The 56,220-nt window shown below is 66.1% G+C and carries 55 protein-coding genes and 2 tRNA genes (1 of these 57 only partly in view); 44 read left to right on the top strand and 13 right to left on the bottom strand.

Features of this window, described 5'->3' with window-relative positions:
- From murC to recN, 10 genes are all read left to right on the top strand, one after another.
- A protein-coding gene (murC, locus tag KBA48_RS13200) for a UDP-N-acetylmuramate--L-alanine ligase (RefSeq protein ID WP_292907024.1) crosses the window boundary here: on the top strand, positions 1-411 show its 3' portion. Its footprint begins 1,014 nt before the window's first position; 411 of the gene's 1,425 nt are visible here — the last part of the coding sequence; its start codon lies off the left edge, out of view; its stop codon occupies positions 409-411.
- Between the two features lie 2 nt (positions 412-413).
- Entirely contained in the window at positions 414-1,361 is a 948-nt protein-coding gene (murB, locus tag KBA48_RS13195) for a UDP-N-acetylmuramate dehydrogenase (protein ID WP_292907022.1), read from the top strand.
- Between the two features lie 239 nt (positions 1,362-1,600).
- Positions 1,601-2,536, top strand: coding sequence for a D-alanine--D-alanine ligase (locus KBA48_RS13190; protein ID WP_292907020.1), 936 nt, complete (start codon positions 1,601-1,603; stop codon positions 2,534-2,536).
- Positions 2,524-3,444, top strand: a complete 921-nt coding sequence (locus KBA48_RS13185) for a cell division protein FtsQ/DivIB (RefSeq protein WP_292907018.1) — start codon at positions 2,524-2,526, stop codon at positions 3,442-3,444. The genes KBA48_RS13190 and KBA48_RS13185 overlap by 13 nt, the downstream gene beginning before the upstream one ends.
- Before the next feature lie 13 nt (positions 3,445-3,457).
- Complete coding sequence (gene ftsA, locus KBA48_RS13180; RefSeq protein WP_292907016.1) at positions 3,458-4,738, top strand: cell division protein FtsA; 1,281 nt, start codon at positions 3,458-3,460, stop codon at positions 4,736-4,738.
- Between the two features lie 127 nt (positions 4,739-4,865).
- Positions 4,866-6,542 carry a cell division protein FtsZ gene (ftsZ, locus tag KBA48_RS13175; protein WP_292907014.1) on the top strand — a complete coding sequence of 559 codons (1,677 nt, stop codon included), beginning with the start codon at positions 4,866-4,868 and terminating at the stop codon, positions 6,540-6,542.
- A gap of 393 nt (positions 6,543-6,935) precedes the next feature.
- Positions 6,936-7,829, top strand: a complete 894-nt coding sequence (lpxC, locus tag KBA48_RS13170; protein ID WP_292907012.1) for a UDP-3-O-acyl-N-acetylglucosamine deacetylase — start codon at positions 6,936-6,938, stop codon at positions 7,827-7,829.
- A 150-nt stretch (positions 7,830-7,979) separates the two neighbouring features.
- Positions 7,980-8,786, top strand: coding sequence for an ABC transporter substrate-binding protein (locus tag KBA48_RS13165; protein WP_292907010.1), 807 nt, complete (start codon positions 7,980-7,982; stop codon positions 8,784-8,786).
- 236 nt (positions 8,787-9,022) lie between these two features.
- Entirely contained in the window at positions 9,023-9,784 is a 762-nt protein-coding gene (locus KBA48_RS13160) for an outer membrane protein assembly factor BamD (protein ID WP_292907028.1), read from the top strand.
- An 88-nt stretch (positions 9,785-9,872) separates the two neighbouring features.
- Entirely contained in the window at positions 9,873-11,549 is a 1,677-nt protein-coding gene (gene recN / locus KBA48_RS13155) for a DNA repair protein RecN (protein WP_292907008.1), read from the top strand.
- A 10-nt stretch (positions 11,550-11,559) separates the two neighbouring features.
- On the opposite strand, the gene KBA48_RS13150 is transcribed toward recN, so the two are convergent.
- Positions 11,560-12,309 (bottom strand): LuxR family transcriptional regulator, encoded by a 750-nt coding sequence (locus KBA48_RS13150; protein ID WP_292907006.1) that lies wholly within the window; start codon positions 12,307-12,309, stop codon positions 11,560-11,562.
- 102 nt (positions 12,310-12,411) lie between these two features.
- Here KBA48_RS13150 and KBA48_RS13145 point away from each other — a divergent pair, with 102 nt between their 5' ends.
- Complete coding sequence (locus KBA48_RS13145; RefSeq protein WP_292907004.1) at positions 12,412-12,717, top strand: ribbon-helix-helix domain-containing protein; 306 nt, start codon at positions 12,412-12,414, stop codon at positions 12,715-12,717.
- A gap of 188 nt (positions 12,718-12,905) precedes the next feature.
- Here KBA48_RS13145 and KBA48_RS13140 read toward each other — a convergent pair whose 3' ends face one another.
- Positions 12,906-13,388 (bottom strand): peroxiredoxin, encoded by a 483-nt coding sequence (locus KBA48_RS13140; RefSeq protein ID WP_292907002.1) that lies wholly within the window; start codon positions 13,386-13,388, stop codon positions 12,906-12,908.
- A gap of 162 nt (positions 13,389-13,550) precedes the next feature.
- Here KBA48_RS13140 and KBA48_RS13135 point away from each other — a divergent pair, with 162 nt between their 5' ends.
- Positions 13,551-14,129: a YqgE/AlgH family protein gene (locus KBA48_RS13135; RefSeq protein WP_292907000.1), complete on the top strand. Its 579-nt coding sequence runs from the start codon at positions 13,551-13,553 to the stop codon at positions 14,127-14,129.
- Positions 14,130-14,285: 156 nt separating this feature from the next.
- Complete coding sequence (gene pal, locus KBA48_RS13130; RefSeq protein ID WP_292906998.1) at positions 14,286-14,813, top strand: peptidoglycan-associated lipoprotein Pal; 528 nt, start codon at positions 14,286-14,288, stop codon at positions 14,811-14,813.
- Between the two features lie 153 nt (positions 14,814-14,966).
- On the opposite strand, the gene KBA48_RS13125 is transcribed toward pal, so the two are convergent.
- Complete coding sequence (locus tag KBA48_RS13125) at positions 14,967-15,494, bottom strand: lysozyme (protein WP_292906996.1); 528 nt, start codon at positions 15,492-15,494, stop codon at positions 14,967-14,969.
- Between the two features lie 197 nt (positions 15,495-15,691).
- Between KBA48_RS13125 and KBA48_RS13120 the strand changes: the two genes are divergently transcribed.
- The 5 genes from KBA48_RS13120 (at position 15,692) to KBA48_RS13100 (ending at position 20,128) form a co-directional block, all read left to right on the top strand.
- Entirely contained in the window at positions 15,692-16,822 is a 1,131-nt protein-coding gene (locus tag KBA48_RS13120; protein WP_292906994.1) for a pentapeptide repeat-containing protein, read from the top strand.
- Positions 16,823-17,171: 349 nt separating this feature from the next.
- A complete protein-coding gene (locus KBA48_RS13115) occupies positions 17,172-18,206 on the top strand; it encodes a pentapeptide repeat-containing protein (protein WP_292907026.1) in 1,035 nt (344 codons plus the stop codon).
- A gap of 62 nt (positions 18,207-18,268) precedes the next feature.
- The gene (locus tag KBA48_RS13110; RefSeq protein ID WP_292906992.1) at positions 18,269-19,006 is read left to right on the top strand and encodes a hypothetical protein; all 738 of its coding nucleotides are present in this window, start codon (positions 18,269-18,271) and stop codon (positions 19,004-19,006) included.
- Positions 19,007-19,080: 74 nt separating this feature from the next.
- Positions 19,081-19,719, top strand: a complete 639-nt coding sequence (locus KBA48_RS13105; RefSeq protein ID WP_292906990.1) for a hypothetical protein — start codon at positions 19,081-19,083, stop codon at positions 19,717-19,719.
- 154 nt (positions 19,720-19,873) lie between these two features.
- Complete coding sequence (locus KBA48_RS13100) at positions 19,874-20,128, top strand: hypothetical protein (protein ID WP_292906988.1); 255 nt, start codon at positions 19,874-19,876, stop codon at positions 20,126-20,128.
- Between the two features lie 40 nt (positions 20,129-20,168).
- On the opposite strand, the gene KBA48_RS13095 is transcribed toward KBA48_RS13100, so the two are convergent.
- On the bottom strand, positions 20,169-21,044 hold the full coding sequence (locus KBA48_RS13095; RefSeq protein WP_292906987.1) for a LysR family transcriptional regulator: 876 nt from the start codon (positions 21,042-21,044) through the stop codon (positions 20,169-20,171).
- A 65-nt stretch (positions 21,045-21,109) separates the two neighbouring features.
- Here KBA48_RS13095 and KBA48_RS13090 point away from each other — a divergent pair, with 65 nt between their 5' ends.
- The 4 genes from KBA48_RS13090 to KBA48_RS13075 all read left to right on the top strand — a co-directional run bounded on the left by KBA48_RS13090 (position 21,110) and on the right by KBA48_RS13075 (position 24,046).
- Positions 21,110-22,306, top strand: a complete 1,197-nt coding sequence (locus tag KBA48_RS13090) for a YbfB/YjiJ family MFS transporter (protein ID WP_292906986.1) — start codon at positions 21,110-21,112, stop codon at positions 22,304-22,306.
- Positions 22,303-22,905 (top strand): glutathione S-transferase N-terminal domain-containing protein, encoded by a 603-nt coding sequence (locus tag KBA48_RS13085; RefSeq protein ID WP_292906985.1) that lies wholly within the window; start codon positions 22,303-22,305, stop codon positions 22,903-22,905. The genes KBA48_RS13090 and KBA48_RS13085 overlap by 4 nt, the downstream gene beginning before the upstream one ends.
- 42 nt (positions 22,906-22,947) lie before the next feature.
- On the top strand, positions 22,948-23,433 hold the full coding sequence (locus KBA48_RS13080; protein WP_292906983.1) for a DUF6265 family protein: 486 nt from the start codon (positions 22,948-22,950) through the stop codon (positions 23,431-23,433).
- A 115-nt stretch (positions 23,434-23,548) separates the two neighbouring features.
- On the top strand, positions 23,549-24,046 hold the full coding sequence (locus tag KBA48_RS13075) for a DUF6265 family protein (protein WP_292906981.1): 498 nt from the start codon (positions 23,549-23,551) through the stop codon (positions 24,044-24,046).
- Positions 24,047-24,157: 111 nt separating this feature from the next.
- On the opposite strand, the gene KBA48_RS13070 is transcribed toward KBA48_RS13075, so the two are convergent.
- A complete protein-coding gene (locus tag KBA48_RS13070; RefSeq protein WP_292906979.1) occupies positions 24,158-25,666 on the bottom strand; it encodes a methyl-accepting chemotaxis protein in 1,509 nt (502 codons plus the stop codon).
- 893 nt (positions 25,667-26,559) lie between these two features.
- The gene (locus tag KBA48_RS13065) at positions 26,560-28,416 is read right to left on the bottom strand and encodes a ribonucleoside-diphosphate reductase subunit alpha (protein WP_292906977.1); all 1,857 of its coding nucleotides are present in this window, start codon (positions 28,414-28,416) and stop codon (positions 26,560-26,562) included.
- Positions 28,417-28,866: 450 nt separating this feature from the next.
- Here KBA48_RS13065 and KBA48_RS13060 point away from each other — a divergent pair, with 450 nt between their 5' ends.
- Positions 28,867-30,228 (top strand): CRTAC1 family protein, encoded by a 1,362-nt coding sequence (locus KBA48_RS13060; RefSeq protein ID WP_292906975.1) that lies wholly within the window; start codon positions 28,867-28,869, stop codon positions 30,226-30,228.
- Here the strand turns inward: KBA48_RS13060 and KBA48_RS13055 are convergent.
- Complete coding sequence (locus KBA48_RS13055; protein WP_292906973.1) at positions 30,206-31,048, bottom strand: hypothetical protein; 843 nt, start codon at positions 31,046-31,048, stop codon at positions 30,206-30,208. The genes KBA48_RS13060 and KBA48_RS13055 overlap by 23 nt on opposite strands.
- A gap of 166 nt (positions 31,049-31,214) precedes the next feature.
- Between KBA48_RS13055 and dgcA the strand changes: the two genes are divergently transcribed.
- Positions 31,215-32,216 (top strand): N-acetyl-D-Glu racemase DgcA, encoded by a 1,002-nt coding sequence (dgcA, locus tag KBA48_RS13050; RefSeq protein ID WP_292906971.1) that lies wholly within the window; start codon positions 31,215-31,217, stop codon positions 32,214-32,216.
- Between the two features lie 3 nt (positions 32,217-32,219).
- On the opposite strand, the gene epmA is transcribed toward dgcA, so the two are convergent.
- Positions 32,220-33,275 carry an EF-P lysine aminoacylase EpmA gene (epmA, locus tag KBA48_RS13045; protein WP_292906969.1) on the bottom strand — a complete coding sequence of 352 codons (1,056 nt, stop codon included), beginning with the start codon at positions 33,273-33,275 and terminating at the stop codon, positions 32,220-32,222.
- 66 nt (positions 33,276-33,341) lie between these two features.
- Here epmA and KBA48_RS13040 point away from each other — a divergent pair, with 66 nt between their 5' ends.
- On the top strand, positions 33,342-34,310 hold the full coding sequence (locus KBA48_RS13040; protein WP_292906967.1) for a GNAT family N-acetyltransferase: 969 nt from the start codon (positions 33,342-33,344) through the stop codon (positions 34,308-34,310).
- A 4-nt stretch (positions 34,311-34,314) separates the two neighbouring features.
- Here the strand turns inward: KBA48_RS13040 and KBA48_RS13035 are convergent, their stop codons facing one another.
- Positions 34,315-35,256, bottom strand: a complete 942-nt coding sequence (locus KBA48_RS13035) for a nucleoside hydrolase (protein ID WP_292906965.1) — start codon at positions 35,254-35,256, stop codon at positions 34,315-34,317.
- A 217-nt stretch (positions 35,257-35,473) separates the two neighbouring features.
- Between KBA48_RS13035 and KBA48_RS13030 the strand changes: the two genes are divergently transcribed.
- The 6 genes from KBA48_RS13030 to KBA48_RS13005 all read left to right on the top strand — a co-directional run bounded on the left by KBA48_RS13030 (position 35,474) and on the right by KBA48_RS13005 (position 40,096).
- A complete protein-coding gene (locus KBA48_RS13030; protein WP_292906963.1) occupies positions 35,474-36,082 on the top strand; it encodes an HAD-IB family hydrolase in 609 nt (202 codons plus the stop codon).
- A gap of 105 nt (positions 36,083-36,187) precedes the next feature.
- Complete coding sequence (locus tag KBA48_RS13025) at positions 36,188-37,159, top strand: zinc ABC transporter substrate-binding protein (RefSeq protein WP_292906961.1); 972 nt, start codon at positions 36,188-36,190, stop codon at positions 37,157-37,159.
- Between the two features lie 12 nt (positions 37,160-37,171).
- Positions 37,172-37,957, top strand: coding sequence for a metal ABC transporter ATP-binding protein (locus KBA48_RS13020; protein WP_292906959.1), 786 nt, complete (start codon positions 37,172-37,174; stop codon positions 37,955-37,957).
- Entirely contained in the window at positions 37,957-38,865 is a 909-nt protein-coding gene (locus KBA48_RS13015) for an iron chelate uptake ABC transporter family permease subunit (RefSeq protein WP_292906957.1), read from the top strand. The genes KBA48_RS13020 and KBA48_RS13015 overlap by 1 nt, the downstream gene beginning before the upstream one ends.
- The gene (locus tag KBA48_RS13010) at positions 38,862-39,818 is read left to right on the top strand and encodes a metal ABC transporter permease (RefSeq protein ID WP_292906955.1); all 957 of its coding nucleotides are present in this window, start codon (positions 38,862-38,864) and stop codon (positions 39,816-39,818) included. Before KBA48_RS13015 ends, KBA48_RS13010 begins: the two co-directional genes overlap by 4 nt.
- Entirely contained in the window at positions 39,815-40,096 is a 282-nt protein-coding gene (locus tag KBA48_RS13005) for a hypothetical protein (protein WP_292906953.1), read from the top strand. Before KBA48_RS13010 ends, KBA48_RS13005 begins: the two co-directional genes overlap by 4 nt.
- On the opposite strand, the gene KBA48_RS13000 is transcribed toward KBA48_RS13005, so the two are convergent.
- The 3 genes from KBA48_RS13000 to KBA48_RS12990 all read right to left on the bottom strand — a co-directional run bounded on the left by KBA48_RS13000 (position 40,071) and on the right by KBA48_RS12990 (position 43,573).
- Positions 40,071-41,672 carry a hypothetical protein gene (locus KBA48_RS13000; RefSeq protein WP_292906951.1) on the bottom strand — a complete coding sequence of 534 codons (1,602 nt, stop codon included), beginning with the start codon at positions 41,670-41,672 and terminating at the stop codon, positions 40,071-40,073. The genes KBA48_RS13005 and KBA48_RS13000 overlap by 26 nt on opposite strands.
- A gap of 132 nt (positions 41,673-41,804) precedes the next feature.
- The gene (locus KBA48_RS12995) at positions 41,805-42,524 is read right to left on the bottom strand and encodes a Bax inhibitor-1/YccA family protein (RefSeq protein WP_292906949.1); all 720 of its coding nucleotides are present in this window, start codon (positions 42,522-42,524) and stop codon (positions 41,805-41,807) included.
- Between the two features lie 119 nt (positions 42,525-42,643).
- Positions 42,644-43,573, bottom strand: a complete 930-nt coding sequence (locus KBA48_RS12990; protein ID WP_292906947.1) for a complex I NDUFA9 subunit family protein — start codon at positions 43,571-43,573, stop codon at positions 42,644-42,646.
- A gap of 170 nt (positions 43,574-43,743) precedes the next feature.
- Between KBA48_RS12990 and KBA48_RS12985 the strand changes: the two genes are divergently transcribed.
- The 13 genes from KBA48_RS12985 (at position 43,744) to KBA48_RS12925 (ending at position 51,581) form a co-directional block, all read left to right on the top strand.
- Positions 43,744-43,828 (top strand) — tRNA-Leu (locus KBA48_RS12985).
- Positions 43,829-44,008: 180 nt separating this feature from the next.
- Positions 44,009-44,093 (top strand) — tRNA-Leu (locus KBA48_RS12980).
- Positions 44,094-44,274: 181 nt separating this feature from the next.
- Entirely contained in the window at positions 44,275-44,889 is a 615-nt protein-coding gene (locus tag KBA48_RS12975; protein ID WP_292906945.1) for a ribonuclease H-like domain-containing protein, read from the top strand.
- Positions 44,890-45,011: 122 nt separating this feature from the next.
- On the top strand, positions 45,012-45,695 hold the full coding sequence (lptC, locus tag KBA48_RS12970) for an LPS export ABC transporter periplasmic protein LptC (protein ID WP_292906943.1): 684 nt from the start codon (positions 45,012-45,014) through the stop codon (positions 45,693-45,695).
- Positions 45,692-46,654 (top strand): LptA/OstA family protein, encoded by a 963-nt coding sequence (locus KBA48_RS12965; RefSeq protein WP_292906941.1) that lies wholly within the window; start codon positions 45,692-45,694, stop codon positions 46,652-46,654. Before lptC ends, KBA48_RS12965 begins: the two co-directional genes overlap by 4 nt.
- Positions 46,651-47,427, top strand: a complete 777-nt coding sequence (lptB, locus tag KBA48_RS12960) for an LPS export ABC transporter ATP-binding protein (RefSeq protein WP_292906939.1) — start codon at positions 46,651-46,653, stop codon at positions 47,425-47,427. Before KBA48_RS12965 ends, lptB begins: the two co-directional genes overlap by 4 nt.
- Before the next feature lie 212 nt (positions 47,428-47,639).
- On the top strand, positions 47,640-47,945 hold the full coding sequence (locus KBA48_RS12955) for a DUF2282 domain-containing protein (RefSeq protein WP_292906937.1): 306 nt from the start codon (positions 47,640-47,642) through the stop codon (positions 47,943-47,945).
- Between the two features lie 24 nt (positions 47,946-47,969).
- A complete protein-coding gene (locus KBA48_RS12950; RefSeq protein WP_292906935.1) occupies positions 47,970-48,818 on the top strand; it encodes a DUF692 domain-containing protein in 849 nt (282 codons plus the stop codon).
- A complete protein-coding gene (locus KBA48_RS12945) occupies positions 48,812-49,570 on the top strand; it encodes a DNA-binding domain-containing protein (protein ID WP_292906933.1) in 759 nt (252 codons plus the stop codon). The genes KBA48_RS12950 and KBA48_RS12945 overlap by 7 nt, the downstream gene beginning before the upstream one ends.
- Entirely contained in the window at positions 49,564-50,076 is a 513-nt protein-coding gene (locus KBA48_RS12940; protein WP_292906931.1) for a DoxX family protein, read from the top strand. Before KBA48_RS12945 ends, KBA48_RS12940 begins: the two co-directional genes overlap by 7 nt.
- Before the next feature lie 3 nt (positions 50,077-50,079).
- A complete protein-coding gene (locus KBA48_RS12935) occupies positions 50,080-50,343 on the top strand; it encodes a hypothetical protein (RefSeq protein ID WP_292906929.1) in 264 nt (87 codons plus the stop codon).
- A gap of 25 nt (positions 50,344-50,368) precedes the next feature.
- Positions 50,369-50,929, top strand: coding sequence for a sigma-70 family RNA polymerase sigma factor (locus tag KBA48_RS12930; RefSeq protein ID WP_292906927.1), 561 nt, complete (start codon positions 50,369-50,371; stop codon positions 50,927-50,929).
- The gene (locus KBA48_RS12925) at positions 50,922-51,581 is read left to right on the top strand and encodes an NrsF family protein (RefSeq protein WP_292906925.1); all 660 of its coding nucleotides are present in this window, start codon (positions 50,922-50,924) and stop codon (positions 51,579-51,581) included. The genes KBA48_RS12930 and KBA48_RS12925 overlap by 8 nt, the downstream gene beginning before the upstream one ends.
- A 162-nt stretch (positions 51,582-51,743) precedes the next feature.
- Here the strand turns inward: KBA48_RS12925 and gltB are convergent, their stop codons facing one another.
- On the bottom strand, positions 51,744-56,219 hold the full coding sequence (gltB, locus tag KBA48_RS12920; RefSeq protein WP_292906923.1) for a glutamate synthase large subunit: 4,476 nt from the start codon (positions 56,217-56,219) through the stop codon (positions 51,744-51,746).
- Position 56,220 lies beyond the last annotated feature (1 nt).

Genomic DNA, 56,220 nt, shown 5'->3' with positions numbered 1-56,220 from the left:
CACCATCCGGTCGAGATCGCCGCCGTGCTGAAGGCCGCGCGCATGGCCGGCACGGGCCGTACCATCGCGGTGGTGCAGCCCCACCGCTATTCCCGCCTGCAAAGCCTGTTCGCGGAATTCTGCACCTGTTTCAACGATGCCGACGCCGTCGTCGTGGCCGATGTCTATGCCGCCGGCGAGCAGCCGATCGAGGGCGCGTCGAAGGATGATCTGGTGGAAGGCCTGCGCGTGCGCGGCCACCGCAACGTCACGTCCCTGTCCAGCCCCGCCGCCCTGCCCAGCCTGATCGCCGAGATGGCCAAGCCCGGCGACATGGTGGTCTGCCTGGGCGCCGGCACCATCACGCAATGGGCCAACAGCCTGCCGGGCGAGTTGGACAAGCTGGCCACCCTGAACAAGGGGGGCGACTGACCATGGAACGGGTGCTGGATGGACAGGCGCTGACCGACCGGTTGCGGATGGCCGCCCCCGAGATCCGGGGACGGCTGACCGCGGACGCGCCGCTGGGCCCCGGCACCTGGTTCCGCGTGGGCGGCAAGGCGGAGGCCCTGTTCCGTCCGGCGGATGAGGACGACCTGTCCTATTTCCTGACCCATTGCCCGGCCGATGTGCCGGTGACGGTCATCGGCGTGGCCAGCAACCTGCTGGTCCGCGACGGGGGCGTGCCCGGCGTGGTCATCCGCCTGGGCGGGCCGTTCGCAGAGGTGATGGTCGAGGGCGACCGGATCATCGCGGGCGCCGGCGCCCTGGACCTGAACGTGGCGCTGACGGCGCAGGGCGCCGGGCTGGCCGGGCTGGAATTCCTGTCGGGCATTCCGGGCACCATTGGCGGTGCGGTGCGCATGAATGGCGGCGCCTATGGCGCGGAGACAGTGGATGTCATCGTGTCGGCGGACGGTATCGACCGGCGGGGGGTGAAGCGCAGCTACACGCTGGACGATCTGCACCTGACCTACCGCCATTGCGGCGTGCCCGACGATGTGATCTTCACCCGCGCCACCTTCCAGGGCCGGCCCGACGATCCTGCCGCCATCCAGGCCCGGATCGACGCCATCCAGCAGGCCCGCGCCGACAGCCAGCCCGTGCGCGCCCGCACCGGTGGCTCCACCTTCGCCAACCCCGAGGGACACAAGGCTTGGCAGTTGATCGATGCGGCCGGTTGTCGCGGATTGACCATCGGCGGCGCGCAGATCAGCGAGAAACATTGCAACTTCCTGCTGAACCTGGGTGACGCAACGGCCCACGATATCGAATCGCTCGGTGAGGAAGTCCGCGCCCGCGTGAAAGCGAAGAGTGGCGTTGATTTGCGCTGGGAAATACGGCGGATCGGACTACCCCGTTCGAATGGGGGTGAGTCATGAATGCCACCCTCGCTTTCAAATGTGAGTCTCCGTTGCAACAGGTGGCCAAGCCCCGAGTCGCTTTTTTAAAAGGCGTCGATTTTGGCGCTTGCAGGCCCTTTATCCGTCGCTTACACCGAATCTTGTGGGAAAGCTGGGGCCGCCCCACACCACATCTTGCGTTATCGCGAAAGTTGCCGGAAGGGCCGGCAGGGATGGCGACGCGTCACCACGCGTCCGCCAATGGGGGAACTGTTGTGATGGGTACGGAAATCCGTTCGAAGCATGTCGCCGTCCTGCTGGGCGGCTGGTCTGCGGAGCGGGAAGTGTCCCTGGTCAGCGGGTCCCGCATCGCCGAGGCATTGGAAAGCAAGGGCTACAAGGTCACCTGCATTGATGTGCAGCGCGACCTGGCTGGTCTGATCGCGGCCTTGACGCCCCATCCCGACGTCATTTTCAACGCCCTGCATGGCAAGGGCGGCGAGGATGGGTTGATCCAGGGTGTGCTGGAATATCTGGGCGTGCCCTATACCCATTCCGGCGTGATGGCCTCGGCCGTCGCCATGGACAAGGCCCTGACCAAGCGCATCCTGTCCACGGTCGGCATGCCCGTGGCCGATGGCGTGATCGCCACCAAGGAACAGGTGCTGGCCGGCCATGTCCTGCCGCCGCCCTATGTCGTGAAGCCGGTGGACGAAGGCTCCAGCGTCGGCGTGCGCATCGTGCGGGAGAACGACAATTTCACGGTGCTGGAGGAGGATAGCTGGGTCTATGGCCGCCGCGTGCTGGTGGAAAAGTTCATTCCCGGCCGTGAGCTGACCGTGGGTGTCATGGGCGACCGCGCCCTGACCGTGACGGAAATCGTGCCCAAGACCGCCTTTTACGATTACGAGGCGAAATACGCCGATGGCGGTTCCGTCCATGTCTGCCCCGCGGACATTCCGGCCGACGTGGCGGAGGAGGCCAAGCGTCTGGCGCTGCTGGCCCATCAGGTGCTGGGCTGTTCGGGCGTGTCGCGCACCGATTTCCGCTGGGATGATGCCAGGCCCGGCACGTCCGGCCTGTGCTTCCTGGAAACCAATACCCAGCCCGGCTTCACGCCGACCTCCCTGCTGCCCGAACAGGCGGCCTCGCTGGGCATCAGCTACGCCGATCTCTGCGCCTGGATAGTGGAGCATGCCCGATGCCACGCGTGACGCCGACAGCCCCCCCGACCACCAGCGATAATCCCCGCGCCCGCTTTGCGGAGACGCAGAAGCGCGCCACCCTGCGCGCCGCGCAGGAGGCGAACCGCCGCCGCGCCCTGCCGCGCTGGGCGGAGCCGGCCATGAAGATCGGCCGCCGGGCGGCGCCGGTGCTGGCGCTGGTGGCTGTCGGCGCCTGGGCCTGGGGTACCGGCTATGCCCAGATGCTGACCCATTCGGCGACGGAGAAGGTGCTGACGGCCAGTGTGGAAGCCGGCCTGTCGGTGCAGGATGTCACGGTCGTGGGACGGGAAAAGGCGGCACCGGCCGACCTGCTGGCGGCGCTGGAGGTGCATCGCGGCGCCCCCATCCTGGCCTTTGACCCGCATCACGCCCGCGCTGCGCTGGAGCAGATCCCCTGGGTGCGCCATGCGCGCGTCGAACGCCGCCTGCCCGACACCATCGCGCTGACCATCGTCGAGCGCGAGCCCATGGCCCTGTGGCAGCAGGACCGGCAGATGCGCCTGATCGATGCCGACGGCATCGTGCTGACGGCCAGCGACCTGTCCAAATGGCCCAACCTGCCGCTGCTGGTTGGCCCCGACGCGCCCAAGCGTGGCCCCGCCCTGCTGCACACCCTGGCCAAGGAACCCAGCATCGGCCAGTTGGTGGAGGCGGCGGTGCTGGTCGGCGGCCGCCGCTGGGACCTGCGCCTGAAGAACGGCGTCGATATCAAGCTGCCCGAGCATGACGTGGCCGAGGCGCTGCACCAACTGGCCATGGTCAATCAGACACACGATGTGCTGAACAAGGATGTGGTCGCCATCGACCTGCGCATCCGCGACCGGCTGTCGATCCAGACTTCCGCCGCTGCGGCCGATTTGCGCCGCAAGCCCCCCGAAAAGAAGCAGAAGACCTGAGGAAGCGGCGAACATGGCATTTCCCGGCGCCCTCAACACCCGAACCAAGTCCCGCAAGGTCCCCCGCGGCGGCACCATCGCCGCCCTGGATGTGGGGTCGAGCAAGATCGTCTGCTTCATCGCCAAGGTCGATGACCCCGGCAGCATCCGCGTGGTCGGCATCGGCCACCAGATCAGCCGTGGCGTGCGCTCCGGCGGCATCGTCGACATGGAAGCGGCGGAAGCCGCCATTGGCACCACCGTGCATGCGGCGGAAACCATGGCGGGGGAGCAGATCCGCGATGTGCTGGTCAGCCTGTCGGGCGGCCAGCCGGAGAGCCAGACCCTGATCGCGGAGACGGCCGTCACGGGGGCGGAGATCGGTGACGGCGATGTGCGCCGCGCCCTGGCCGAGGCGCGCAAGCTGGACGTATCGTCCGATGCGGAACTGATCCATTCCATCCCCGTCGGCTACGCCATTGACGGCACCAAGGGCATCCGCGATCCGCGCGGCATGGTGGGCGAGCGGCTGGGCGTGCGCATGAATGTGGTGACGGCTGCCGCCGGCCCTGTGCGCAACCTGTCCACCTGCGTCGGCCGCTGCCATCTGGGCGTCGAAAGCTTCGTGATGAGCCCCTATGCCGCCGGCCTGTCCTGCCTGGTGGAAGACGAGATGGAACTGGGCGTCACCGTCATCGACATGGGCGGCGGTACCACCAGCATGGCCGTGTTCAATGACGGCAAGATGGTCTGGTGCGACAGCATCCCACTGGGCGGCGGCCATGTCACCAACGACATCGCCCGTGGCCTGACCACGCCGGTGGCCCAGGCCGAGCGGCTGAAGACGCTGTTCGGTTCCGCCGTGTCCGCCGTGTCGGACGAGCGGGAGATGATCGACGTGCCCCAGGTGGGCGAGGAGGAACGCGGCCAGACCAACCATGTGCCGAAATCCCTCCTGGTCGGCATCATCCAGCCGCGCATGGAAGAGATTTTCGAACTGGTGCATGGGCGCCTGGACGGGTCCGGCTTCGCCAAGGCCGCCGGCCGGCGCGTGGTGCTGACCGGCGGCGCCAGCCAGCTTTCGGGTGTGCGCGAACTGGCCGCCAATGTGCTGGACAAGCAGGTGCGCCTGGGTCGTCCGCTGCGCATCGGCGGGCTGGCCACCAATGTTTCCGGCCCGGCCTTCGCGTCCGCCGCCGGTCTGCTGGCCTATGCCATGCAGCAGAACCACGAAATGCCGGCGCTGGCCCCGGCCCCTGAGAAATCAGCGGGCCTGTGGGGCCGCGTCAATGGCTGGCTCCGGGAGAATCTATGATGACCCGAAGACCCGGCCGCAGGCCCAGCGCCCGCCGATGACGGCAGCCAAAGCCTGAACCCAGACCGTTTACGTTCCTCCGCCGCCCTTCCCGAATTCCCCTCCCCCGCCAGAGGAGTCCCGCCAGATGAGCATCAAACTCGGTATCCCCAGCGTCGAAGTGCAGACCAAGCCCCGCATCACCGTCTTCGGTGTCGGCGGTGCCGGTGGCAACGCCGTCAACAACATGATCCGTTCCAACCTGGAAGGGGTCGAGTTCGTGGTGGCCAACACCGACGCGCAGGCCCTGCAGGGCAATCTGGCCTCCAAGCGGGTGCAGCTTGGCTCCACCATCACCCGCGGCCTGGGTGCCGGGTCGCGCCCCGATGTGGGCCGCGCTGCCGCTGAAGAGCAGTTGGAAGAGATCCTGGGCCATCTGTCGGGCACCAACATGTGCTTCATCACCGCCGGCATGGGCGGTGGCACGGGCACCGGTGCCGCTCCCGTCATCGCCCGGGCGGCGCGTGAACAGGGCATCCTGACCGTCGGCGTGGTGACCAAGCCCTTCAATTTCGAAGGCGCGCACCGCATGCGTACCGCTGAAAGCGGTATCTCCGAGCTGGCGCAGTATGTCGATACGCTGCTGATCATCCCGAACCAGAACCTGTTCCGCATCGCCAACGAGAAGACGACCTTCGCCGACGCCTTCAAGATGGCCGACGACGTACTGCATGCAGGCGTGCGCGGCGTGACCGACCTGATGGTCATGCCCGGCCTGATCAACCTGGACTTCGCCGACATCCGCACGGTCATGAGCGAGATGGGCAAGGCCATGATGGGCACCGGCGAGTCCGACAGCGACCGCCGCGCCATCGATGCCGCCGAAGCCGCCATCAACAACCCGCTGCTGGACGATATCAGCATGAAGGGTGCCCGCGGCGTGCTGATCAACATCACGGGCGGTCACGACATGACCCTGTTCGAGGTGGACGAGGCCGCGAACCGCATCCGTGACGAGGTCGACCCCGAAGCCAACATCATCTTCGGCTCCACCTTCGACGAGACCATGTCCGGCAAGATGCGGGTTTCCGTCGTCGCCACCGGCATCGACAATGCCGTGCAGCAGCGTCCGCCGGTGGGCCAGCCGCAGTTGCAGGTCGTGTCGGGCCGCCGCGTCGCCCCGGTTCCGGCCACCGCCACCGGTGCCGCCGCCAGCATCCCGGCCGCCCCCGCCAATCCAATCCCGGCCCGCCCGGCCTTGCAGCCGGCGGCCATTCCCGGTGCCGCCGCGGCCTTCGCCCCGATGACGCCCGCCCCCATGCCGGGCGCGGCCGTTGCCGAGGCCCAGCACCCCGTGGTGGAAGCACCCGCCGCCGAGGTGCAGGCCGCAGCGGCCATGGCGGCCGCCACCGCACCGCAGCCGGCCCCCGCCATGGCCGGGCAGGAACTGCGCCCCTCGGACATGCGTCCGGCCGCTCCGCCCCGCCGCGACGATGCCTTCATCCCGCCGCGTGCGGCCGAGGGCGCGCCGCGCAGCAACCAGCCGACGGCACCGGAGCGATTCGTGCCGCCGGCACCGCAGCCTGAAAAGCGCGGCCTGTTCTCCAAGCTGTTCGGCGGTGGCAGCCCGCAGCCGGCCCCGGCCGCCCCGCGCATGCCGGCCCCGGCACCGCAACCGGCGCCGCAGTTCCACAGCCAGGCCCGCCAGCCCGCCCCGGCGCCGCAGCCGGCAGCCCATGCCGAGCCCGCACCGCGCGCCAAGGCGACCCCCAGCGAGGAGGAAATGCTGGATATCCCGGCCTTCCTGCGTCGTCAGGCCAACTGAAAATGGCGTTCCGGGTCCTTGCCGGCGGAGGTGAAGGACTCGTGAACTTCGTTCAGTATCAAACACTTATCGCACTGCACAAGGGGCCGGTCCGGCGGGGACCGGCCCTTTCCCTTTTGGGTCCCGCCACATTTCCGTCAAAATTGTGAAGGGGTTTCAGGTACTTACCAATGTGTTTCGTAACAATTGGTAATAAAGAGTGATTTGAACCTGGACAGGGCTTCTGGCATTTTCATGCTGCGGAGATCAGCGGCACCGCATTGCAGCGCAGGTGGGATGGCGTTGCGCCCTATAACCGACCCTGTACGAAATCGGGATCGGTCATGTGGGTCCGGCTGCTGGCTTTTCGCATCAGGGGGCGTTACTGTCGATCTCATGGAAAGGGACAAGCCCATGTCCTGGCAACAGACGCTCAAGAGCACCATCAACTGCGCCGGCATCGGTCTCCACTCGGGACGCCGCGTCCGCATGACCTTGCGGCCTGCCCCGGTTGACCATGGCATCACCTTCATCCGCACCGATGTGCCCGCCGACCGCGCCGCCATCCCGGCCCGCTGGGATCTGGTGTCGGATACGCGTCTGTGTACCCTGCTGAAGAACCAGCAGGGCACCACCATCGGCACCATCGAGCATCTGATGGCGGCCCTGCGCGGGCTGAACATCGACAATGTCGTGGTGGAAGTGGACGCGCCGGAATTGCCCATCATGGATGGCAGTTCGGCCCCCTTCGTTTTCCTGATCGAATGTGCCGGCATCCAGCAGCAGGAACAGCCCCGCCGCGTGATCCGGGTCCTGAAGGATGTGCGCGTTCAGGATGGCGACAAGATCGTCAGCCTGTCACCGTCCCCGGTCAGCAGCTTCCGGGCCGAGATCGTGTATGAGAACACGGCCCTGATCCGCCGTCAGGAAGGTTTCCTGCGACTGACCGATGGCGCCTTCAAGGCAGAGGTGGCCGATTGCCGGACCTTCGGCTTCGCGCATGAGGTCGAAGCGATGCGCAAGGCCGGCCTGGGTCAGGGCGGTTCGCTGGACAATGCCGTGGTCATCGAGGGGGATCGGGTGCTGAATCCCGGCGGCCTGCGCCATACGGACGAGTTCATCCGCCATAAGATCCTGGACGCCGTTGGCGACCTGTATCTGGCCGGTGGCCCGATCCTGGGGCATTACCAGGGCCTGCGTCCGGGCCATGCCATGAATAATGGCATCCTGCGGGCCATGTTCGCCGACGCCACCGCCTGGCGCTGGGAAGATGCCGAGGTCTGGGACAACCGCGCCGCAGTGGCGTAATACCCGCGGCCTTCAATCCCGACAGATCGGGGTTGAAGGCGTCGACGGCATGCACAGAGGCGCCGGTGATCCCGGCGCCTTTTTTCACGGGACTGTCACTGGACTGGCCGCCGCCGTCGGGCACAATCACCCTCGTTCCGAAGGTGAGCAATGTCGCGACGGCCCTATCCCAGCCTGCTACCCGCCCGCCTTCGGGGCCTGGCCACGGCTTGCCTGACGCTGCTGCTGGCCGCCACCATGGTGCATGCCGATAAAGCCCCTGAAGGCATTGCATCTACGGTGCGGCTGACCAGCCTTGACTGGCCGCCTTTCAGCGGCCCCGACCTGCCCAACCGCGGCCTGTCGACCGCCATTGTCGAACGCACCCTGGCGCGGGCCGGCCTGATGCTGGAGGTGGAGTTCCTGCCCTGGCAGCGCGCCGTCACCACCGGATTGAAGGCGCAGGGCCGTGCCGGTTATTTCCCGGAATACCGCACCGCCGCCCTGGACCAGGGCCAATGCCTGCTGTCCAACCCCATCGGCAGCAGCCCCCTGGGCTTTGCCGAGCGGGTGGCGGCACCCGTGGACTGGCGGGGACTGGCCGACCTTGCGGGCAGGCGCATCGGCACCGTGCGCGGCTATGTCAATACAGACGGTTTCGACCGCGCGGTCGCCGACGGGCGCCTGATCGCGGAGCCGGCGGTGGACGATGCCACCAACCTGCGCAAGCTGGCGGCCGGGCGTCTGGATCTGGTGGTGATCGACGCCAATGTGCTGGCCCATCTCCTGTCCACCGACCCGGCCCTGCGACCCTTGCGCGCGGCTCTGCGCTTCAATCCCCGGCTGCTGGAGGACAAGAGCCTGCATGTCTGTTTCCGGCCCGGTGCGGAAGGCGAGGCGCTGCGCCGCCGTTTCAACCGGGCCCTGGCCCACGATCGGCCGGAGTCCGTGCTGGAAGCCAGCCGCCCGCCGCCATAGCGATAGGCGACGGGTCCCGTCGCCGCCATGGTTCCGCCAGGATTCACCCCCATCTTCCGCGAAAAGCGCCTTTCGGTGCCTGCGTGTGACGTTTGCCGCTTGGCGGTCGCGGTCCCGTGCGTGCTATAAGGCATCCCGCATTCATGCTTGCTGCTTGGTTGTCCTTGCCGATGCTCCGCACCGAACGTCCGAACCGCCGCGCCCGTGTCCTCCGCCATCTGGCGCCGGTCGCCCTTATGTTCCTCGCCGCCTGCTCGGGCAAGAAGGACGAGTTGCCTTATGTCGAGCGGCCGGTCGAACAGATCTATTCGGAGGCGTCCAACGCCATCGACAACCGCAACTACACGAAGGCGGCGCTGCTGTTCGACGAGGTCGAGCGCCAGCACCCCTACAGCCAATGGGCCGTGCGCGCGCAGTTGATGGCCGCCTATTCGCATTATCAGGCCCTGCGCTATGATGACGCCATCACCACGCTCGACCGCTTCATCGCGCTGCACCCCGGCAACCGCAATGCCGCCTATGCCTTCTATCTGAAGGCATTGTGCAATTACGAACGGATCAGCGACGTGCGCCGCGACCAGGGCACGACGTATGAGGCGCTGAAGAACCTGAACGAAGTGGTCCGCCGCTTCCCCACCAGCCCCTATGCCCGCGATGCGCGGTTGAAGATCGACCTGACCCGCGATCATCTGGCCGGCAAGGACATGGAGGTCGGGCGCTTCTATCTGGCGACCGGCGAGTATATGGGCGCCATCAAGCGCTTCCGCCGCGTCATCGACGAATATCAGGCGACCAGCCATGTGCCGGAGGCCCTGCACCGTCTGGTCGAATCCTATCTGGCGCTGGGCATCCGGGAAGAGGCGCAGGCCAATGCCGCCCTGCTGGGCCATAATTATCCCGGTTCCGTCTGGTACCAGTACACCTATGCCTTGATGAACCGCAGCGAACGCGGCGAGAAGCCGTCCCTGTTCCAGCGGGCCGTCGACTGGCTGTTCTGATGTGCGATCCACGCTTCTACCAGGTGGTTTGAAGCGTGGATCACCCGGCCCCCCTTAAGCTCCCCTTCCCCAATTCCCCGGCGCTGCCATGCTTGTCACCCTGTCGATCCGCGACGTTGTCCTGATCGAACGCCTGACGCTGGCGTTCCAGCCGGGCCTGTGTGTGCTGACGGGGGAAACGGGCGCCGGCAAGTCGATCCTGCTGGATGCGCTGGGTCTGGCACTGGGCGCGCGCGGCGACAGTTCGCTGGTCCGCCATGGCAGCGAACAGGCCAGCGTCACGGCCGAGTTCGACCTGGGCCGGCGTGGCGACCATCCCGCCTTCGCCATCCTGCGTGAGCAGGAACTGGAGGTGGAGGATAATCTGGTCATCCGCCGCACCCTGACCAGTGACGGCCGCTCCCGCTGTTTCGTGAATGACCAGCCGGTGGGCGTCACCCTGCTGCGCCGGCTGGGCGAAACGCTGGTGGAGGTGCATGGCCAGTTCGACACCCATGGTCTTCTGGACCCCCGCACCCACCGTGACCTGCTGGATGATTACGCCCAGTTGTCGGTGCAAGGGCAGAAGGTGGCGGCATCCTGGCGGGCCTGGCGGCAGGTGGAACAGGCAAGGCTGACGGCCGCGGCCGATGCCAATCGCGCGCGCGCCGAAGAGGATTATCTGCGCCACGCCGTGGAGGAACTGGACCAGCTGTCCCCCGAGGAGGGCGAGGAAAAGTCCCTGGCCGAACAGCGCGTCGTGCTTCAGCACCGCGAGAAACTGATCGAGAGCCTGACCCAGGCGTCCACCGAACTGTCGGGTGAACGCGGCGCCGAACGCGCCCTGGCATCGGCGCTCCGCACCCTGTCGCGCATCGCGGACAAGGCCGGCGGCAAGCTGGACCCCATCATCTCCGTCCTGGATCAGGCGGCCAGCGAAGTGGGAGACGCGTCACGCGCCATCCAGGGCTTTGCCGCCGACATGGACAGCGACGGCGGCAACCTGGACAAGATCGAGGAGCGGCTGTTCGCCCTGCGCGCCGCCGCGCGCAAGCATGGCACCGACGTGGACGGCCTTGTCGCCCTGCGCACCGCCATGGCGGCCAAGCTGAACCTGATCGAGGATCAGGGCGATCTCCTGTCCAAGCTGGCGACCCAGGCGGAAACAGCCAAGGCCGCCTATCTGGAGGCCGCGCGCGCCCTGTCCGCCGCCCGGTCCAAGGCCGCCGGCAAGCTGGACCAGGCGGTGGCGGCCGAACTGAAGCCCCTGCGCCTGGAGAAGGCCCGTTTCGCCACAAAGGTGGAACAGGTGGGCGAGGATGGGTGGAGCGCGTCGGGCATCGACGACATCGCCTTCCAGGTGGCCACCAACCCCGGCACCCCGCCAGGGGCCCTGGCCAAGATCGCGTCGGGCGGCGAACTGGCGCGCTTCATGCTGGCGCTGAAGGTGGTGCTGGCGCAGGTGGGCACCGTGCCGACCCTGGTGTTCGATGAGGTTGATACCGGCGTCGGCGGGGCCGTGGCCGATGCCATCGGCGAACGTCTGGCCCGGCTGGGCCAGCATGACCTGCAGGTGCTGGTCGTCACCCACAGCCCGCAGGTCGCGGCGCGCGGCGCCCATCACTGGAACGTGCGCAAGAAGGTCAGCGCCGGCCGCACGGCCACAGAGGTGGTTGCCCTGTCCCCGCAGGAGCGGCTGGAAGAGGTTGCCCGCATGCTGTCGGGGGCGGAGATCACCCAGGCGGCGCGCGCGGCGGCGGAAAGCCTGCTGGCCGGGCGGGGATGAACCCGTAACCCTATGGCGCGATGATCCCCAGTTGGATCGCCATGGCGATGGCGTGGAACTTGTTGTGAACGCCCAGCTTCTGCATGGCGTTTTCCATGTGGAACTTCACCGTCCGGTCAGAAATGGTCAGGATGATGGCGGTTTCCGCGATGGTCTTTCCCCGGCAGGCCCACAGCAGACAGTCACGTTCACGGCCCGTCAGGGGCGGGGGCGGCGTCACTCCCTCGCGCACGCCGCGCAGGGCCAGGGCCTTCTCGTGATAGGCCAGCGCCACCAGCCGCAGCCAACTGGGCACCGATAGTCCCATTTCCGCCGGCCGCTGCGTCCAATAAAGCGACAGCAAGGAGGAGGCGGGCCGGCCGGCCGCGTCGAGCGCGTGGACCGGCAGCACGTACCCCTCCGTGTAGCCATGGTCGTACGCGCTCTCCAGCACCTGTCGCTGTCGGCTGGCACGGCCAACTGACGATGTCAGGGAGAATTCGGGAAGATCGGACCAGCGGAAAGGGGCGTTCGTGGTGGCGGCGCGGTTGAAGACGGGATCGTGCAGGATGAACCCCTCGTCCTGATAGGTCCGGGCGAAATCCGTCCTGACGCTGGTCTGGAAAAAGGGCAGCACTTCGCCGCTGCGCAACCCGCGCACATCCACATAGCTGAAACTGGCGAAACCCAGCCGCCGGCAGAGGGACAGGAACACGCCGTGAAGCCGGTCCAGATTGTCGCAGGCCTGTATGTCGCCAAGAGCGTTGTCCAATGTCGGCATTCAAGCACGCGGCAGTTCCGGGGAAACAGCAGGATACAGCCAGCAGCCCCTGTCTGAACAGACAGTGTCGGACGGCGTTGAACTCTGGCCTACTGGGTCACCATGTCAACGAAACGCCAGCACCATGATAACGACGACGCCACGGCGGGCCTTGCCGCCCACCAGGGACTTCACCTGACCCCGGCCACGCCGAACGCGCCGTGCCAGCAGCGCTCCTTCCTGATTGATGGGGAGATGCAGACGGTCCGTCTGCCGCCCGACCTCTGGATGGCGCTGGACGACATCGGCCGGGTGGAAGCCGTGATGGTGGCCTTCATTGTTGAACAGGTGGCACAACATTGCCGGCCGCGCGCCAGTCTGGCGTCGGCCCTACGCAGCTTCATCCTGGCTTTTTATCGCCAGGATTGAAGACGGGTGGAGCGGACCGGGCCGGTCCCACCCCGGGCCGCCCCCGACGGATGGGCAGGCCCGGTCCGCTCCCCTGGACATGCCATCGGCCAATGTTTGACCGATGGTATCCGCGCCGCCTGGCGCGGCGGCGGCCCATGCCGCCGAAGCCTTTAATCCCGAACCTTCGGGATTAAAGGCTGCTGGTATCACAGGTTCTTCAGGACATATTCGGCGCTCGACACCTCGAAGGCGCCGGGCTTTTCCACGTCCAGACGGGTGATCACGCCATCATCCGCCACCAGGGCGAAGCGCTGGCCGCGATGACCCAGATTATAGGCCGTGCCGTCCATTTCCAGACCCAGGGCCTTGGTCAGGGCGCCATTACCGTCGGGCAGCATGGTGACCTTGCCGGCGACATTGTTGACCTTGCCCCAGGCCTGCATCACGAACGGATCGTTCACGGCCAGGCAGACGATATCCTCGACGCCCTTGGCCTTGAAGGCTTCGGCATTGTCCACGAAGCCCGGCAGGTGCTTGGCCGAGCAGGTGGGGGTGAAGGCACCGGGAACGGAGAACAGGACGACCTTCTTGCCCTTGAACAGGTCGTCGGTGCTCACCTCCTGCATGCCGGATTCGGTCAGGTGCTTCAGAGTGACCGACGGGACGCGGTCGCCAACCTTCACGCTCATCTGCTTGTCCTCCCCATGGGGATTGTTGACGCAAAACATATGGGCCGTTTCTAGGCCACCCCTGGCCCCGCGACAAGCAAAACGGCGCATGTCGAAAAACCGCCCCAGCGGCAACGGCGGCTGCTATGATCATGTTCCCCAACGACAGCCTGTCATCCGCCCATGCCGCAGCCCCAGAAGAAGCCCCTGACCTCGCTCACCGGCCATCTGCTGATCGCAATGCCGCAGATGCCGGACCCCCGGTTTGAAAAAACCGTGATCTATATCTGCGCCCACAATGCGGATGGGGCCATGGGCCTTGTGGTGAACCGGCTTTTCGACGGGATCAGCTTCACCAGCCTTCTCCACCAGTTGGATATCGATGTGACCAGCCCGGCGCGGGAGCTGCGGGTGCATTTCGGCGGGCCGGTCGAATCGGGGCGCGGCTTTGTCCTGCACAGTCCTGACTATAATCAGGAAGGCAGCATGCCGGTGGACGATCAGGTGACCTTGACCGCCACAATCGACATTCTGCGTGCCGTGGCCGAAGGACAGGGGCCGGAACGGGCCATCCTGGCGCTGGGCTATGCCGGCTGGGGTCCCGGACAGTTGGACCAGGAGATGCAGCAGAATGGCTGGCTGCATGCGCCGGCCGACAGCGCCATCCTGTTCGATGCCGACCTGGACGGCAAATGGGAACGCGCCCTGGCCAAGCTGGGCATCAACCTGTCCATGCTGTCATCGGATATCGGCCACGCCTGAACAGGCCGCCACCCGCCCGCCGATCCGTGCCATGTTGGGCCCTGCCCAACACAGGCCCGGCTTTGGTCCAAGTCCCGCCGCAATCGCAGGCTTGGATGATGTGGGGTCGCCGGCCTTGAATGCCGGCGGAAACATCTGGGAATGAGAGATCAAGAGATGAAGCGCAAAAATCTTCTGCTGCTGGCACCGCTGATGCTGCTGGCCGCCTGTTCCTCCGTTCGCGACAGCGACAAGGACGCCGCCAGCAGCGGCGGTGGCTATACCACCGCCTTCCCCGGCGCCGGGACCGGCGGCACCGGCGGGGTAGAGCAGTCGAACCTGAATTCGAACCTGTCACCGCAGCAGCAGTTGGCGCAGATCGGCGACCGCGTCTTCTTTGGCGTGGACCAGTTCGAAGTGTCGCCGGAATCGGCCGCCACCCTGGACAAGCAGGCCGACTGGCTGCGCGCCAACCCGGCCATTACCCTGACCATCGAAGGCCATTGCGACGAGCGCGGCACGCGCGAATATAATCTGGCCCTGGGCCAGAAGCGTGCCGACAGCGTTCGCCGTTATCTGGCCGCCAACGGCATCGACAACAGCCGCCTGCAGACCTTGTCCTTCGGCAAGGAACGTCCGGCCGTGGCCGGTTCATCCGCCGATGTCTGGGCCCAGAACCGCCGCGCGGTCAGTGTGGTGAACTGACGCCCATCCGACCTTAAGGCGAACAGGAAGCCGGCGATTAAAGACCGACGCGCGTCACAGACCATGAAGTCTCCCTTGACCCGTCACGGTCAAGGGAGACCGGTATGACATCCATCGGGTCGTCCCGCCCACCAGCAGGCGGCACCGGATCTGTCAGGGCGAAAGGAACAGAGCCTGTTCCGCCCGGCGCCGCCGGGTCAGCCCCGGCAATTCCACCTTGCGCCCCGTGCGCGGATCGGTGGCCTTGTTCCACACCAGGAACTGTGCCGCGACGGCGGCAAAATCCCCGACATTCAGCTTCTTCAGCAGCGTGCTGCTCGCGAACGCAGCGATGCCGACATTATAGGCGAAGGAAGCGCAAGCCCCGATCTGGTTGCCGGTCAGCGCCACCGTCACTCTGGCGGCAACCTGCCGTCCCACCTCCGCCATATCCTCTGCCAGGAAGGTTGATGCTTGTTGCTCGTCGATCCCGTCGGGATAGACCGCGTTGGCTGCACGGCGGTCCACCTCGCCCTTGAACATGCGGCCATCACTGCCGCGCACCACCCGGCCATAACCAACAGTCCAATAGCCGGCGGGACAGATATAGGGCTGCAGCCCCGGCCGATCCTTGTCGCCGTCGCCCAGCCCCTCGAACCGTTTGACCAGATCAAGGGTTGCCTTGTTGATGACATTAGCCATTTCAGGACACTCCGGCGCTGAACCCTATGCAGGATGTTATAGGATCATAATCCTACTATATCTGTCAAGAGCGAGGTCGGCGCGGGACCGGTCAAGGGATATGTCTTTTGGCCAGGACCGCTTGGAGATGTTGGTGGATTACCCACGCCTGCGTGTATGGCATAGTTGAACTGGAAGTTGGATCAAGCAGCAGCCCCATGAACAAACCGCAGAGCGCCCACACATTGCCGTCGCATGACATGCAGGTCATGCTGGCCCAGCACACGCTTTTCGCCCGTGGTCACGCGGGCAAGCGGCTGGAGATGCGCCTGCAAAACCTGTCGGGCATCAAGCTGAACAATTTCGATCTGTCGCAATGCCTGCTGCTGGCCTGCAACCTGTCCTACACGGACCTGGAAGGATGCAGTTTCCAGGCGGCGAACCTGTCGAACAGCCTGTTCATCGGCGCCAACCTGAAACATTGCGACTTCACCCGTGCCGACCTGCGTGGCACCCGCTTCTACAAATCGGACCTGCAGCAGGCCAAGATGACCGGGTCCGACATGCGTGTCGGTTCCATCACGCTGAACAGCGGCGGCGTCGCCAAGCAGCGGGAATTCACCACCGACCTTTCCTTCTGCAACATGGAGGAAGCGACCCTGCAGGATGCCGTTTTACACAATGTGCGATTGCGCGGCGTCAATATGCGCAATGCCGATCTGTCGGGCGCCGACCTGTCGGGCGCCGACATGCAGGGTGTGGTGCTGCTGGGCGCACAGATGGAGCGGGCGAAATTCACCGGCGCCAATATCAAGAATGCCGTCTTCACCGTGAATGATGAAACCCGCCGCCTGTTTGCGGGCAACCCGGCATTCGAGGAGCATCTGGCCAACCTGAAGGAAACCGACCGCATCGTCGCCGCGCATGAGGAATGGGTGAATTCCGGCGGTCGCGCCGGGGCACGGGCCGATTTTGCCGGCATGGCCCTGCGCGGTGTCGATCTGCGCGGCCGGGAATTGTCGGCCGTGTCCTTCCGTGGGGCCGACCTGACAGGGGCCAAGCTGGCGCATGCCCGTCTGGCCGCCGCCGATTTCAACGGCGCCACCCTTGCCTATGCCGAACTGTCCAATGCCGACCTGCGCGGGGCCGGCATGGAGAATGCCCGCCTGTTGCACACCATCGTTGATGGCGCCGATTTCGGCGACCTGGAACTGCGTGGCGGCGGCAAGCTGGCCATCCGGTTCGCCGGAGCCTCGATTGAGTGGACGAACTTTTCGGAATGCGTCATCACATCCGGACAACTTTCCGGTGCCGTGCTGCGCGAATGCCGCATGCCGGAAGAGCCCTGATTTATAAAATCCTGGGGCCCGGCGCCATCCGCGCGGGCCAGCACCATGTCCGCCGCCTTCAAATCTTCCCCTGCATCTTGTCGCGATCATGGGCTGATGGTATTGGCGGTGCAATATTAACTTATTAATCATTTTCTTTTGCTATTGAACACGCCAATATCCCGTTGACCATGCATGGGCAGTCCTTGTTCGGCCGCATGGCAATAAAATAACATACGGCTGAATGTTAATGGCGGCTCATCCTCCCGATACCGGCTCTGCGCGCACGGACCTTACCACGCATCTGGCCATGCATTCGTTGTTCCTCAAGGGGAAGGGCGGGCGTCGACTTGAGTTGCGCTTGGCCAGCATGGAAGGACTGCAACTTAAAGGTTTCAATCTGTCGCAGGCAACAATGCTGGCCTGCAACCTGTCGCAGACAAGCCTGGAAGGATGCAAGTTCCGGGAGACGGACCTGGCCAACAGCCTGTTCATCGGCGCCAACCTGAAACATTGCGACTTCACGCGCGCCAACCTGCGCGGCGCCCGTTTCTACAAATCCGATCTGGCCCAGGCCAAGCTGGATGGCAGCGACATGCGCATGGGCAACCTGACCCTGCACCGCAAGGGCGAGGATGTGGTCAGCCGGGAGTTCGTCACCGACCTGTCTTTCTGCAATCTGGAAGAGGCGTCGCTGGAGGACGCCGTGGTCCGCAAGGTGCGGCTGCGCGGCGTCAACATGCGCAACGCCAACCTGTCCAACGCCGATTTCAGCGAAAGCGACCTGCAGGGCGTGGTGCTGCTGGGGGCAAAGATGCAGGGGGCCAGCTTCCTGCATGCTGATATCAAGGACGCCACCTTTACCGTGGATGATACGACGCGCCGGCTGTTTCATGGGCTGCCGGCCTTTACCGAGCATTTGCAGAACCTGGCGGAGATCGACCGCATCGTGGCCCAGCACGAGGAATGGGTGGATAGCGGCGGCAAGGCCGGCATCCGCGCCGATTTCACGGGCCGCAAGATGAAGGGTGTCGATTTGCGCGGGCGCGAATTGTCGACCATGTCCTTTCGCGGGGCCGATTTGTCAGGTGCGCAACTGAGCCACGCCAAGCTGGCGGCCAGCGATTTCGGCGGGGCCAACCTGGCCTATGCCGATCTGTCGGGCTGCGACCTGCGCGGTGCGGGGTTCGAGGGGGCGACCCTGCGCAACACCCTGGTGGAAGCCGCGAATATGGAGGATCTGCAGCTTCGCGGCGGCGGGGCACTGCCCGTCCGTCTGCGCGACGCCGCCATCGAATGGGTGGATTTCAGCCGTGTCATGATTCCCGCCGACCGTTTCAAGGGCCTGAAACTGCGGGATTGCACCCTTCCGGATGGGATGAGCCCGGCGCCGGGCGCCGCCTGATCCATCCCCGACAGTGGACGCGGTCGCGCCCCGTGTAACCGGAAACCACAAAGGTTACGGTCATGCGTTGCGTCGCCCTTGCCACCTTGCTGCTGCTGTCCGCCTGTTCCGCCTCTCACGCCGATGGCCCGCCGGGCCGTCCCATGGGTGGCGGGCCGGGCATGATGGGACGGGTCCCACTGTCCCTGGCGGGCGAGCCGCTGGGCCGGATGGCCCGGGACGAGCAAGCCTATGCGGCCATCCTGGTCGATTGGGCCCGCGCCCTGGACACCAACCAGGATGGCTTCCTGTCGCCCGAAGAGGTGAAGCCCGACATCGCCCGCTTCTTCAGGGAGGCGGACAGCGACAAGGATGGCGCCATCAATTCACGCGAACTGGGCGATTACCGGCTGGCCCGCCTTGCCGCCCTGCGCGGGGGCGGGGCACCGGGCCACCATGATGGACCACCACCGGACGGTGCCGACCGCCCTCCCCCGCCGGGTCCAGATGCCGCCGGCCCCGACACTGCCGGCCCGCGTGGCCCCATGATGGGCGGCGGGGCTGGCGAGGACAAGGTGATGGCTGCCGACCGGAACCTGGATTTCCGTGTCACGCTGGCGGAACTGGAAGCACTGGCCCTGGAACGGCTGACCGCCATGGACAGCAACCGGGATGGCCGCACCAGCCTGGATGAAATCCGCGAGGCGGGCATCAAGGCCTTCAATGAACGCCCGGCACGCGGTGGCCCCGGCGGCATGGGCGGCGGACGGCGCGGCGACGGACCGGGCAGGGGTGGGCCGCCCGGCGGCGGGCGGGACTGACGGACAACATTAATCTGCTGGCTCCTGCGCCACGACACCGCTAATCAGAAGATGGATAGCGAACGGAGCGGCGGATGCAGCGGACGGTTTGGCGGCGGGCGGGTCTGGGCCTTGGCCTGGCGGGGCTTTGCCTGGCCCTGGCTTCCTGCGGCGGCGGGAGCGACAAGTACCGGCCGGGCATCCGTTACAACCCGATCAGCCCGCTGGGCGAACCGCTGGCCGCGCCGACCCGCGACGCCGATGCCTATCGTGCTGCCATGCGCGACTGGTTCGCCCGTACCGATACCGACCATGACGGCAAGCTGTCACTGGCGGAATTCACGGCCGAGGCGGATCGGGTCTTCTCCCTGTACGATCTGAACCGGGACGGCTACATCACCTCCTATGAGCTGACGCAATACCGGGTCGGCCTGCCCACCCATACGGCCCCGGCCGACAGCGGCCGCCGCCTGCGCCCCGGCCGTATCGACATGTCCCCGGACGAAGCGGCCACGGCCCGCCTGGACGGCCGTGGCCGCGCCGATTACCGCATGGGCATCGATCCCGTGATGTCGGCCGACAGCAATGCCGATTTCCGCGTGACGCCGGACGAGTTGCGCGCCGAGGCCGCGCGCCGCCACGCCATCATGGATGGCAATGGCGATGGCTTCGTCTCCCTGTCCGAATTCATGGAACAGGCAGAGGGACCGATGCGCGCCTGGGCCACAGAGTGAAGCCCGCCGGATGGCGGCGCCGGCGCTGGGGCGCTGAAAACACCGGTCAGTCTTTTCAGCCGGCGGCATGACGCAATCTACCTCTTAAGCACAGGCAAGTCCTTGGCATCCCTGTTGCTTTCACACCCCCTATCCATTGGCATAGGGGGTTCCCATGACCGAGTTCGGCCTGTTCATCGTGCGCCCGCCCCAGGGTGTCGCCACCGTTGCCGCCATCCACCCGTCCAGGGCGGATGATGCGCGCATCACGCTGAAACGCTTGCGCGGCAGCGGTTTTGTCATCAAGGCCCTGTCCAAGGCCAGCGTCCCCTCGACCGAGCCGGAAGGCGCGCGCATACAGCTTCAGGGCCTGATCAACGGCATGTTCGAGCAGGCCCCCTATCGACCTGCCGTGTCTCTGGTCTGGTGATCGGTGATTGCATTATGCAAGTGTTGCATGATGCAAATCATTACGCCCAACCCAGTCTTGCATGGTCGATGAAGCGGGCCAGGGCCGCCGTCATCACGCCGTCGCGGCGATGGATCAACTGCGTGGGCGCTACGGCCCACGGGTCCGGCGCCGCATGCACCGATAGGGACGGGCGCAGGGGCGACCGTTCCACGGCGGCCAGCGGCAGCAGCGAAATGCCGATGCCGGCCGCCACGCCGCCGATGATGCCTTCCAGCGTGCCAAATTCCTGCAGGCGCGGCTGCCGGACACTCAGGCCCGCCAGCAGGCTTTCCAGCCGTTCCCGGTAGGCACAGCCCCGGCGGAAGCAGAGTGCCGACAGGCCGGGCCGCGACAGCAGCGCCGGCCAATCGGCACCCGGCGCCGTCACCACCACCATGCGTTCCACGCCCACATCGGCAACGGTCAGATCGGGATGGTCGATGGGGCCGCCGACCAAGGCCGCATCCAGACGGTAGGCCAGTACCTCCTCCACCAGGGCGCCGGTGCCGCCGGTGCGCAGGCTCAGTTCCACATCGGGAAAGGCCGCGTGATAGGCAGCCAGCACGGGCGGCAGCCGGCAGGCCGCCGTGGTCTCCATGCTGCCGATGGCCAATTGTCCGCCCGGCCGGTCGGGGTTCAGCAGATCCCACAGGCTGTCGCGCGCCGCCCGCAGCGCCGCCGCCACCTGCCGCGCATGCGGCAGCAGCCGTTCGCCAGCCCGCGTCGGCACCACGCCGCGCCCGTTGCGATGGAACAGCGGCACGCCCAGCGTCGCCTCCAGCGACCGGATACGCGCCGTCACGTTCGACTGCACACAGTTCAACCGCCGCGCCGCCGCCGTGACACCCCCTTCCTCCACCACCGCCAGGAAGAAGGAAAGATCGGTGCTGTCCATGATCGCCCCATCAATAATGATGATTTCAAATATCCTGACAATTCATTTTTCATGATGTCAAGAGCATGGCATTTTCCGTTCCCTGGCAGGGGACGGAGTGGACCATGGGTGGCGTCTGGCGATTGGCGATGGCGGGTCTCACGGGCACATTGCTGGGCGTCGGTTTGGGCCGTTTCGCCTATACGCCGCTGCTGCCGGTGCTGATCGGGGAAGGCTGGGTCGATGCCGGTGGCGGCGCGTTGCTGGGGGCCGCCAACCTGACCGGTTATCTGCTGGGTGCGGTCACGGCGGCGCGGACGGGCCGCCTGCTGGGGCCGGTGCCGGTTCTGCGCGGCGCCATGCTGCTGGTGACCCTGTCGCTGCTGGCCTGCGCCTGGAATGGCGGTCTGGCCTGGCTGGGCGCCTGGCGTTTCCTGGCCGGGGTGGCCGGGGCCATGCTGATGATCCTGGCGGCACCCGTGCTGATGGCCCAGGTGCCGGTGGATAAGAAACCGCTGGTCGCCGGCATCGTCTTTTCCGGGATCGGGGCCGGGGTGATGGTCAGCGGTACCCTGCTGCCCTGGCTGGCCGGGTTCGGCGCCGCCAGCGCCTGGGCTGGCATCGGCGTCCTGGCGCTGCTGCTGACGGGGCTGGTCTGGACGCAATGGCCACCGGCCCCGCGTCCGCCGACCGCCGTCGTGGCGGGCATGCGGCGGTCCTGGCCGCTCTGGCTGTTCACCCTGGCCTATGCGACGGACGGGATGGGTTTTGTCCCGCATACGCTGTTCCTGGCCGATTATGTGGCCCGTGGCCTGGGTCTGGGGATCGCCATGGGCGGTGCCTACTGGTTCGTCTTCGGCGTCGGCGCCGTGACCGGGCCGCTGCTGGCCGCCCGCATGGCGGGGAAGCTGGGTTTTGCCCCTGCCCTGACCCTGGCGCTGGGCGTGAAGGCGGCGGCCGTAGGCCTGCCGCTCCTGTCATCGGCCCCCTTGCCGCTGGGCCTGTCGGCCTTCCTGGTGGGGGCGCTGACCCCCGGCTGCGTGGCGCTGGCGTCCGGCGTGGCGGGGCAATTGGCCGGACCGGCGGGTCACACGGCGGCCTGGGGCCGCATGACGGCGATCTATGCCCTGTTCCAGGCGGCCGGCGGCTACGGCCTGACCCTGCTGTTCACCCGCACGGGCAGCCACCTGCCCCTGTTCGCGGCCGGTGCCGCCATCCTGGTGCTGGGCACCCTGGCGGGGCTGGCCGGCCTCTCGCTTGTGAAGAAGGAAGCCTTGCCATGAAACTCTATATCGCCAAAACCTCCCCCTATGCGCGCAAGGTGCTGGCCCTGGTCCAGGAAAAGCAGGCGGCGACCCTGGTGGAGGTGGTGATCATCGACCCCTGGTCCGATCCCGCCGAACTGCAAGCAGCGGTGCCGTCGGGCAAGGTTCCCGCCCTGGTTACCGATGAAGGCTGGTGCCTGGGGGAAAGCTGGGCCATCGCCGACTATCTGGACACGGTTCTGCCCGGCCGGCGCCTGATGCCCGCTGCCGGCCCCGAACGCTGGCGCTCCCTGCGGCTGTCGGCCCTGGCCCAAGGGCTGCTGGACGCGGCTTTCAGCGCGGTGGTGGAAGGGCGGCGGCCGGCGGGGGAACGCTCCCCCGGCTGGGTCACCCGGCAAAAAGCGGCCATCGCCCGTACCCTGCCGACGCTGGAAGCAGCGGCGGCGGATCTGGTGGCGGAGGATTTCGGCCTGGGCGGCCTTTCGGTGGCCTGCGCCCTGGATTATCTGGATTTCCGCCATGGTGACCTGGATTGGCGTGCGGGCCATCCCGGACTGGCGGAATGGTTCGCCGGTGTCATCGGCCGCCCATCGTTGCGCGCGACGAACCCGCGTTGACGGCGTATCCTGGGGTCCGATCCGTCGCGAAAGGATGCCCCCATGCGTGCCCTGTCCCTGTTTGGCCGCCCCCTGCTGGGCCTGCTGCTGATCCTGGCCCTGCCGGCACGGGCGGCGGACCCGGTGATCGATGACCTGTCCTGGCTGTCGGGACAATGGCTGGGGCAGGACGGGGACCGGCGGATGGAGGAACATTACATGCGCCCCGCCGGCGGCGTCATTGTGGGCATGGGCCGCACCGTCCGCCCCGGCAAGCCGCCGCAGGTGGAATTCATCCGTATCGGACCGGATTCCGATGGCCGCCTGGCCTACCATGCCCATCCGATGGGCCAGGCCCCCACCAGCTTCGCCCTTGTCGAGTCCGCCCCCGGCCTGGCCGTCTTTGCCAACCCCCAGCATGATTTTCCGCAGAAGATCACCTATCGCCGCACGGGCGACAGCCTGACGGCCAGTATCGAGGGTCCGGGCAAGGACGGTGCCGTGAAGCGGTTCGACTGGTCCTGGCGGCTGACCGGGCCGGCGCCGTGACCTCCGCACCCCTTCCGGGCTGCTGCAAAATCGTCAAAATCACCGCTGATCGGGACGGCGGGGCAATTTGGGCGTAGCGTGTTGGAAATAAAAACCAACGGAGGAGCGAACGCCCATGTCCCCCTTCTCTGTGACCCGTCTTGCCGGTTTGCTGTTGCTGGGCCTGCTGATGGCCCTGCCGCAATCCGGTCAGGCTGCGAACGACCCGCTGAAATCCCTGAACTGGCTGGCCGGCCAATGGGTGGGGCGTGAAGGACCCACCCGCACCGAACAGCATTTCATGAAACCCGGCGACGGCGTGATGCTGGGCATGCGCCGGTCCATGTCGCCCGTGCGGGGTGCCGACACCGAATTCATGCGCATCGTCGCCGAACGTGACGGCAGCGTCACCTATTACGGCCAGCCCTTGGGCAGCAGTACCGTCATCGCCTATAAGCTGGTCGAATCCGGGGATAATATGGCGGTATTCGCCAATACCGACATCGCCTATCCCCAGCGCATCGTCTTCAACCGCTATGGCGGCAACGTCGTGGCGGCGCTGGAAGGGCCGGATGGCAATGGCGGCATCCGCCGTTTCCGCTGGACCTGGCAGCGGGCCGGCGACGCGCCGTAAGGGACGGACCCTCGCCAACCGGCCGACCGTCCGGAAAGGGAGTTGATCCCGTTCCAGACGATGGGCGTTGCCCGGTGCCATATCATCGGTCAAGAATTTTGACCGATGATATCAGGCGGCGCGCACCCCTTCGATGAAGCGGGAGACGCCGTCGCGCAATTGCACGGTGCGTTCGGCCAGTTCATTGGCCGAGGACAGAACCTGCGCCGCCGCCGCAGCGGTGGTGCCGGCCGCCTGTCGCACGCCGTGGATGGTGCTGGACACTTCCTGTGTGCCGCGCGCAGCCTCCGACGCATTCCGGCCGATCTCCGCCGTGGCGGCGGCCTGCTGTTCGGCGGCACTGGCCACGCTGGCCGCGACATTGTTCAGGCGATCGACGACGGCCGACACATGGCCGATCTTGTTCGACGCGGCCTTGATGGAATTGCGCATGGCCTCCACCTCCGCCCGGATGTCTTCGGTGGCGCGGGCAGTCTGGTTGGCCAGTTGCTTGACCTCCGACGCGACCACGGCAAAGCCCTTGCCGGCCTCGCCCGCCCGTGCCGCCTCGATGGTGGCATTCAGGGCCAGCAGGTTGGTCTGACCCGCCACATCCTGGATCATGGCGACCACACCGCCGATGCGCTGTCCCGCCACCTCCAGGGCCTCCACCTCGCTGCGGCTGCTGGCCGCCTCACGCGCGGCATCATCGGCAATGGTGCGGGCCTGTTGCATCTGGCGGGTTACCTCCTGCACCGTGGCCGACAGTTCCTCCGTCGCGGACGCCATGGTCTGCACATTGGCCGTGGCCTGTTCAGATGCGGCCGCCACGGCGCCCGACTGGCTTTCCGTCTCCTCCGCCGTGCCCGACATGGTGTTGGCCGTGGCCTCCAACTCGGTCGTGGCCGAGGCGATCACATCCACCACCTCCGCCATCGATCCTTCGAAATCCTGGATCAGGCGCTGGACGATGGCGGCGCGGGCCAGCCGCTTTTCCTGCTCGGCTTCCTGCTCCTTCAGCAACTTCTGGCGCTGGATGGCATTGTCCTGAAAGACCAGCATCGCCTCTGCGATATCCCCGATCTCATCCTTGCGGCCACGGCCCAGGATTTCCAGGCCCAATTCGCCATTGGCCAGGCGACGCAGGCACTGGATAGCGGCAGACAGCGGCTTCACCACGCCGAAGTTCGACACCGACCAGGCACCCACCGCGCCGGCCACGATGCCCAGCACGGCCACGATGACCAGCAACAGGCCGACACTGGCGCCGGTGTCCTTCGCCTCGCTGGCGATGCGGTTGGACTTGTTGTCGGTATATTCGACCAGATCCCGCATCTGATCACGCAGCCGGTCCGCCACGACACGGCTGGACTGCACCTCTCCGATCAGCACCTTCTGCGCGTCAGACAGATTGACGTTACCGACGGCGCGGGCCTTGGCCATGGTGCCTGCCAGCTCCCGCTGATAATCGCCATAGGTCTTGGTGACCTGGCGCAGCATTTCAGCCTGCCGTTCATCGACCAGACCGTTAAGTTCCTGAAAACTGCGTTCCGCCTGCTGACGGACATCCTCGATGTTCTTTTCCACTTCTGCGATATCGGCCGGATTGGCGGCGATCCTGTATTCCCCGCGATTCAGCATGACAACGAAGCGGTTTAGCTGAGCGCTGAGTAATACAGCGCGCCCTGCGCTGTTTGATTGTTGAGCTAGTTCCTCCATACGGCCAGTACCATTGATACCTACTGCCGCAATAATGATCGAAACAAGACTCAACAGAACGACTACTGCATAGATTTTAGTGGATATTTTAAAGTTTTTAAGCACGAGCCACCCCCATATTAGACTCTGCCATATAGATATCGAATCATCCTAGACTCAACATGATTCTGCAAATACTGAGGCTTTAGATTCAGACGAAGAACGAAGATTCGAAACGGTTTGAGTCGTATCGGTTGTTTTTCGATTAAACCTGACTGTCATATCTGAAAGTTCTGATCTTATGATTACAAATGACTTTCTTGGCCCCAGGAGACATAGCTGATGTCAATTCTAGAAAATCCCCCGACAGTTGAGGCCGACGGGATGGATATGGAAGACGGGCGCAATATTTCTCAATTCTGGTGCCGGGTACCGCCGGCTTCGGGGTTTAAGGGAGCATACGGTGGCATTTGAAGAATGATGGGATCGTCAACGACCCCATGCTTAATGTTGCGCCGTCTCTTTTTGTTTGTTTCTCAAGTTAGTTGCCCCTGGAAACAACATATCGGTGTGGCATTTTCCGGCGCTGCCGGCACGGCGATGACCGGCGCTGCTGTCCTGTTTCAAGCGGAAACGCTTTTAAAACAGCATGACGCCCCACGACTCATCGCCCCCATCCGGCGACTCGCATCCAGCACAGGGAGAGGGGGGACGGTCGGGAAGGGACAATACAAAAAAGCCGTGCAGACGGTTCTGCACGGCTTTTTTAAACAGGCTGAATATGGCGGGGAACGGCCTGCCTGGACGGCGACCTTCCCCCCGGCTGGCTTACCGGGTCACTGGCAGGCCAGGCATTCCTCGTACTTGTTCGTCTCCGCCGCCGGTGCGGGCTTGGCCCGGCCGATCTCCTTGGTGGCGTTGCTCTCGGCACGCTGCACCGACATGGAGCGCAGGTAGTAGAGACTCTTCACGCCCTTCTTCCAGGCCATCATATGGATCTGGTGCAGGTCGCGCTTATGCACGTCGGCCGGCAGGAAGACGTTCAGCGACTGGCTCTGACAGACAAACGGGGTGCGGTCGGCGGCATGTTCGATCAGCCAGCGCTGATCCAGTTCGAAGGCCGTCTTGAACACGTCCTTCTCATCCTGGGTCAGGAAGTCCAGATGCTGGACGGAACCGCTGTTCAGCGTGATCTCCGACCACGTATCCTCATCATTGCGCCCCTTCTCCGCCAGCAGCTTTTCCAGGTACGGGTTGCGCACCGAATGGCTGCCCGACAGGGTCTTGTGCGTATAGGCGTTGGCCGCCATCGGCTCGATGCCGGGGCTGGCACCGCCGGTGATGATGGAGATGCTGGCCGTCGGCGCGATGGCGATCTTGTTGGAGAAACGCTCCATCACACCATATTCGGCGGCATCCGGGCACGGGCCCCGCTCATGCGCCAGCTTGATCGACGCGGCATCGGCCTGACGCTTGATCAGGGCGAACATGCGCTTGTTCCAGACCTTGGCCATCACGCCTTCGATCGGGATCATCTGGCTTTGCAGGAAGCTGTGGAAGCCCATGACGCCCAGGCCGACCGACCGCTCACGCATGGCGGAGTACTTGGCGCGTTCCATGTCGCTGGGGGCCTTCTGGATAAAGTCGGTCATGACATTATCCAGGAAACGCATCACGTCCTCGATGAAGGTCGGATGGTCCTGCCATTCCAGGAAGTTTTCCAGATTCAGCGACGACAGGCAGCACACGGCCGTGCGCTGCTTGCCCCACGGGTCCATGCCGGTCGGCAGCGTGATCTCGCTGCACAGGTTCGACATCTTCACCGTCAGGCCGGCCAGCTTGTGATGTTCCGGGATGGCCCGGTTCACATGGTCAATGAACAGCATATAGGGCTCGCCCGTTTCCATACGGGCGGTCAGGATGCGGATCCACAGGTCGCGTGCCTTCACGCGGCGCAGGATCTTGCCATCCTTCGGGCTGGTCAGCGCCCATTCCTCATCAGCCTCGACCGCGCGCATGAAGGCGTCGGGGATGGCGATGCCATGGTGCAGGTTCAGCGCCTTGCGGTTGGGATCACCACCCGTGGGGCGGCGCATCTCAATGAATTCTTCGATCTCGGGGTGGCTGACCGGCAGATAGCAGGCGGCCGAGCCACGACGCAAGCTACCCTGGGAGATGGCCAGCGTGAGGCTGTCCATGACGCGGATGAAGGGGATGACGCCGCTGGTCTTGCCGCTATCCTTCACCTGCTCCCCGATGGAGCGCAGATTGCCCCAGTAGGAACCGATGCCGCCACCCTTGGCCGCCAGCCAGACATTCTCGTTCCACAGGCCGACAATGCCTTCCAGGCTGTCGCTGGCCTCGTTCAGGAAGCAGGAGATGGGCAGGCCGCGGGCTGTGCCGCCATTGGACAGGACAGGCGTGGCCGGCATGAACCACAGACGGGAGATATAGTCATAAAGACGCTGGGCATGCGCATGGTCGTCGGAATAATAGCTGGCGACGCGGGCAAACAGGTCCTGGTACGTCTCGCCCGGCATCAGGTAGCGGTCGTCCAGCGTCGCCTTGCCGAAGGTGGTCAGCAGTTCGTTGCGGGTATGATCCACAGTCACGGCCGCATGCTTGCGCATCTGAATCTGGCCGAACACGTCCGTGCCCTGCGGGGCCCACTCGTTCACTTCACCGTCGCGCATGACTTATCCCCGTTTTCCCCAGTGCCCCGGCTGTGGATAACCGGCCACAGAACACAACATCTTGTTGGCTGAGGTCCGGATCGTACCAAATCCCGTCCCCACCACAAGGCAGAAATTTCCGCCCTATCCATCATGAATAGGCTTGACGTCAGCCATTCCAAGGCCGGGGCAAGGTGGGGCCGGGGTATGCATTCCACGCAGCTTGACGGGGGCGGGCCGGAGGACTAGGCGCCGCGCGACGCCTGAAACCGCCGGACCGCGCCGAAAATCCGCGCATCGACAGCCGCCCCGCGCCGCCATGCCGGGTTTCGATGCCATCGCACGGGTTCATGACCCGTGCCGCCGCCCCTCGGTCAAACGTCACAAGGCCCCACCTTGCCCGTCCGCCCGGTCCGGGATATTCAATAGGCCGTTCCGGTGCCGGGACGACAGCCACAGTGCGGGGGCCGGATGTTCATCGAATGCTCCAACCTGATCGCCGGCAACCAGCCCGCGCTGAATTACGGCGTGGCGGTGGCCGATGTGGATGGCGACGGACAGGACGAGATTATCGTCGCCGGCTATGGCGGGCCCAACCGCGTGCTGAAATGGGGCGGGTCGGGGCTGGTGGATATTGCCACGCCGTTATTGGCCGATCCGGGCCAGCGGGCCATCGGTCTGGCCTGTGGCGATATCGACGGCGACGGGCGGGAAGAGATCTATATCCTGAACAGTGACGGCTTCTCCGGCGCCAAGCAGGTATCGGACCGGCTGCTGGCCTGTTTCGGGGATCGCTGGATCGACCTGTTCGCCCTGCCGGAAAATTTCGCCGTCGCCAACCGGTTCGCGGGACGGTCCATCGCCGTCATCGACCGGGCGGCCCTGGGGCGTTACGGGTTCGTCGTCGCCAATTATGGCGGGCCCCTGCGATTATATGAGATGGGGGCGCGCGGCCGCATCGTCGACATGGCGGACGAGGTGGGGCTGGACGCCATCACGGGCGGGCGGTCCCTGCTGGTCGCCCCCATCCTGGGTGACCGGCCGGATATCTTTTCGGGTAACGAGATCGGGCCCAACCTGTTCTTCCGCAACCAGGGCGACGGCACCTTTGTAGAGATGGCCGAGGCGCTGGGCCTGTCCGATGCGGCCCATGCGGCACGCGGCGTGGCCCTGGTCCAGGGCGAGGGCCGGTTCGACATCATCCAGGCCAATTGGGAAGGGCCACACCGGCTGTTTCAGCAGCAGGCGGGCGGCGGTTTCGCCGACATGGCCCCGCCGGAGCTGGCCCGACCCAGCCGTGCCCGCACCGTCATCGCCGCCGATTTCGACAATGACGGGTACGAAGAGATTTTCATCAACAATCTGGGCGAACCCAACCGCCTGTTCGGCTGGCGCGATGATCGCTGGACCGCCATCGATATCGGCGACGCGGCCCTGCCCGGCGGGTTCGGCACCGGGGCCGCCGTGGCCGATCTGGACGGGGACGGACAGTTGGAACTGCTGGTGGCCCATGGCGAACAGGGGCCGCAGCCCCTTTCACTGTTCATCGGGGAACCGCGCGGGCACCATTGGCTGCGCGTGCGGCCGCTGACGGCGGCCGGCGCCCCGGCACGCGGCGCCGTGGTGCGGCTGTGGGCCGGTGACCGTCCGCAGATGCGCACCATCTGCGGCGGGTCGGGTTACCTGTGTCAGATGGAGCCGGTGGCCCATTTCGGGCTGGGCCGGACCGACCGGGTAGACAGGGTGGAGGTACGCTGGCCCGATGGCGCCGTTCAGCGCCTGGACCGGCCGGACGCGTGCCGCACCCTGGTCATTCCTCATCCTGGACGGTGACGACAGGCGCCTGATAGGGGCCGATGGCCACGCCATAGATGCGGGCCCAGAGCAGGGCCGTCATGGCCGTGACCAGCGGATGGGTGATCGACAGCACGATATTGGCCATCAGCAGCATGACCAGGCTGGCATCCTGCAACCCGGTCAGCCAGAGGAAAATGGCCGGCGCCTGCAAGGGCAGATTGACCAGGATCAGCGCGAACAGCGGCGGCAGGCCGCCCAGATGGCCCGTCGCCTTCCAGCTTGCGCCCATCACGAAGCGGCCATCCTGCACCACCGACCCGATGGCCGGGCCAAGCCGGGCGACAGGCCACAGCGTCATCAGGGTGATGACGATATAGGTGGTCAGGAAAAACCAGTCGGGCATGGCCGATGCCAATGCCGCCGCGTCGGCCGGCCCCTGGCTGGGATTGGTGGCCAGCCTGTGCCCGGTGACACTGGCCAGCAAGGTCATCACCACCGATGCCGGCAGGATGGAGGCCAGCGCCGACAGCAGCACCAGCGACAGGAGGATGCCCCCCACGCGCCAGTTCCGTCCCGCGAACGGCATGTCCCAGAACTGGGCCGTGTCCTCTCCCAGCAGCAGGAAGCGCGACCAGCGCACCGTCCACACGCCCAGGCCCCAGATCATGCCCAGCACGGAAAGGAACAGCAGCAGGCTGCTGCCACTGCCATCCCCTTGCGACCGCGTCATCTGCGCAATGCCCAGGACGGCAAGAACCAGGGCGGGTGCGCCGGCAAAACGCAGCACGCGGCCAGGATCGGACAGCAGCAAAAGATAGATCGCCAGTGATTCGCGCCAGGCGTCTCTGAAATTCATCGGGACCCGGTTTCCGCAAAGCGTGGAAATGTTGGGGCAACGGTCTATCACATGGGGTGTTCCAGTGCGACCGCAATGGTATGTCAGACGATCACAGGATCGGTATTTCGACAAGTATCTGTGATTGCTGTAGAAACAGTTCCATAAGAATCCGCCGGAGCCTGTGATGCCCTTCGCGCCCGCACCCGCCGCCAGCCTGTCCGTCCGCCTGGAACGGTTTCCCATCCGGGGCACCTTCCGCATTTCACGTGGCGCCAAGACAGAGGCGGCGGTGCTGGTCGCCGAACTGCGTGACGCCGACGGAAGGGTCGGCCGGGGCGAATGCGTGCCCTATGCCCGCTATGGCGAAAGCGTGGAGGGCGTGATGGCGGCCATGGAGGCGATGGCCGATGCCTTCGCCCGTGGCCTCAGCCGCCGGGCGCTGGCCCATGCCCTGCCGGCAGGTGCCGCCCGCAATGCGCTGGATTGTGCGCTCTGGGACCTGGAGGTCCGGCGCAGCGGCCGTCCGGCCTGGGAACTGGCGGGGCTGGCGCCGCTGGAACCCGTGGTGACGGCCTTCACCCTGTCCATCGACACAGCCGAATCCATGGCCGACGCCGCCTGCGCCGTGGCCCGGCCTTTATTGAAGCTGAAACTGGCGGGCGATGGCGGCGATCTGGAACGGGTGGCCGCCGTGCGCAACGCCGCGCCCGACAGCCGCCTGATCGTGGATGCCAATGAAGGCTGGAAGCCCGATGATCTGGCCACCCTGCCCGACGCCTTTGCCCGGCTGGGGGTGGAGATGATCGAACAGCCCCTGCCCGCCGGCGCCGATGACGCACTGATCGGCTTCAACAGCCCCGTCCGCCTGGGCGCCGATGAAAGCACCCATGGGCTGGACGGGCTGGAGGAACTGGCCCGCCGCTATCAGGTGGTGAATGTGAAGCTGGACAAGACCGGCGGCCTGACGGAGGCGCTGGCCGTAAAGGCACGGGCGCAGTCGCTGGGCCTGGATGTCATGGTGGGCTGCATGGTGGCAACGTCGCTATCCATGGCCCCGGCCCTGCTGCTGGCCCAGGGGGCGGATTATGTCGACCTGGACGGGCCGCTGCTGCTGGCCCGCGATCGCGAGCCGGGGCTGGTCTATGACGGTGCGCGGCTGCTGCCGACGCCGGGTGTCTGGGGCTGACTGTCAGGCCGTCGCCACCGGCGCCCACAACACATCATCAATGCGGTCGGCTCCGGCAATGATCATGGCCAGCCGGTCGAAGCCCAGCGCGATGCCGGCGCTGTCGGGCATCAGCGGCAATGCGGCCAGGAATTCCTCATCGATCGGGTAGCGCTCCCCATAAAGCCGTTCCTTCTCCGCCATGTCCGCCTCGAACCGGCGGCGCTGCAATACCGGGTCGGTCAACTCGCCAAAGGCGTTGGCCAGTTCCACGCCGCATCCATACAGCTCGAACCGCTCTGCCACGCGCGGATCATCGGGCTTGGGCCGGGCCAGCGCCGCCATGGAGACGGGGTAGTCGGACAGGAAGGTGGGCACATCCATGCCCAGATGCGGTTCGATCCGGTCCAGGCTGACGCGGAAGAACAGATCCTCCCAGGTGTCGCTCTCGGCCACGCGGATGCCGATGCGCGCCACCTCCGCCGCCAGCCGGTCGCGGTCGGGGCGCAGCGGTTCGGGCGCCGTGGCCAGCAGGTCGATGCCGGCATAATGCAGGAACGCATCCTGCACCGTCAGCACCCGCCAATCGGCAAAGGGATCGCAGTCGATGCCCCGGAACCGCAGCCTGTCCTTGCCCGCCGCAACACAGGCGGCCCGCACCAGGGCGATGCAATCCTCCATCAGGTCGCGATAGCCCGCCCCCGCCCGATACCATTCCAGCATGGCGAATTCCGGATGGTGCGTGCCCGACCGTTCCCCATTGCGATAGACATGGGAAAGCTGAAACAGCCGGGGCACCCCCGCCGCCAGCAGCTTCTTCATGGTGAATTCGGGACTGGTGTGCAGGTAAAGCCGGCGCCGATCATCGGGATGCGGCCCCACCAGATCGGTGGCAAAGGCCATCAGATGCACCTCCAGCCCCGGTGACACCTGCAGGGCCGGCGTCTCCACCTCGTCGAACCCCTGATCCTCGAACCAGCGGCGAAGCGTGCGCATCACTGTCTGGCGCACGGCCAGATGCGGGCGCTTCTTCTGGAAATGGTCGGGATGCCACCAGTTGGGTTGGACGGGGCTGCGCATGATCACTCGACAGAGGGCGGGAAAGACGGGCACTCTCGCCTTCCCGCCCGCGACTTGCAATCCCCGATGACCGATCCAGAGACCATCCCCAACCTGCGTATCGTCTGGGACGTGGGGCGTCTGTCGGAATGGGCGTCGCTGCTGGCCGATTGCGGGCAGAGCAGCCTGACACAGGGTTTCGGCTATAATCAGGCCATGCTGACGGTGGAGGGGTGGCGCCCGCGCCTGGGCATCATCGAACTGTCGGACAGGCCCATCGGGCTGGTGGTGATGAGCGAGCGGCGGCTGTTCCGGCTGGTGCGCATCGCCCGCCTGCATCGCGGCCCCCTGCTGCGGCCGGAGGCGCGCAAGCCCAGCGTCTTCGCCATGGTGATGAAGCTGATCCGCAAGGAATATCCCAGCGGCCCCTTCAACTGGACCGCCGTGGTGCCCGAATGGCCGGCGGGGGAGGAAGCGGCCGCCATGATGCGCTGGGCCGGGTTCCGGCGCGACAAGGCGCCGGGATATCGCACCCTGTGGCTGGATTTGCGCCGGGAAGAGGCAGACTTGCGCGCACAATTGGCGCAGAAATGGCGCAACGCCCTGAACCAGGCGGAACGCGCCGGCCTGACCGTGGAGCTCGACCGCGACGGCAAGGCCCAACTGACCTGGCTTCTGGAACAGTACCAGAAGGACAAGGCGGAAAAGCGCTATCGCGGCCCGTCGGCCAAGCTGATCATCCGCATGCGCACCGGCATGTACAAGGATGGCGACATCCTGCTGATGCGGGCTGTCAAGGACGGGGTGCCGGTGGCCGGCATCCTGATCCTGGGCCATGGCAAGGCCGCCACCTATCAGATCGGCTGGTCCGATGCCGCCGGACGGGCGGCACGGGCGCATAATCTGCTGCTCTGGCGGGCCATCCTCGACCTGAAGCGGCAGGGGCGCGACTGGTTCGACCTGGGCGGCATCCTGCCCGACGCCGCCCCCGGCGTGACCGCCTTCAAGCGCGGCATGGGCGGGGAAGAGGTGGAACTGGTGGGCGCCTTCCGCTAACCCGTTACAGCCGCGCCAGCCGGTCGATCAGCAGGTCGAAGAAACCCTCCGCATCGGCCTTCAGCATGAAGAACACATTCTTCGGACGCGGGGTGATGCACCAGCGATCCACCACGGTCTGACCGATGGTCAGGGGCGATGCGGTCTCCACCTCCACATTCACCTGTTTTCCCTGGAACAGGTCGGGCTTGATCAGCCAGGCGATGACGCAGGGATCGTGCAGCGGGCCGCCATCGGTGCCGTATTTGGCCTCGTCATACTGGCGGTAGAAATCCAGCATTTCATAGGTCACGCGGCCCACGGGGCCGGGGATGGCGCGCACGCGGTCCATGCGGGCCTGCGTCGTCAGGACCTGATGCGTCACATCCATGGGGAACATGACGATATCGACCCCGGATTTCAGCACGATCTGCGCCGCGTGCGGATCGACGAAGATGTTGAACTCCGCCACGGGGCTGCTGTTCCCACCCTCGAACTGGGCCCCGCCCATCAGCACGATGCGCTTGATCCGGGCCGCGATATCGGGCGCGCGGGTCAGGGCCGTGGCGATGTTGGTCAGGGGACCCAGCGGGCACAGGGTCACCGTCCCCGCCGGCTCCGTCCGCAAGGTATCGATGATGAAATCGACGGCATGCCGGTCCTGCAGCGGCATGGTGGGCGGCGGCAGGTCCGGCCCGTCCAGGCCGGTATCGCCATGCACCTCCGGGGCCGTATGCAGATCCAGGAACAGCGGCCGGTCGCAGCCGGCGAAGACCTTCACATCCGGCCGGCCCGACAATTCACAGATCTTGCGGGCGTTGATTTCCGTGTGGGCCAGCGGCGCATTGCCGGCCACGGCGGTCACGCCCAGCACCTCGATCTCATCGGGTGAGGCGAAGGCCAGCATCATGGCGACGGCGTCGTCCTGTCCGGGATCGGTATCGATGATGATCTTTTCGCGTGCCATGGTGGCCTTTCTCCCCTTCCAGGCCCGCCCCTGACCGGGGGCGGGCACGGCGGCGACTGCCGCCGCGCGCCACATGGCGCGTAAGCCAAGCCCACGGATGTGGGCGCCGGCGATTGAGGTCCGGTGATCGGCAACGATCACCCAAAACAATGTGAACCCGTCACATAGCGGGAAAAATCTTGAGCGGGAAGACCCACCCCTGTTTTATGCGCCCACCATGACACGACGCATCGCCATCTTCGATTTCGACGGCACCCTGGTGGGGGGTGACAGTCTGTTGCCCTATCTGGGCCGGGTGGCGGGGCGCATGCGCTCCGGCCTGGTCTTTGCCCGCGCCGTGCGGGCCGGGTTGATGAGTGCGGGGGCCAATCCCGACGATGATCTGCGCACCCGCATCAAGGCCGGGATGCTGCGCCGGGCGTTGGCCGGGGTGCCGCTGACGGTGGCACGGAACGCGGCGGAACGGATGCGGGGCTGGCAGCAATGGTATGAGCCGACGCTGACCGCGCTGAAACGCCATGCCGATGCCGGCGACATGGTGGTGGTCGCCACGGGCGGCCTGTCGCTCTACATCCCCATCCTGCTGGAGGGATTGCCCGTCGACCGTATCCTGGCCACCGATATGGAGGTCCGGGACGGGGTCCTGACGGGCCAGATGCAGGACGGAAACTGTGTGCGGGGGGAAAAGGCGCGGCGCGTCGCGGCCCTTCTGCATGAGGCGGGGCCGTTTGATGAGACGCATGGTTACGGCAACCGCCCGTCCGACCTGCCTTTTCTGGCCTTGATGAGCCATCCGACGGTGATTCCTACCGTGCCAAGGCGATAATGTTGTTATAGAACGATCACGGGACTTTGCCTTGTCGCGGCTGCAAAGGCGCTTATATGCTGGGACGATACAAAGTTTGGAATGATTCCAGAAAGCCCTGATCCCGTGTCCGACGCCGCCCCCCATACCCGCCGTTCCGTCCTGGCCCTTGCCGGGGCCGGCCTGCTGTCCGCAGCACTGCCCGCGACCGCGGCCGGCAAGCCGGTACTTCAGGCGACCACGGGACAGGTGGCGGACCTGCTGCGCGCCGTGGCCGGCGACACGGCCAGCATCAGCAGCCTGATGGGCGAAGGCATCGATCCCCATTCCTACAAACTGACACGCGCCGACACGGTCGCCCTGATGAAGGCCGACGCCGTTTTCCATTCCGGCCTGTTCCTGGAAGGCAAGATGGCGGAGATGCTGGACAAGCTGGCGGCGGCCAAGCCCGTGCATGCGGCGGCTTCCGTCCTGCCCGGGGACCGTCTGATCCATCCCGAGGGGGCCGATGCCCATCCCGACCCCCATGTCTGGATGGACCCGACCCTGTGGCGGCTGGCGCTGCTGGGGGTAAGGGACAAGCTGTCGGGCCTTTATCCCGCCAACACCAGCCTTTATGCCGCCAATGCCGACCGGGCGGCGGCGGACTTTGATGCGCTGAACCTCTATGCCGCCAAGGTGCTGGGCTCCGTGCCGGAAAAGGCCCGTGTCCTGGTCACGGCGCATGACGCCTTCTCCTATCTGGGGCGGGCCTATGGCCTGCAGGTCGTGGGCATCCAGGGCATCAGCACGGAGTCGGAAGCCGGCCTGCAGCGCATCGAAAGCATGGTCGCCCTGCTGGTCGATCGAAAGATTCCGGCGGTTTTTGTCGAAACCTCTGTGTCCGACCGCAATATCCAGGCGTTGATCCAGGGGGCGGCGGCGCGGGGACACAAGGTCTCCATCGGCGGATCGCTCTATTCCGATGCCATGGGCACCCCTGGCACCTATGAAGGCACCTATGTTGGCATGATCGATCATAATGTCACCACCATCGCCCAGGCCCTGGGCGGCACCGTGCCGGCGCGCGGGTTCCAGGGCCGGCTGGCCGCGCGGTAAGGGGACGGTCCGATGCTGCAACGTCTGTTGAGCGACAATTTCATTCCCACCGCCGATGCCGGTGTCGGCGCGCTGGCCGTGTCGGGCCTGTCAGTGGCCTATCATCAGCGGCTGGTGCTGCGCGACGTCACCTGGACGGCCCCGGCCCAGGGGCTGGTGGCCGTCGTCGGACCGAACGGGGCCGGCAAATCCACCTTCCTGAAGGCGGTGCTGGGCCTGGTCCCGTCCCTGACGGGCACCATCGAGGTCTATGGACGGCCGCTGAAGCGGCAGCGCGCCCTGATCGGCTATGTGCCGCAGCGGGAAAGCGTGGATTGGGATTTCCCCGTCAGCGCGCTGGACGTGGTCACCATGGGCCGTTACGGCCTGATCGGCTGGGGCCGGCGCATCGGGGCCAAGCACAAGCAAGCCGCCATGCAGGCGCTGGACCGGGTCGGCATGGCCGATTTTGCCCATCGCCAGATCGGGCAATTGTCAGGCGGACAGCAGCAGCGCGTGTTCCTGGCCCGCGCCCTGGCGCAGGAGGCGCGACTCTATTTCATGGATGAACCGCTGGCCGGCGTGGATGCCGCCACCGAACAGACCATCCTGGCGGTGCTGCGCGAACTGGACGCAGAGGGACGGACGGTGATCTGCGTGCATCACGACCTGCAGACCGTGGCGGAGACCTTCGACCATGTGCTGATGCTGAGCGGCGGGCTGGTCGCCGCCGGCCCCGTGCGTGAGGCGTTGACGGAGGAGAACCTGCGCCGCGCCTATGGCCAGCGGGCCAGCGGGTTGCTGCTGGGTCCGCGCTGATGGACATGGTCGGCCACAATACGCTGGTCGTGCTTTTGGGTGCCACCGCGCTGGGTCTGGCTGCCGGCATGGTCGGCTGTTTCATGGTGTTGCGCCGCCGCGCCCTGGTCAGCGACGCGTTGAGCCATGCCACCCTGCCCGGCATCGTGGCCGCCTTCCTGACCGGCATGGCGCTGGGGGTGGAGGGGCGGTCCCTGCCGCTGCTGCTGACCGGGGCCGCGATCAGCGGCGCCATCGCGGTCATGACCATCCAGGCCATCAAACGTTGGACCCGCCTGACGGAGGATGCGGCCATCGGTGCTGTGCTGTCGGTGTTTTTCGGGGCCGGCGTCGTGCTGCTGTCGGTGGTGCAGGAACTGCCGGCCGCCAATGCCGCCGGCCTGAAGGGTTTCATCTTCGGCCAGACAGCGGCCATGCGCACGGGCGAAGCCGTGGGACTGGGCGCCCTGGCCTTGCTGGCGGCATCCATGGTCTGGCTGTTCTTCAAGGAATTCCGCCTGCTGGCCTTTGATGAAGGCTTCGCACGCGCCGCCGGCTGGCCCACGGGCCGCATTGATCTGGCGCTGATGGCGCTGGTCACGCTGGTGACGGTTGTGGGGCTGCAGACGGTGGGGCTGGTCCTGATCATCGCGCTGCTGATCACCCCGGCCGCCACGGCCCGGTTCTGGACCGATGATCTGGCCCGCATGCTGGTCATTGCCGGCACGGTGGGTGCCGTGTCGGGCGGGGTGGGTGCGCTGCTCTCCTCCCGCTTTGCCGACCTGCCGGCCGGCGCCATCATTGTGCTGGTGGCCACCACCCTGTTCTTCATCAGCTTGGTCGTGGCGCCGTCGCGCGGCCTGCTGGGCCGCAGCCTGCGCCGCGCCCGCCTGCGCCGTGCCCTGCTGGCGGGGGAACTGGCACCATGAATATCGATGCCGTCACCTTCCTGTCGGTCGATCTGCCGGCCCTGCTGGCGGCCCTGTTCGCCTGTCTTTCCTGCGCGCTGGTCGGCAATTTCCTGGTGCTGCGGCGGCAAAGCCTGATGGGTGACGCCATCAGCCACGCCGTCCTGCCCGGCATCGTAGCGGGGTTCCTGGTGGCCGGCACGCGCGACACCTTCCCCATGCTGGCCGGTGCGCTGACCGCCGCCCTGGTGGCGGGGGTGATGATCGAACTGGTCCGCCGCCTGGGCCGGGTGGAGGCGGGGGCCGCCATGGGCGTGGTCTTCACCGGCCTGTTCGCGCTGGGCGTGGTCCTGATCGAACAGGGGCCGGCGCGGCAGGTGGATCTGGATGCCGATTGTGTCCTTTATGGACAGTTGGAAGCCATCCTGTGGCTGACGCCCGGCGGCTGGTCCGACCTTGCCGATCCCGCGATCTGGGCCACCCTGCCCCGGCAGGTGCTGCAACTGGTTGCCGTGTTTGCGATCTGCCTGACCATCATCCTGATCTTTTTCAAGGAATTCACCCTGGTCAGCTTCGACCCCGCGCTTGCCGATACGCTGGGCCTGAAAAGCGGGCTGGTGCAGCATGTCATCGTCGCCCTGGCCGCACTTGCCGCCATCGCCGCGTTCGAGGCGGTGGGATCGATCCTGGTCATCGCCATGCTGATCTGCCCCGCCGCCACGGCCCGGCTGTTCACCGACCGGATGGTGCCGCAACTGGCTCTGTCGCTGCTGGTGGGCGGGGTGACGGGCGTCGGCGGCTATGGGCTGGCTGCCTTCGGCCCCTCATTGCTGGGCTATGACATGGCGGTGAATGCCGCCGGGTCCATCGCGGTCCTGGCCGGCATCATCCTGGCGCTTTCCATTCTGCTGGCGCCGCGCTATGGCGTGCTGGCCCGGGTCACAGGCCGGGTGATGCGGGGAGCGGCGGCGTGAATTCAGCGCAATTGTCCTATCTGGTGCTGGGCGTCACGCCGGCGACCATGGCGGTCTGCCGCGCCCTGGCGGCCCAGGGCGGCTGCTTCACCATCCTGGACACCGACCAGAAGGCGGGTCACCGGCTGGTGCTGGAACTGAATACCGGCAGCCGGGGGCGGGCCATCTTCATCCCCGGCGATCCGCGGAACCCGAATGACCGGGCCGACGCGGTGGCGGAAAATGCAAGCTGCTGGCCCGACCAGACGCCGCTTATCCTTTCACCCGCATGGCCTTGACCCCGTCCAGGATCTGGCGAAGCATCACGTCGCGCGATGAAATGGCGGCAAAGCGGGTCCGGGCCTTGGCCCTCATGGCATCACGATAACCGGCATCATCGGCAAAGCGGGCGGCCAGCGGGGCAAAATCGCCATAGCCGGCCAGATGGAAATCCGGCCCCACCACGGTCGCCACGTCGCCGGCATTCAGGGTGAAGGCCGGCACGCCACTGGACAGGGCATAGGCCGCCGACGCCCCACCCCCGCCGCGCGGCGGGTTCAGGAACAGGTCCGCCACCGCCAGCAGGCCGATCACATCCGGGTCGAACCCGTGCGCCCGCGAACGCCCCGCCAGCGCCGGCAGGGGGGCGACCAGATCCTCGTACCCGTCCAGGGTCCCGACGAACAGGAAGAACAGCCGGGGCTCCGCCTGCACCGCCGCATCCAGGGCGGCGGCGAAGGCCGGCGTCACCTCCTGCGACAGGCGGATGCCGATGACCAGGGTCAGGATGGCATCCTCCGGCACGCCCAGTTCGGCCCTGGTCCGGGCCTTGTCCATCGCCGGCCGTGTGTAGCAGTAATCGATGATCGCCACCCGATCCGGGCTCAGCCCGGCCACGGCCAGGGCCGGCCCGTCTGACGCGACCAGCGCCCGGGGCAGGGCCACAAAGGCCGGCTCCGCCATCGGCAGATAGGTGCCGAACGGAATGGAGACCACATCAACCAGCCCCCGGCACAGGTCGGCCACCGGGTTCAGCGTGCCGAAGGACAGGATCAGATCGGGCCGCATTTCCAGGATGCGGTCACAAAGGGTCGCGGCCGTGGCCGGATCGGTGAAACCGGGGGGCAGGTGGATGAAGGGGACCGGCAGCCGGTCGATCATCAATTGTGTCCGGTCCACCAGCCCCTCATCCGCACTGCTGGTAAAACCACCCAGATAGGGATAATGGGCCGAGGCCGGACCGTCGGCACTGTTGATCAGTACCACCCGGCGCCCGAAACGCAGAACCAGCTTCGATGCGAATTCCTGTATATCGATGGAGGGCTGGTGCATGCCCTGCACGAACTGTCCGGTCATCAGCACGATCAGGTCACGCTGGCGCCGGGCCGCCGGCACCGGATCACGTGCCGGCATCTGCGCCCGATATTTCTCCAGGATCGTGTGCCAGAGCCGGCGCATGGCCAGATCGTGGCGGCCGGGATCGGACAGGTTCATCCGGTTGGTCCATACCGCATACAGGACACCGCGCAGGACATAGTCCGCCTGGGCCAGGCTGTGTCGGGGGTTGGGGCCGGCAATATCATCCGCCAGGGCCTGGATAGCGGCCGTCGGGGCGGAGCCGTCGCGCAGCACCCCGGCCCGGATCAGGTGCCCGATTACCACCTCCCGCGGGTTTCGGGGCGGTGGCAGCCGGTCCAGCATCGCGGCAGCACCGGTCGGATCGGCCCCGCGCGCCACGGCGGCGCCCAGCGCCTCCGCCAGCGCCTGGGCGCGCATCCAGCGATCGGCGTCATATATCGGTTCTTCCAGGCCGGCGGACAGTTCCTGGCCCAGGGCCATGGTCAGGCCCTTCAGTTCCGTATCACCACCCGCCACCACCCGTCCCCTTCACCTGACCTTGCGTCGGGAATGATAGCGGTGATACCCCGCAAATGGAAACGCCCGGCGCAGGGCATGCCTGCGCCGGGCGTTCCACAAAGGACGGGCCTGGACGGACCCCTCAAACCTTTATTCGTCGCGCTGGCCCAGCAGGGACAGCAGCATCTGAAACAGGTTGATGAAGTTCAGGTACAGCGACAAGGCGCCCATGACGGCCAGACGGCTGTTACCTTCCTCACCCCAATGAGAGGCATAGCTCTCCTTGATGTTCTGGGTGTCCCAGGCCGTCAGGCCCGTGAAGACCACCACGCCGATCACCGAGATGGCGAATTGCAGCGCACTGGAGGCCAGGAAGATATTGACCAGACCGGCGATGATGATACCGATCAGGCCCATGATCATGAAGCTGCCCATCTTCGACAGGTCGGCCTTGGTGGTATAGCCGTACAGGCTGATACCCGCGAACATGGCCGCCGTGATGAAGAAGACGCGGGCGATGCTGGCGCCCGTGTACACCAGGAAGATGCTCATCATCGACAGGCCCATCAGGGCGCTGAAGACGATCAGGCTGGTGCGCAGGGCCGAGGCCGACATGCGATCCGGGCGGAACCCGAAAAAGATGAAGGCAAGCGGGGCCAGCATGACCACCCATTTCAGGGGGGTTCCGAAGATCAGGGCCACCAGGGCTTCGCTCTGGGCGCCCAGAAAGGCGACGCCACCGGTGATTACCAACGCCAAGCACATGTAATTGTAGACGCGCAGCATATGGGACCGCAGTCCGGCGTCGAACGACGCCTGATCCAGGGTCCGGCTGCCCGCCGCATACGGATTATAGGGTCCGTTTACCATCGAAGTATCCTCGACAGGGGCTGTTGAGAGGTACACGGAGGTTATATTGGGAGGCAGGGGGTGCGGATCAATGGAAATCGGTCCGACCCAAACGCATTTTCCCCGGCGCGAGCCATTCCTCAGCCGCCGGACGGCCGCAGATATGTCGGAACCACCAGTTCCACCGCCGTGGGGACGATCCCCAGGTCGCTTAGGCCTGGCAGGGTCCCGGACACGACATTGTCGCGTTTCAGGAGCCTTACCTGATCACGCGTCAGCGGCTTGCCCGGCAGTAGTTCCATGAAGGCCGCCTGAACCGTGGCAATGGGGAAGGGCAGCGGCAGCAGCCAGCGGCCCGGCACCCCGGCCTGACGGCATATATATTCCAGCAATTCCCGGAAACTATAGGCGCGGGGGCCACCCAGCTCATAGGTCCGGCGCCGGCAGGCGGGATCGGTCAGGGCCACCATGACCGCATCGGCAACGTCGCCGGCATAGACGGGCTGGAACCGTGTATGACCGCCACCGATCAGCGGCAGGAAGGGCAGCAGCCCGGCCATCCGCCCGAAACGCTGGAAAAACCCGTCCCCGGGACCGAACACGATAGAGGGGCGCAGGATCACCGCATCGGGAAAGGCGGCCCGTACCGCCGCTTCACCCGCCCCCTTGCTGGCGGCATAGGCGCTGTCGGAGGCGGGATCGGCGCCAATGGCCGACATCTGTACGAAGGTACGGGCACCCGCCGCCTTCGCGGCCCGCGCGATGCGCGCCGCCGCCTGATGCTGGACGGCGTCGAAACCATTCCCCCGGCTGGTCGCCAGGATGCCGATCAGGTTGATCACGGCATCCGCCCCGGTCAGGCTGGCCGCGATAGCGGCATCACTGCCGATATCGACGGCGACGGGCACGATCTGCCCCACCTCCCCCGCCAGGCGCAGCGATGCCACCTGTCCGGGATTGCGCGATGGCACCACAATCTCCACACCCGTCCGGGCCAGCCGCTGCACGATATGCCGGCCGATGAAGCCCGATCCGCCGAACACCACCACCCTGCCCCATGACGCCGACATGTGTTTCTCCTCCCCTGGCACCGTACCCTCCGCGATATGGAACGCGGCGGATGCGGAAAAAGTCATCCACCTGCGAAAAACATCTGTTGACGACACCGGTCAGGGTCATTATAAGCCCCCTCCACGACGGGCTGACCAGCGGTAACGATGGACGGCACGGTTCGGAAAGCGCCCAGATGGCGGAATTGGTAGACGCGCAGGTTTCAGGTACCTGTACCGCAAGGTGTGGAAGTTCGAGTCTTCTTCTGGGCACCATTCCGATGTAACGCACTTAAGGCCGCCGGTTCATCCCGGCGGCCTTAAGCGTTTCTGGGCCCGGCGAACTGTCGCAAAAAATCGTCAAACAAAGCTGTTGACGACCGCATCCGACCCCATTATACACCCGCCCCACGACGCGTCGCCCACCGGCAACGATGGACAGCGCGGGTCGGAGACGCCCAGATGGCGGAATTGGTAGACGCGCAGGTTTCAGGTACCTGTACCGCAAGGTGTGGAAGTTCGAGTCTTCTTCTGGGCACCATCCGCAAGTAACGCTCTTAGGGCCGCCGGTTCACTCCGGCGGCCCTAAGCGTTTCCGGGTCTCGTCATTCCCGGACCCCTTCCCTGGCATCGGACCCTTGCGGCATCGCCCCTTGCGGCGAACGGGCCGGCAACCGATAAGGGATGTGACAATCAACGGACCGTCAGCCAAGGAACACCCTATGTCTCAGATCTCCCTTTACGTCGGTGACCTTCCTGACGGTCTTGATCTGGGGCCGGTTGTCGCCGTTGATACGGAGACCATGGGCCTGAACCCCCACCGCGACCGTCTGTGCCTGGTGCAACTCTCGTCGGGTGACGGCAATGCCCATCTGGTGCAGATCACCCGGGGCCAGACCCAGGCGCCCAACCTGAAGCGCCTGATGGAAGACCCGACCGTCCTGAAGCTGTTCCATTTCGCGCGTTTCGACGTCGCCGTGCTGTACAAGGCGCTGGGCATCACCTGCGCCCCCCTTTATTGCACCAAGATCACGTCCAAGCTGGTCCGCACCTCCACCGACCGCCACGGGCTGAAGGATCTGTGCAAGGAGATGACGGGCATCGACCTGTCCAAGCAGCAGCAGTCCAGCGACTGGGGCGCGGCGGAACTGAACGAGGAGCAGCTTAAATACGCCGCTTCCGACGTTCTCTACCTGCATCAGATCAAGGAGAAGCTGGACGCGCTGCTGGAGCGTGAGGGACGGCGCGAACTGGCGGAAGCCTGCTTTGCCTTCCTGCCGGCGCGCGGCAAGCTGGATTTGCTGGGCTGGGAAGACCCCGACATCTTCGCGCACTGAGCCACGTGTCACGGGCATGGCGGGCCGGCCCTGTGCGGCCCGTCACAGAAATGCCGCTCTGTTCTGTCATCTGCTTGTCCCCGACCCGTTTTTCCGTACCCGCCAAGGAACCGCCTCCACCGATGACCGATGCACCCGCCCCGTCCAACCGGCCGAATTCGGCACGCCTTGCGGCAAGCGGCGGACGGGACCCCTACGCCCACAGCAAGGCGGTGCGGGTGGCGCGGGTGGCCTTGCCGGCGGTGGCGGGGGTGGTGCTGCTGACCATCTTCATCTGGCCCTTGTTCAGCGGTTCATCCGACAAGTCGCGGCCCGGCCCGGCGCAGGGCGATCTGGAACTGACGCAGGCGCGTTATCTGGGCACGGACACGGGCGACCAGCCCTTTGAAATCCGCGCCGCCCGCGCCGCGCAACAGGGTGGCGGCAAATCCACCGTGGAACTGGCGGTGCCGGAGGCCGATATCACCCTGAAACGCGGCACCTGGCTGTCCATGGCGGCCCAGAAGGGCGATTATGACCAGGACAACCAGCTTCTGGCACTGGATGGCGCCGTCTCCTTTTTCCATGGCTCAGGATACGAGTTGCGGACGCAGCAGGCGGTGCTGGACGTGAAAAAAGGCATCGCCTGGGGCAACAAGCCCGTGGAGGGCCAGGGGCCGATGGGCACCGTGGAGGCCGGGGGTTTCCGCGTGCTGGAGGATGGCGACGTGATGGTCTTCACCGGCCATGCGCGGCTGCGCGCCTTCGGCGCCGATGACAACGCGGCCAATCGGGCCAACGACAAGCCGGGGGAAACGGCGCCATGAGTGCGGTGAAGAAGGCCATGTTCGGATGGGGCGGGCTGCTGGCGCCGGTGGCGCTGGGCCTGACGCTCGCCGCCGGCACGGGCCTGGCGCAACAGGCGGCGGCCCCGGTGCCGGCGCCGCAGGCCGCCACCCCGTCCCTGGAAATCGGCGGATCGAAACCGATCGAGGTCGATGCCCCCGCCGGATTCGAATATCATGACAAGTTACAGGTCGCCATCGCACGCGGTGGTGCGACCGCCACCCAGGGCGACATGGTGCTGACCGCCGAAACCCTGGCCGCCTATTTCCGCAAGACCGGCAATGGCGGGAACGAGGTCTACCGGCTGCTGGCCGAGGGCAATGTGAAGCTCAAGAACGGCGACCGCATGGCCTATGGCTCGCGCGCTGTCTATGATCTGGACAAGTCGGTGGCCGTGTTGACCGGGGAAGGGCTGCGCCTGACCACCCCGAACGAGACGGTGACGGCCCGCGACAGCCTGGAATATTGGCGCGACCAGGAACTGGCCGTGGCGCGCGGCGACGCGCTGGCCGCCCGGCCGCAGGACCGCATCCGCGCCGACCGGCTGGTGGCGCTTCTGGCCCGCGACGCACAGGACAAGCTGGGCCTGTCGCGCATCGATGCCGATGGCGGCGTGGTGATCACCACCAAGTCGGAAACGGCGCGCGGCGACAAGGGCACCTATGACCTGGACAGCGAGCAGGCTTTGCTGACGGGCAATGTCCGTGTCACACGCGGACAGAATCAGTTGAACGGACCCGCCGCGGCGGTTGACCTGAAGTCGGGTGTCAGCCGTATTCTATCCCGTGTACCGGGAACCGGTCCCGCCACCACGCAACCCGCCGCACCGGCGACGGGGGAGCGGGTGAAGGGCCTGTTCATCCCCAACCGGCAGGGCGAGGGCGGCGTGCCGCAACAGCCAAGCCAACCCGCCAACCCGAAGGGGAGCGAGAAGCCATGACACAGCCGACCCAGGACAAGTCCGCGACCGGTCCCCGTCTGGTTACCGACAATACGGGCCTTGTGGCGTCCCGCATCGGCAAGGCCTACAAGGGCCGGCCCGTCCTGCGCGACATCTCGCTGTCCGTGAACCGGGGCGAGGCGGTGGGGCTTCTGGGTCCCAACGGGGCCGGCAAGACCACCTGCTTCTACATCATCACCGGCCTGATCCTGCCCGACCATGGCAGCATCACGCTGGACGGCATGGAGGTTACTTCCCTGCCCATGTATCGCCGCGCCCGCCTGGGCATCGGCTATCTGCCGCAGGAAGCCAGCATCTTCCGGGGCCTGTCGGTGGAGAACAATATCCGCGCGGTTCTGGAGGTGGTGGAACCCGATCGTGATGTGCGCGAACAGCGGCTGGATGAGCTGCTGGCCGAATTCTCCATCACCCATCTGCGCCGCACGCCCGCCCTGGCCCTGTCGGGCGGTGAACGCCGCCGCGCCGAAATCGCCCGCGCGCTGGCCAGCCAGCCGCATTTTATCCTGCTGGACGAACCGTTCGCGGGCGTTGACCCGATCGCGGTGAATGAAATCCGCGAACTGGTCAGCCATCTGCGCGAACGCGGCATCGGCGTGCTGATCACCGACCATAATGTGCGTGAGACGCTGGACATCGTGGACCGCGCCTACATCCTGCATGATGGCGTCGTCCTGATGGAAGGTGCGCCGTCGGAGATCGTGGCCCACAAGGATGTGCGGCGCGTCTATCTGGGTGAGCGGTTCAGCCTGTAAGCAGCACTCCCGCTAGAAAACACCGCCGATTCTCTTATAGTCGAAGGAGGCGGGTCGGCCAATGTCGACCCGCCGTTTCCATGCACTGATGTAAAATTCCGGGTCGCTGAATTTTTTTCGTGCAGCCGCGTAACCTTCTCCGGAACAGGGCGAATGACAGGATACGGACGCCGATGAGCGCCGATCCCCCGAAGCCCCGGAGAACCTGTTCCATGCTGTCCAACACCCGCATCACCGCCCTGACCCTTGGCGCCGCCTTCGCCGGTGCCCTGTCGCTGGCCGCCATCGCCGCCCCCGCCAACGCCGCCGAAGGCGAGAAGGTGCATTGCTATGGCGTGGCCAAGGCCGGTGAGAATGACTGCGCCAACAAGGCCGCCGGCCATTCCTGCGCCACCCAGTCCAAGGTCAATTACAGCGGCCAGGACTTCAAGGCCATGACCAAGGAAGCCTGCATGGCCGCCGGTGGCAGCCTGACCGCCTATGAAGGGGCCAACCCCGCCAAGGCGGAGAAGAAGTAAGACGCCGCCGGCAGGAGCTTCCGCATGCACCCCCCCGCCCGCCACCCCGACCTGTCCGCCGCCGGCGTCGGGTTGCGCCATGCCCATGTGCCGGACTTCCTGGCCGGGGCACAGTCGGTCGGCTGGCTGGAGGTGCATGCGGAAAACTACCTTGTCGCGGGCGGGCCGCGTCTGGCGCAGTTGGAGCGGCTGCGCCGGGATTATCCCATCTCTTTCCATTCGGTGGCCCTCTCGCTGGGGGCTGCCGACGGGGTGGATGCGGACCATCTGGCCCGCCTGCGGGCACTTTATGACCGGTTCCAGCCGGCCATGGTGTCCGACCATCTGGCCTGGACCGGTCTGGCCGGCGCGCCCGTGCCCGACCTGCTGCCCCTGCCCTTGACGGTGGAGACTCTGGAGATCGTGGCCGCCAACGTCGCCCGTGCCCAGGACGCGCTGGGCCGGCGCCTGCTGGTGGAAAACCCGTCCCTTTATCTGCGCTTCGTCGCGGATCAGATGGAGGAGGGGGAGTTTCTGGCCGCACTGGCGGCGCGTACCGGCTGCGGCCTGCTGCTGGACCTGAACAACCTTTATGTCAGTGCCAGCAATCGCGGACAGGACGCCGCAACACTTCTGTCCCGCTTTCCCGCCGATGCCATCGGTGAAATCCATCTGGCCGGTCACGCGCGGGTGGAGGTGGATGGCGCCAGCCTGCTGATCGATGATCATGGCAGCGCCGTGCCGGACCCGGTCTGGGCTCTGTATGACGACGCCCTGCGCCGGTTCGGCCCGCGCCCCACCCTGGTGGAATGGGATACGGCCCTGCCGCCCCTGCCCCTGCTGCTGGCCCAGGCCGCCAAGGCCGACGCGTTGCGGGAGGCGGCCTCATGCTGATCGACCTGCAACGTGCCATGCTGGCCGCCTGTTACGGCGATCCGGCGGGATTTTCCGCCACCCTGCCCTATCTGGCGCCGGCCAGTGTGGCGATGGACAAGGCCTTGTATATCCACACCGCCACCGTGACCGCCGCCTTGACCCAGGTGCTGGCAGAGGCCTATCCCAGCGTGACGGCTGCGTTGGGAGAAGATGCGTTCGCCGATGCCGCCCGCACCCACCTGCGCCGGCACCCGCCCGAACAGGCGATGCTGTCCGCCTATGGCGCCGGGTTCGGCCAGGACCTGCCTGCCCCCCTGCCCGTGCTGGCCCGGTTGGACTGGGCCACCCACCTTGCCTATTTCGCGGCCGACGCCCAGACCGTGACGGCGGATCGCCTGGCGCACCTGCCGCCCGACGCCGTGGCCGGCCTGCGGTTGCATCCCGTACCGTCGGCATCGATCCTGGATGGGCCGCTGGCGTTGCTGTCGGACTGGCAGGGGGCACGACCGGACATCGTCGCCGTCCTCCCGCCCCTGCCCCTGGCGGGTCCGGACGCCACCGCCCTGATCTGGCGCGGTCCCGACCTGCTGGTGGCGTCCACCCTGTTGCCCCCCGATGCCGGCACCTTCATCGCCGCCTTGGCCGCCGGTGCCGACCTGCTGACCGCCGCCGGCCACCTGAGCGATGGCGGCACCCTGCCCCCGATCCTGGCGCTGCTGCTGAGCCATGGGCTGGTCGCCGCCACAGAAGACGAGTTGCTGCCATGCTGATCCGTGCCCTTGCCCATTTCCTGACCGACCCCGGCCCCACAATGCGCGCCGCGCCGCCCCTGCGCCTGATTGCCGGTGCGGGCCTGGCCCTGGGCCGGGTCTGGTTGGCCTGGCCCTTCGCCGCGGCGGGCTGGCACCGGGTTTTCACCTGGGATGCCCAGGAATTCCTGTTCACGGAGGTGCATCCGGTGCCGCTGCTGCCGGCCGCCATCGCCGCACCGCTAACCACCGGGGCGGAAATTCTCTTGAGCCTGCTGCTGATCCTGGGGCTGGCGGGTCGTGTCGGGGCGGCGGGGCTGGCGGTGATGGCCGCCACCTTGTTCCTGGTCATCGGCCGCACGCCGCAGGGTGTGGAGAACGGTATCGCGGTCGCGGCCGAACAGATACCCTGGGTTCTGGCCGGCATCGTCCTTTTCCTGCTGGGCCCTGGCATCCTGTCCCTGGACGCGGCGTGGCGGGCCGTCCGCCGTCGCGGCGTTATTCCTTCCCCCAAAACCGCGAGGTGACGCATGTGGCGCTTCCGCTTCCCCCTGCTTCTGTCCGCCCTGGTCCTTACCCTGCCCGCCCCGGCACAGCAGGACGCACCGTCGCTGAGCGCTGCCGAGAAGGCACAGAAGCAGGCGGCCAACGAAGAGGCGGAACGGCTGTGCAAGTCCATCAAGGACCCGGACAAGTTCAATGAATGCCTTGACCTCTATTTCCTGGATGCCGGAAAATTCCAGGCATTCCTGGAACAGAACGGCGTCGCCAAGCCGGCGAAGCCGGCACAGTGACGGGCCTGTCGCCGACGGAGATGCCGTGAGCGCGGAGGGGGCGGATGGTCAGGATCTTGGCCTGCTGCTGGTCGCGGCGCAGGAGGGGCACCGCGCATCCTATGCCGCCTTCCTGCGCGCCGCCGTGCCGCTGATCCGGGCCGTAGGCCGGGGCAAGCTGGCCCGGCCCGCCGACCTGGAGGATTTTGTGCAGGATACGCTGCTGGCCATCCATCAGGCCCTGCCCACCTTTCAGCCGGGCCGGCCCGTCGGCCCCTGGCTGGGCACCATCGCCCGCAACCGCCTGTCCGACGCCCTGCGCCGCACCTATCGCCGCCGGGCCGTGGAAACGGAATTTGACGAGGGTCTGGCCGATACCGTGGCCGAACCGGAGGCGGACACGCCGCCCGCCATCGCCCTGGGGCCGCTTCTGTCGCAACTGCCGGAGCGGCAGCGGGTGGCAATCGACATGCTGAAGGTCCAGGGCATGAGTTTGAAGGAAGCGTCGGACGCCAGCGGCGTCAGCATTGGCGCCTTGAAAGTGGCCGTGCATCGCGGGATTGCGGGTTTGCGGCACTTGTTGCGGAAGGAAGAGGACCATGGCTGACACAAGCCACCTGATCGACCGGTTGAGCCGCGAAGCCATGCCCGCCCGCCGCCTGCCCCCGCCGGTTGTGCGGCTGGTCCGCTGGGCTACGGCGTCGCTGGCCCTGATGGTGCTGGCCACCACCTGGCACGGCATCCGGCCGGATCTGGGGGCGGTGGCCGGCGATCCCGCCTGGCTGGCCGAACAGGTGCTGGCCCTCGTCACGGCCCTGCTGGCCGGGTTCGCCGCCATTTCCTTCTCCGTGCCCGGCCGGCGCGGATGGGAAAGGCTGGTCTGGCTGCCGGCCGCAGCCTTCTGGCTGCTGGTCATGTGGGAAAGCGCCCGGCCCACGATGGAGACGCAGGCCATTCCCGAAATGGCCCATCTGTTCTGTCCCTATTGTTTCCCGGTGATCAGCATCGGGTCCGCCCTGTTCCTGGGGGCGGACATGCGCCGGGCTGCACCCGTGGCGCCGGTGCGGATGATGGCGCTGCTGCTGATTGCCGGCGGCGGCATGGCCATGTTCGGCGAACGCATGATCCATGACGATCTGGATGCCCCGCTGCTGATCGCTATCCAGATCCTGGCGATCCTTACCGTGGGCGCCCTGCTGGCCCCGCTGGGCCGGGTGCTGTTCCGCTGGAAATCAGCAATGCGGCCGCGCGGGCGCTGATACGCGGGCCCTCATCCTTACCGACTCTTCTCAAGCCTCAAGTAAGGATAGGGACGACTCGGACAGAGTCCGTCGCGACTCGCAACCCGCAGAAACCCTCACCTCCCGAGTCGCGCCCTAAAAAGAAAAGGGGGCCTTCCGGCCCCCTATCCTTACCTGCCCTTATTCGGCACTCAGCCGTTCCGGAGCCGTAACCGGGATCGCCAACCGGCTCAGCATCTCCTTCGGCACCACCTGCCAGAACTTGTCCCGCACCAGTTCCCAGTCGTTGAGAAGCTGGGCCGCCCAGCGGCTGCCCGTCTCGTCGATATGTTCCTGGATCAGGGACTTGAGCTGCTCCTCGTAATGCGACACTTCCAGGCGCTGCCAGATGACGCTTTCCGGGTTCACGCAGAGCGGGAAGGCCCCTTCCTCGTCATAGACATAGGCCATGCCGCCCGTCATGCCGGCGCCGAAATTGTCGCCGACCCGGCCCAGGATCACGGCCAGACCGCCGGTCATATATTCACAGCCGTTGGAACCGCAGCCTTCGATCACGACGGTGGCGCCGGAATTGCGCACCGCGAACCGTTCACCGGCCTGGCCCGCCGCGAACAGCTTGCCCGCCGTGGCACCGTAGAGGACCGTGTTGCCGATGATCGTGTTCTCGTTGGTCTTCAGCGGGCTGGCCGTCAGCGGACGCACCACGATGGTGCCGCCCGACAGGCCCTTGCCGACATAGTCGTTGGCATCGCCGAACACTTCCAGCTTCAGGCCCTGCACCGCGAAGGCGCCCAGCGACTGCCCGGCCGACCCGCGCAGGCGGACGGTGGCGTGACCGGGCTGCAGCCCCTTCATGCCGAACTTGCGGGTGATCATGCCCGACAGCGCCGTGCCGATGGCGCGGTGCGTATTCTGGGCGTGATACTGCATCTGGGTCTTTTCGCCATCCTCGAACAGGGCGCGGGCGTCCTTGATCATCTGGGCGTCCAGCGTGTCCGGCACCTCGTTACGGCCGACCAGCGTGCAATAGCGGGCATATTCGCCCGGATCGGCCACGGCCAGCAGCGGGTTGAGGTCCAGATCGTCCAGATGGGCGGCACCACGGCTGACCTGATGCAGCAGGTCCGACCGGCCCACCACTTCACGCAACTCGCGGAAGCCCAGGTTGGACAGGATCTCGCGCACCTCTTCGGCGATGAAGCTGAACAGGTTGACGACCTTTTCCGGCGTGCCCGTGAACTTCTTGCGCAGGTCTTCATCCTGCACGCACACGCCGACGGGGCAGGTGTTGGAATGGCACTGACGGACCATGATACAGCCCATGGCGACCAGGGCCGCCGTACCGATGCCGAATTCCTCCGCGCCCAGCATGGCCGCCATCACGATGTCACGGCCGGTCTTCAGGCCGCCATCGGTGCGCAGCGTCACGCGGTGGCGCAGACGGTTCAGCGTCAGCACCTGCTGCACTTCCGACAGGCCCATTTCCCACGGCACGCCAGCATACTTGACAGACGTCTGCGGGGAGGCGCCGGTGCCGCCATTGTGCCCGGCCACCAGGATGATGTCGGCGCCGGCCTTGGCCACGCCCGCAGCAATCGTGCCGATGCCCGAGCGCGACACCAGCTTCACGCAGACCTTGGCGATCGGGTTGATCTGCTTCAGGTCATAGATGAGCTGCGCCAGATCCTCGATCGAGTAGATGTCATGGTGCGGCGGCGGGCTGATCAGCATGACGCCGGGCGTGGAATGGCGCAGCTTGGCGATCAGTTCGGTGACCTTGAAGCCGGGCAACTGCCCGCCTTCACCGGGCTTGGCACCCTGGGCCACCTTGATCTCGATCTCGCGGCACTGGTTCAGATATTCCGCCGTCACGCCGAAGCGGCCAGAGGCCACCTGCTTGATGGCGCTGTTCCAGTTGTCGCCATTGGCGTCCGGCTTGAAGCGTGCCGGGTCTTCACCACCCTCACCGCTGACCGAACGGGCGCCGATGCGGTTCATGGCGACGTTCAGCGTACCATGGGCTTCGGGCGACAGGGCACCCAGCGACATGCCCGGCGTGATGAAACGCTTGCGCAGCGAGGTGATGCTCTCCACCTCATCCACCGGCACGGTCTTTTCCGCCGGCTTGAAGTCCAGCAGGTCACGCAGGTTGATGGGCGGACGCTTGTGCAGCGCCTCCGAATATTTTTTGAAGGTGGAGTAGCTGTCGGTGGAAACCGCCGTCTGCATCAGGTGGATCAGCCCACCTTCCCAGGCATGGCGGTCGCCACCCTTGCGGAAGCGGTAGAAGCCGCCGACCGGCAGGGCCACCACATCCTCGTCATAGGCGATCTTGTGCTGGCCCAGAACCTCTTCCTGGACACCGTTCAGGCCCAGGCCGGAGATGCGCGACGGCAGGCCGGGGAAATACTCGGCAGCCAGAGAGCGCGACAGGCCGATAGCCTCGAAATTCAGGCCGCCACGGTAGCTGCTGATGATGGAGATGCCCATCTTGGACATGACCTTCAGCAGGCCGTCATTGATGGCCTTCTTGTAACGCTTCAAACAGTCTTCCAGGCTCATCGCGCCGAACAGGCCGCGACGATGGCGGTCGGCGATGGCTTCCTGGGCGATATAGGCGTTGACGGTGGTGGCGCCCACGCCGATCAGCACCGCGAAATAATGCACGTCCAGGCATTCGCCCGAGCGGACGTTCAGCGATGTGAAGGTGCGCAACTGCTGGCGGATCAGGTGGGTATGGACGGCACCGGTCGCCAGGATCATCGGCATGGGCGCACGGTTGGCCGTCATCGCCTCGTCGGTCAGGATGACATGGGTGGCGCCGCCGCGCACGGCATCCTCGGCTTCCTGACGGATGCGGCGCAGACCGTCACGCAGGGCATTGGGACCGGCCGACGGGTCGAAGGTGCAGTCGATCTCTGCCGCCGTGGCACCCATATATTTGCGCATAGCGCGGAATTCCGCCGTGGTCAGCACGGGGCTTTCCAGTTGCAGCAGGCGGCACTGGGTCGAATCCTCGTCCAGGATGTTGCCCAGGTTGCCCAGACGCGTCTTCAGCGACATGACGCGGGTTTCGCGCAGGCTGTCGATGGGCGGGTTGGTGACCTGGGCAAAGTTCTGGCGGAAATAATGGTGCAGGCCGCGATACTTGTCCGAAAGCACCGCGATGGGGCTGTCGTCACCCATGGAACCGACGGCTTCCTTGGCGTCGTCCACCATGGGCTGCAGGATCAGTTCCAGATCCTCCATGGTGATGCCATAGGCCAGTTGGCGGCGGCGCAGTTCGTCCTTGGACAGTTCCGCCGGCTCCACCGGGGCCTTCTTGACCAGATCGTCCAGAACCGTGATCTCGCCAATCCATTCGCCATAGGGGCGGCCCGACGCCAGGTTGTCCTTGATCTCGCGGTCATGGAACAGGCGGCCTTCCTTCAGGTCGACGGCAATCATCTGCCCCGGACCCAGGCGGCCCTTCTCCACCACGGCCTGTTCGTTGATCTTCACCATGCCGGTTTCAGATCCGCCGATGATCAGCCCGTCGCCGGTGATGACATAGCGCAGCGGGCGCAGGCCGTTACGGTCCACACCGCCCACAACCCAGCGGCCGTCATAGATGGCCAGCGCCGCCGGGCCGTCCCACGGCTCCATGACGGCGTTGGCGTAGCTGTACAGGTCGCGGTGGGCCTGCGGCATCACTTCCTTGTTCGACCAGGCTTCCGGCACCAGCATGGTCTTCACCATGGGCGCGGAACGGCCGGACATCAGCATCAGTTCGAACACGGCATCCAGCGCGCCCGAATCCGACGAACCGACCTGGATGACGGGCTTCAAATCCTCCACATGCGCGCCAAACGCCTCGGAATACATGCGCGTCTCATGCGCCTTCATCCAGTTGACGTTGCCGCGCAGGGTGTTGATCTCGCCATTATGGGCCAGCGTGCGGAACGGCTGGGCCAACTGCCAGGTCGGGAAGGTGTTGGTCGAATAGCGCTGGTGATAGACGGCAAAATTGCTCTCGAACCGCTCGTCCAGCAGGTCCGGGTAGAAGGCGGTCAACTGTTCGGCCAGGAACATGCCCTTATAGATGATGGAGCGGGCGGACAGGGTGCAGATATAGAAACCGCCGATCTGCTCACCGGCCACCGCCTTCTCGATACGGCGGCGGATGATGTACAGGTCGCGCTCGAACTGCTCGTCCGACACGCTGCCATCATTGCCGACCATGATCTGCTCGATCTCGGGCCGCGTGGCATTGGCCTTCTCACCGATGATCGAGATGTCGATGGGAACCTGGCGCCAGCCATAGATGGTGTAGCCCCAGTTCAGGACCTCCGTCTCGACAATGGCGCGGCAGCGTTCCTGCGCCGACAAGTCGGTGCGCGGCAGGAAGACCTGGCCGACCGCGATCAGGCCCTTGGGCTCCGGATGGCCGGTGCGCACCACATGCTCGCGGAAAAACGCCTGCGGAAGCTGCACATGGATGCCGGCCCCGTCGCCCGTCTTGCCGTCGGCATCGACCGCGCCACGGTGCCAGAGCGCCTTCAGCGCCTCCACGGCCTTTTCCACCACCTCACGGCGCGGCTTGCCATCGATGGCGGCCACGAAGCCGACGCCGCAGGCATCGTGCTGTTCGGTATCGACAAAGGCAGTGGTATCCAGC

Origin of the sequence: Niveispirillum sp., from assembly GCF_017996735.1 — a bacterium.
Taxonomy (GTDB): Bacteria; Pseudomonadota; Alphaproteobacteria; order Azospirillales; family Azospirillaceae; genus Niveispirillum.
This window is presented reverse-complemented; position numbering and strand designations above follow the sequence as displayed.

Coding starts and splice junctions, on each gene's coding strand:
- ftsA (WP_292907016.1), top strand. CDS start 3,458: ATGGCATTTCCCGGCGCCCTCAACACCCGAACCAAGTCCCGCAAGGTC.
- KBA48_RS12950 (WP_292906935.1), top strand. CDS start 47,970: ATGCACCCCCCCGCCCGCCACCCCGACCTGTCCGCCGCCGGCGTCGGG.
- KBA48_RS13070 (WP_292906979.1), bottom strand. CDS start 25,666: ATGCTGAATCGCGGGGAATACAGGATCGCCGCCAATCCGGCCGATATC.
- KBA48_RS13185 (WP_292907018.1), top strand. CDS start 2,524: ATGCCACGCGTGACGCCGACAGCCCCCCCGACCACCAGCGATAATCCC.
- KBA48_RS12965 (WP_292906941.1), top strand. CDS start 45,692: ATGAGTGCGGTGAAGAAGGCCATGTTCGGATGGGGCGGGCTGCTGGCG.
- KBA48_RS13120 (WP_292906994.1), top strand. CDS start 15,692: ATGAACAAACCGCAGAGCGCCCACACATTGCCGTCGCATGACATGCAG.
- KBA48_RS13030 (WP_292906963.1), top strand. CDS start 35,474: ATGACACGACGCATCGCCATCTTCGATTTCGACGGCACCCTGGTGGGG.
- KBA48_RS13060 (WP_292906975.1), top strand. CDS start 28,867: ATGTTCATCGAATGCTCCAACCTGATCGCCGGCAACCAGCCCGCGCTG.
- KBA48_RS13165 (WP_292907010.1), top strand. CDS start 7,980: ATGTCGCGACGGCCCTATCCCAGCCTGCTACCCGCCCGCCTTCGGGGC.
- KBA48_RS13075 (WP_292906981.1), top strand. CDS start 23,549: ATGTCCCCCTTCTCTGTGACCCGTCTTGCCGGTTTGCTGTTGCTGGGC.
- KBA48_RS13010 (WP_292906955.1), top strand. CDS start 38,862: ATGAATATCGATGCCGTCACCTTCCTGTCGGTCGATCTGCCGGCCCTG.
- KBA48_RS13055 (WP_292906973.1), bottom strand. CDS start 31,048: ATGAATTTCAGAGACGCCTGGCGCGAATCACTGGCGATCTATCTTTTG.
- KBA48_RS13015 (WP_292906957.1), top strand. CDS start 37,957: ATGGACATGGTCGGCCACAATACGCTGGTCGTGCTTTTGGGTGCCACC.
- recN (WP_292907008.1), top strand. CDS start 9,873: ATGCTTGTCACCCTGTCGATCCGCGACGTTGTCCTGATCGAACGCCTG.
- KBA48_RS13080 (WP_292906983.1), top strand. CDS start 22,948: ATGCGTGCCCTGTCCCTGTTTGGCCGCCCCCTGCTGGGCCTGCTGCTG.
- KBA48_RS13020 (WP_292906959.1), top strand. CDS start 37,172: ATGCTGCAACGTCTGTTGAGCGACAATTTCATTCCCACCGCCGATGCC.
- KBA48_RS12975 (WP_292906945.1), top strand. CDS start 44,275: ATGTCTCAGATCTCCCTTTACGTCGGTGACCTTCCTGACGGTCTTGAT.
- epmA (WP_292906969.1), bottom strand. CDS start 33,275: ATGCGCAGCCCCGTCCAACCCAACTGGTGGCATCCCGACCATTTCCAG.
- KBA48_RS13040 (WP_292906967.1), top strand. CDS start 33,342: ATGACCGATCCAGAGACCATCCCCAACCTGCGTATCGTCTGGGACGTG.
- lpxC (WP_292907012.1), top strand. CDS start 6,936: ATGTCCTGGCAACAGACGCTCAAGAGCACCATCAACTGCGCCGGCATC.
- KBA48_RS13100 (WP_292906988.1), top strand. CDS start 19,874: ATGACCGAGTTCGGCCTGTTCATCGTGCGCCCGCCCCAGGGTGTCGCC.
- dgcA (WP_292906971.1), top strand. CDS start 31,215: ATGCCCTTCGCGCCCGCACCCGCCGCCAGCCTGTCCGTCCGCCTGGAA.
- KBA48_RS12940 (WP_292906931.1), top strand. CDS start 49,564: ATGCTGATCCGTGCCCTTGCCCATTTCCTGACCGACCCCGGCCCCACA.
- ftsZ (WP_292907014.1), top strand. CDS start 4,866: ATGAGCATCAAACTCGGTATCCCCAGCGTCGAAGTGCAGACCAAGCCC.
- KBA48_RS13065 (WP_292906977.1), bottom strand. CDS start 28,416: ATGCGCGACGGTGAAGTGAACGAGTGGGCCCCGCAGGGCACGGACGTG.
- KBA48_RS12935 (WP_292906929.1), top strand. CDS start 50,080: ATGTGGCGCTTCCGCTTCCCCCTGCTTCTGTCCGCCCTGGTCCTTACC.
- KBA48_RS13125 (WP_292906996.1), bottom strand. CDS start 15,494: ATGGCTAATGTCATCAACAAGGCAACCCTTGATCTGGTCAAACGGTTC.
- KBA48_RS13150 (WP_292907006.1), bottom strand. CDS start 12,309: ATGCCGACATTGGACAACGCTCTTGGCGACATACAGGCCTGCGACAAT.
- KBA48_RS13110 (WP_292906992.1), top strand. CDS start 18,269: ATGCGTTGCGTCGCCCTTGCCACCTTGCTGCTGCTGTCCGCCTGTTCC.
- KBA48_RS13190 (WP_292907020.1), top strand. CDS start 1,601: ATGGGTACGGAAATCCGTTCGAAGCATGTCGCCGTCCTGCTGGGCGGC.
- KBA48_RS13140 (WP_292907002.1), bottom strand. CDS start 13,388: ATGAGCGTGAAGGTTGGCGACCGCGTCCCGTCGGTCACTCTGAAGCAC.
- KBA48_RS13090 (WP_292906986.1), top strand. CDS start 21,110: ATGGCATTTTCCGTTCCCTGGCAGGGGACGGAGTGGACCATGGGTGGC.
- KBA48_RS13095 (WP_292906987.1), bottom strand. CDS start 21,044: ATGGACAGCACCGATCTTTCCTTCTTCCTGGCGGTGGTGGAGGAAGGG.
- KBA48_RS13160 (WP_292907028.1), top strand. CDS start 9,023: ATGTTCCTCGCCGCCTGCTCGGGCAAGAAGGACGAGTTGCCTTATGTC.
- KBA48_RS12925 (WP_292906925.1), top strand. CDS start 50,922: ATGGCTGACACAAGCCACCTGATCGACCGGTTGAGCCGCGAAGCCATG.
- KBA48_RS12990 (WP_292906947.1), bottom strand. CDS start 43,573: ATGTCGGCGTCATGGGGCAGGGTGGTGGTGTTCGGCGGATCGGGCTTC.
- murB (WP_292907022.1), top strand. CDS start 414: ATGGAACGGGTGCTGGATGGACAGGCGCTGACCGACCGGTTGCGGATG.
- KBA48_RS12955 (WP_292906937.1), top strand. CDS start 47,640: ATGCTGTCCAACACCCGCATCACCGCCCTGACCCTTGGCGCCGCCTTC.
- KBA48_RS13135 (WP_292907000.1), top strand. CDS start 13,551: ATGCCGCAGCCCCAGAAGAAGCCCCTGACCTCGCTCACCGGCCATCTG.
- lptC (WP_292906943.1), top strand. CDS start 45,012: ATGACCGATGCACCCGCCCCGTCCAACCGGCCGAATTCGGCACGCCTT.
- KBA48_RS13115 (WP_292907026.1), top strand. CDS start 17,172: ATGGAAGGACTGCAACTTAAAGGTTTCAATCTGTCGCAGGCAACAATG.
- lptB (WP_292906939.1), top strand. CDS start 46,651: ATGACACAGCCGACCCAGGACAAGTCCGCGACCGGTCCCCGTCTGGTT.
- KBA48_RS13145 (WP_292907004.1), top strand. CDS start 12,412: ATGTCAACGAAACGCCAGCACCATGATAACGACGACGCCACGGCGGGC.
- KBA48_RS13105 (WP_292906990.1), top strand. CDS start 19,081: ATGCAGCGGACGGTTTGGCGGCGGGCGGGTCTGGGCCTTGGCCTGGCG.
- KBA48_RS13035 (WP_292906965.1), bottom strand. CDS start 35,256: ATGGCACGCGAAAAGATCATCATCGATACCGATCCCGGACAGGACGAC.
- KBA48_RS12945 (WP_292906933.1), top strand. CDS start 48,812: ATGCTGATCGACCTGCAACGTGCCATGCTGGCCGCCTGTTACGGCGAT.
- pal (WP_292906998.1), top strand. CDS start 14,286: ATGAAGCGCAAAAATCTTCTGCTGCTGGCACCGCTGATGCTGCTGGCC.
- KBA48_RS13085 (WP_292906985.1), top strand. CDS start 22,303: ATGAAACTCTATATCGCCAAAACCTCCCCCTATGCGCGCAAGGTGCTG.
- KBA48_RS12995 (WP_292906949.1), bottom strand. CDS start 42,524: ATGGTAAACGGACCCTATAATCCGTATGCGGCGGGCAGCCGGACCCTG.